General features: G+C 74.5%; 51 protein-coding genes, 1 tRNA gene and 1 pseudogene (2 of these 53 running past the window's edge). 27 read left to right on the top strand and 26 right to left on the bottom strand.

What is annotated here, in order from left to right; all coding sequences use genetic code 11:
- The 5 genes from AB0L25_RS16415 to AB0L25_RS16395 all read right to left on the bottom strand — a co-directional run.
- Nucleotides 1–490: the 5' portion of a MinD/ParA family ATP-binding protein gene (locus AB0L25_RS16415; RefSeq protein ID WP_500172758.1), read on the bottom strand. The gene continues 404 nt to the left of window position 1, outside the view; 490 of the gene's 894 nt are visible here — the first part of the coding sequence; its start codon is at nt 488–490; its stop codon lies off the left edge, out of view.
- Nucleotides 491–500: 10 nt separating this feature from the next.
- Entirely contained in the window at nt 501–1,826 is a 1,326-nt protein-coding gene (gene eccD / locus AB0L25_RS16410; RefSeq protein ID WP_500172756.1) for a type VII secretion integral membrane protein EccD, read from the bottom strand.
- A gap of 19 nt (nt 1,827–1,845) precedes the next feature.
- Nucleotides 1,846–2,769, bottom strand: a complete 924-nt coding sequence (locus AB0L25_RS16405; RefSeq protein ID WP_500172754.1) for a TNT domain-containing protein — start codon at nt 2,767–2,769, stop codon at nt 1,846–1,848.
- Nucleotides 2,770–2,832: 63 nt separating this feature from the next.
- Nucleotides 2,833–3,135 carry a pore-forming ESAT-6 family protein gene (locus AB0L25_RS16400; RefSeq protein ID WP_500172752.1) on the bottom strand — a complete coding sequence of 101 codons (303 nt, stop codon included), beginning with the start codon at nt 3,133–3,135 and terminating at the stop codon, nt 2,833–2,835.
- A gap of 22 nt (nt 3,136–3,157) precedes the next feature.
- Nucleotides 3,158–3,487, bottom strand: a complete 330-nt coding sequence (locus AB0L25_RS16395) for a hypothetical protein (protein WP_500172750.1) — start codon at nt 3,485–3,487, stop codon at nt 3,158–3,160.
- A gap of 313 nt (nt 3,488–3,800) precedes the next feature.
- Between AB0L25_RS16395 and AB0L25_RS16390 the strand changes: the two genes are divergently transcribed.
- The 5 genes from AB0L25_RS16390 to eccCa all read left to right on the top strand — a co-directional run bounded on the left by AB0L25_RS16390 (nt 3,801) and on the right by eccCa (nt 11,438).
- Complete coding sequence (locus AB0L25_RS16390; protein ID WP_500172748.1) at nt 3,801–4,118, top strand: DUF6507 family protein; 318 nt, start codon at nt 3,801–3,803, stop codon at nt 4,116–4,118.
- A complete protein-coding gene (locus tag AB0L25_RS16385) occupies nt 4,115–5,875 on the top strand; it encodes a toxin glutamine deamidase domain-containing protein (protein ID WP_500172746.1) in 1,761 nt (586 codons plus the stop codon). The genes AB0L25_RS16390 and AB0L25_RS16385 overlap by 4 nt, the downstream gene beginning before the upstream one ends.
- A gap of 495 nt (nt 5,876–6,370) precedes the next feature.
- Nucleotides 6,371–6,631, top strand: a complete 261-nt coding sequence (locus AB0L25_RS16380; RefSeq protein ID WP_500172743.1) for a hypothetical protein — start codon at nt 6,371–6,373, stop codon at nt 6,629–6,631.
- The gene (locus tag AB0L25_RS16375) at nt 6,628–7,500 is read left to right on the top strand and encodes a DUF6177 family protein (RefSeq protein WP_500172741.1); all 873 of its coding nucleotides are present in this window, start codon (nt 6,628–6,630) and stop codon (nt 7,498–7,500) included. Before AB0L25_RS16380 ends, AB0L25_RS16375 begins: the two co-directional genes overlap by 4 nt.
- Complete coding sequence (gene eccCa / locus AB0L25_RS16370) at nt 7,497–11,438, top strand: type VII secretion protein EccCa (protein WP_500172739.1); 3,942 nt, start codon at nt 7,497–7,499, stop codon at nt 11,436–11,438. The genes AB0L25_RS16375 and eccCa overlap by 4 nt, the downstream gene beginning before the upstream one ends.
- Nucleotides 11,439–11,625: 187 nt before the next feature.
- Here eccCa and AB0L25_RS16365 read toward each other — a convergent pair whose 3' ends face one another.
- Entirely contained in the window at nt 11,626–13,722 is a 2,097-nt protein-coding gene (locus AB0L25_RS16365) for a SpoIIE family protein phosphatase (RefSeq protein ID WP_500172737.1), read from the bottom strand.
- Nucleotides 13,723–13,973: 251 nt separating this feature from the next.
- Between AB0L25_RS16365 and panB the strand changes: the two genes are divergently transcribed.
- The gene (panB, locus tag AB0L25_RS16360) at nt 13,974–14,825 is read left to right on the top strand and encodes a 3-methyl-2-oxobutanoate hydroxymethyltransferase (protein WP_500172735.1); all 852 of its coding nucleotides are present in this window, start codon (nt 13,974–13,976) and stop codon (nt 14,823–14,825) included.
- A 27-nt stretch (nt 14,826–14,852) separates the two neighbouring features.
- Here panB and AB0L25_RS16355 read toward each other — a convergent pair whose 3' ends face one another.
- Together AB0L25_RS16355 and npdG are read right to left on the bottom strand one after the other, a co-directional pair.
- Nucleotides 14,853–15,905, bottom strand: coding sequence for a potassium channel family protein (locus AB0L25_RS16355; protein ID WP_500172733.1), 1,053 nt, complete (start codon nt 15,903–15,905; stop codon nt 14,853–14,855).
- Between the two features lie 66 nt (nt 15,906–15,971).
- Nucleotides 15,972–16,676: an NADPH-dependent F420 reductase gene (gene npdG / locus AB0L25_RS16350; protein ID WP_500172731.1), complete on the bottom strand. Its 705-nt coding sequence runs from the start codon at nt 16,674–16,676 to the stop codon at nt 15,972–15,974.
- 122 nt (nt 16,677–16,798) lie between these two features.
- On the opposite strand from npdG, the gene AB0L25_RS16345 reads away from it, so the two are divergent.
- Entirely contained in the window at nt 16,799–17,365 is a 567-nt protein-coding gene (locus AB0L25_RS16345; protein WP_500172841.1) for a hypothetical protein, read from the top strand.
- Between the two features lie 122 nt (nt 17,366–17,487).
- Here the strand turns inward: AB0L25_RS16345 and AB0L25_RS16340 are convergent, their stop codons facing one another.
- On the bottom strand, nt 17,488–17,664 hold the full coding sequence (locus tag AB0L25_RS16340; RefSeq protein WP_500172729.1) for a hypothetical protein: 177 nt from the start codon (nt 17,662–17,664) through the stop codon (nt 17,488–17,490).
- A 71-nt stretch (nt 17,665–17,735) separates the two neighbouring features.
- Here AB0L25_RS16340 and map point away from each other — a divergent pair, with 71 nt between their 5' ends.
- The 4 genes from map to AB0L25_RS16320 all read left to right on the top strand — a co-directional run bounded on the left by map (nt 17,736) and on the right by AB0L25_RS16320 (nt 21,289).
- Nucleotides 17,736–18,587, top strand: coding sequence for a type I methionyl aminopeptidase (gene map, locus AB0L25_RS16335; RefSeq protein ID WP_500172727.1), 852 nt, complete (start codon nt 17,736–17,738; stop codon nt 18,585–18,587).
- Between the two features lie 73 nt (nt 18,588–18,660).
- Entirely contained in the window at nt 18,661–19,350 is a 690-nt protein-coding gene (locus AB0L25_RS16330; RefSeq protein ID WP_500172725.1) for a ComEA family DNA-binding protein, read from the top strand.
- 19 nt (nt 19,351–19,369) lie between these two features.
- Nucleotides 19,370–20,434, top strand: coding sequence for a DNA polymerase ligase N-terminal domain-containing protein (locus AB0L25_RS16325; RefSeq protein ID WP_500172723.1), 1,065 nt, complete (start codon nt 19,370–19,372; stop codon nt 20,432–20,434).
- A gap of 138 nt (nt 20,435–20,572) precedes the next feature.
- A complete protein-coding gene (locus tag AB0L25_RS16320; RefSeq protein WP_500172721.1) occupies nt 20,573–21,289 on the top strand; it encodes a metal-dependent hydrolase in 717 nt (238 codons plus the stop codon).
- Here the strand turns inward: AB0L25_RS16320 and AB0L25_RS16315 are convergent.
- Genes AB0L25_RS16315 through AB0L25_RS16305 form a run of 3 tightly spaced genes read right to left on the bottom strand, consistent with a single transcriptional unit; the run spans nt 21,267 to nt 24,054 of the window.
- The gene (locus tag AB0L25_RS16315) at nt 21,267–21,821 is read right to left on the bottom strand and encodes a hypothetical protein (RefSeq protein ID WP_500172719.1); all 555 of its coding nucleotides are present in this window, start codon (nt 21,819–21,821) and stop codon (nt 21,267–21,269) included. The genes AB0L25_RS16320 and AB0L25_RS16315 overlap by 23 nt on opposite strands.
- The gene (locus AB0L25_RS16310) at nt 21,818–23,371 is read right to left on the bottom strand and encodes an ATP-binding protein (RefSeq protein ID WP_500172717.1); all 1,554 of its coding nucleotides are present in this window, start codon (nt 23,369–23,371) and stop codon (nt 21,818–21,820) included. Before AB0L25_RS16310 ends, AB0L25_RS16315 begins: the two co-directional genes overlap by 4 nt.
- The gene (locus tag AB0L25_RS16305; RefSeq protein WP_500172714.1) at nt 23,368–24,054 is read right to left on the bottom strand and encodes a response regulator; all 687 of its coding nucleotides are present in this window, start codon (nt 24,052–24,054) and stop codon (nt 23,368–23,370) included. The genes AB0L25_RS16310 and AB0L25_RS16305 overlap by 4 nt, the downstream gene beginning before the upstream one ends.
- Nucleotides 24,055–24,156: 102 nt before the next feature.
- On the opposite strand from AB0L25_RS16305, the gene AB0L25_RS16300 reads away from it, so the two are divergent.
- Nucleotides 24,157–25,872, top strand: coding sequence for a hypothetical protein (locus AB0L25_RS16300; protein WP_500172712.1), 1,716 nt, complete (start codon nt 24,157–24,159; stop codon nt 25,870–25,872).
- 16 nt (nt 25,873–25,888) lie between these two features.
- On the opposite strand, the gene AB0L25_RS16295 is transcribed toward AB0L25_RS16300, so the two are convergent.
- The 8 genes and pseudogenes from AB0L25_RS16295 to AB0L25_RS16260 all read right to left on the bottom strand — a co-directional run.
- Nucleotides 25,889–26,983 carry a baeRF3 domain-containing protein gene (locus AB0L25_RS16295; RefSeq protein WP_500172710.1) on the bottom strand — a complete coding sequence of 365 codons (1,095 nt, stop codon included), beginning with the start codon at nt 26,981–26,983 and terminating at the stop codon, nt 25,889–25,891.
- 129 nt (nt 26,984–27,112) lie between these two features.
- Entirely contained in the window at nt 27,113–27,772 is a 660-nt protein-coding gene (locus AB0L25_RS16290) for a response regulator transcription factor (RefSeq protein WP_500172708.1), read from the bottom strand.
- Nucleotides 27,769–29,001 (bottom strand): sensor histidine kinase, encoded by a 1,233-nt coding sequence (locus tag AB0L25_RS16285; protein WP_500172706.1) that lies wholly within the window; start codon nt 28,999–29,001, stop codon nt 27,769–27,771. The genes AB0L25_RS16290 and AB0L25_RS16285 overlap by 4 nt, the downstream gene beginning before the upstream one ends.
- Nucleotides 29,002–29,100: 99 nt before the next feature.
- Complete coding sequence (locus tag AB0L25_RS16280) at nt 29,101–31,197, bottom strand: bifunctional copper resistance protein CopD/cytochrome c oxidase assembly protein (protein WP_500172703.1); 2,097 nt, start codon at nt 31,195–31,197, stop codon at nt 29,101–29,103.
- Nucleotides 31,194–31,808: a copper resistance CopC family protein gene (locus AB0L25_RS16275; RefSeq protein ID WP_500172701.1), complete on the bottom strand. Its 615-nt coding sequence runs from the start codon at nt 31,806–31,808 to the stop codon at nt 31,194–31,196. Before AB0L25_RS16275 ends, AB0L25_RS16280 begins: the two co-directional genes overlap by 4 nt.
- 230 nt (nt 31,809–32,038) lie before the next feature.
- Entirely contained in the window at nt 32,039–33,301 is a 1,263-nt protein-coding gene (locus AB0L25_RS16270; protein WP_500172839.1) for a DUF5685 family protein, read from the bottom strand.
- A gap of 84 nt (nt 33,302–33,385) precedes the next feature.
- On the bottom strand, nt 33,386–34,684 hold the full coding sequence (locus tag AB0L25_RS16265; RefSeq protein ID WP_500172699.1) for a helix-turn-helix domain-containing protein: 1,299 nt from the start codon (nt 34,682–34,684) through the stop codon (nt 33,386–33,388).
- Nucleotides 34,685–34,698: 14 nt separating this feature from the next.
- Nucleotides 34,699–35,007 (bottom strand): annotated as a pseudogene (locus AB0L25_RS16260) (PucR family transcriptional regulator); the annotation flags it as partial.
- 214 nt (nt 35,008–35,221) lie between these two features.
- Here AB0L25_RS16260 and AB0L25_RS16255 point away from each other — a divergent pair.
- From AB0L25_RS16255 to AB0L25_RS16235, 5 genes are all read left to right on the top strand, one after another.
- A complete protein-coding gene (locus AB0L25_RS16255) occupies nt 35,222–36,667 on the top strand; it encodes an NCS2 family permease (RefSeq protein WP_500172697.1) in 1,446 nt (481 codons plus the stop codon).
- 107 nt (nt 36,668–36,774) lie between these two features.
- Nucleotides 36,775–37,989, top strand: coding sequence for a glycerate kinase (locus AB0L25_RS16250; protein ID WP_500172695.1), 1,215 nt, complete (start codon nt 36,775–36,777; stop codon nt 37,987–37,989).
- 189 nt (nt 37,990–38,178) lie between these two features.
- On the top strand, nt 38,179–39,294 hold the full coding sequence (gene ald, locus AB0L25_RS16245; RefSeq protein WP_500172691.1) for an alanine dehydrogenase: 1,116 nt from the start codon (nt 38,179–38,181) through the stop codon (nt 39,292–39,294).
- Between the two features lie 103 nt (nt 39,295–39,397).
- A complete protein-coding gene (locus AB0L25_RS16240; RefSeq protein WP_500172689.1) occupies nt 39,398–40,000 on the top strand; it encodes a histidine phosphatase family protein in 603 nt (200 codons plus the stop codon).
- Nucleotides 40,001–40,069: 69 nt separating this feature from the next.
- Nucleotides 40,070–40,369, top strand: coding sequence for a metal-sensitive transcriptional regulator (locus AB0L25_RS16235; RefSeq protein WP_500172687.1), 300 nt, complete (start codon nt 40,070–40,072; stop codon nt 40,367–40,369).
- A 36-nt stretch (nt 40,370–40,405) separates the two neighbouring features.
- On the opposite strand, the gene AB0L25_RS16230 is transcribed toward AB0L25_RS16235, so the two are convergent.
- The 3 genes from AB0L25_RS16230 to ggt form a co-directional block, all read right to left on the bottom strand.
- On the bottom strand, nt 40,406–41,275 hold the full coding sequence (locus AB0L25_RS16230) for an oxygenase MpaB family protein (protein WP_500172685.1): 870 nt from the start codon (nt 41,273–41,275) through the stop codon (nt 40,406–40,408).
- A gap of 99 nt (nt 41,276–41,374) precedes the next feature.
- The gene (cutA, locus tag AB0L25_RS16225; RefSeq protein WP_500172683.1) at nt 41,375–41,728 is read right to left on the bottom strand and encodes a divalent-cation tolerance protein CutA; all 354 of its coding nucleotides are present in this window, start codon (nt 41,726–41,728) and stop codon (nt 41,375–41,377) included.
- Nucleotides 41,729–41,779: 51 nt separating this feature from the next.
- A complete protein-coding gene (gene ggt / locus AB0L25_RS16220) occupies nt 41,780–43,714 on the bottom strand; it encodes a gamma-glutamyltransferase (RefSeq protein ID WP_500172680.1) in 1,935 nt (644 codons plus the stop codon).
- Between the two features lie 367 nt (nt 43,715–44,081).
- On the opposite strand from ggt, the gene AB0L25_RS16215 reads away from it, so the two are divergent.
- From AB0L25_RS16215 to AB0L25_RS16205, 3 genes are all read left to right on the top strand, one after another.
- Complete coding sequence (locus AB0L25_RS16215) at nt 44,082–45,884, top strand: APC family permease (RefSeq protein ID WP_500172678.1); 1,803 nt, start codon at nt 44,082–44,084, stop codon at nt 45,882–45,884.
- A gap of 97 nt (nt 45,885–45,981) precedes the next feature.
- Nucleotides 45,982–47,946, top strand: coding sequence for a hypothetical protein (locus AB0L25_RS16210; RefSeq protein WP_500172676.1), 1,965 nt, complete (start codon nt 45,982–45,984; stop codon nt 47,944–47,946).
- A 132-nt stretch (nt 47,947–48,078) separates the two neighbouring features.
- Nucleotides 48,079–48,459 (top strand): STAS domain-containing protein, encoded by a 381-nt coding sequence (locus tag AB0L25_RS16205; protein WP_500172674.1) that lies wholly within the window; start codon nt 48,079–48,081, stop codon nt 48,457–48,459.
- On the opposite strand, the gene AB0L25_RS16200 is transcribed toward AB0L25_RS16205, so the two are convergent.
- Nucleotides 48,437–48,742: an MTH1187 family thiamine-binding protein gene (locus AB0L25_RS16200; RefSeq protein WP_500172672.1), complete on the bottom strand. Its 306-nt coding sequence runs from the start codon at nt 48,740–48,742 to the stop codon at nt 48,437–48,439. The two genes, AB0L25_RS16205 and AB0L25_RS16200, sit on opposite strands and share 23 nt — an antisense overlap.
- A 130-nt stretch (nt 48,743–48,872) precedes the next feature.
- On the opposite strand from AB0L25_RS16200, the gene AB0L25_RS16195 reads away from it, so the two are divergent.
- The 4 genes from AB0L25_RS16195 to AB0L25_RS16180 are packed head-to-tail and all read left to right on the top strand — an operon-like array spanning nt 48,873 to nt 52,997.
- Nucleotides 48,873–49,700: an NUDIX hydrolase gene (locus AB0L25_RS16195; RefSeq protein ID WP_500172670.1), complete on the top strand. Its 828-nt coding sequence runs from the start codon at nt 48,873–48,875 to the stop codon at nt 49,698–49,700.
- Complete coding sequence (locus AB0L25_RS16190) at nt 49,697–50,698, top strand: protein kinase family protein (protein WP_500172668.1); 1,002 nt, start codon at nt 49,697–49,699, stop codon at nt 50,696–50,698. Before AB0L25_RS16195 ends, AB0L25_RS16190 begins: the two co-directional genes overlap by 4 nt.
- Before the next feature lie 39 nt (nt 50,699–50,737).
- On the top strand, nt 50,738–51,706 hold the full coding sequence (locus AB0L25_RS16185; RefSeq protein WP_500172666.1) for a hypothetical protein: 969 nt from the start codon (nt 50,738–50,740) through the stop codon (nt 51,704–51,706).
- Nucleotides 51,707–51,737: 31 nt separating this feature from the next.
- Nucleotides 51,738–52,997 (top strand): adenylosuccinate synthetase, encoded by a 1,260-nt coding sequence (locus tag AB0L25_RS16180; protein WP_500172664.1) that lies wholly within the window; start codon nt 51,738–51,740, stop codon nt 52,995–52,997.
- A gap of 22 nt (nt 52,998–53,019) precedes the next feature.
- Here AB0L25_RS16180 and AB0L25_RS16175 read toward each other — a convergent pair whose 3' ends face one another.
- Nucleotides 53,020–53,403, bottom strand: a complete 384-nt coding sequence (locus tag AB0L25_RS16175; protein ID WP_199747588.1) for a DUF7715 family protein — start codon at nt 53,401–53,403, stop codon at nt 53,020–53,022.
- 155 nt (nt 53,404–53,558) lie between these two features.
- Nucleotides 53,559–53,632, bottom strand: a tRNA-Ile gene (locus AB0L25_RS16170).
- Between the two features lie 168 nt (nt 53,633–53,800).
- Between AB0L25_RS16170 and AB0L25_RS16165 the strand changes: the two genes are divergently transcribed.
- From AB0L25_RS16165 to AB0L25_RS16155, 3 genes are all read left to right on the top strand, one after another.
- Complete coding sequence (locus AB0L25_RS16165; protein ID WP_500172661.1) at nt 53,801–54,487, top strand: LppX_LprAFG lipoprotein; 687 nt, start codon at nt 53,801–53,803, stop codon at nt 54,485–54,487.
- Entirely contained in the window at nt 54,484–56,055 is a 1,572-nt protein-coding gene (locus AB0L25_RS16160; protein ID WP_500172659.1) for an MFS transporter, read from the top strand. The genes AB0L25_RS16165 and AB0L25_RS16160 overlap by 4 nt, the downstream gene beginning before the upstream one ends.
- A gap of 169 nt (nt 56,056–56,224) precedes the next feature.
- On the top strand, nt 56,225–56,878 hold the 5' portion of the coding sequence (locus AB0L25_RS16155) for an Rv1733c family protein (protein ID WP_500172657.1). It continues 18 nt past the right edge of the window; only the first 654 of its 672 coding nucleotides appear in the window; its start codon is at nt 56,225–56,227; its stop codon lies off the right edge, out of view.

Here is a 56,878-nt window from a genome sequence, read left to right as displayed (position 1 = left end):
ACCGGCTGAGCGCGAGGCCCGCCGTGGCGTAGACGTCCGCGTCCAGGCCGCCGTCGCCGACCGCGCCGCGCGTCCCCGGCAGCGCCCACAGCCCCTCGCCCGGACGGGCGAGCCCCGGCTCGACCTCCGCGAACGACGCGGTGGCGAGCGAACCGCGCGCCAGATCGGCCAGCGACGGGCCCGGCGGGACGCCCAGCCGCAGCGGCAGCGAGCCGAACTGCGGGTCGGCGTCCAGCGCCAGCACCCGGTCCCGGCGGTGCCGGGCGAGGACCGTGGCCGCGAGCGCCGCGACCGTGCTCTTGCCCGACCCGCCGCGGATTCCCGTCACCGCGATCCGGCGCCCCGTCGTGACGGGCCGCGCCAGCCATGCGCCGTGCTCGGCGAGGGCCCGCACGTCGTCGGCGGCCCGCAGCGGGCGGACGGCGCCGCGCGCCAGCCGCCGCGGCAGCGGATCGCCGTGCACGTCGCGCGCGAGACGCGGATCGGCCACGATGCCCCCCTCAGAACGTCCCGAGCAGGCGCTCGAACGTGCCGAACACGCCGATGGCCACCGGGACGATCGCCACGACGGCGAGCCCCTCCACCACGTTCGCCGCCCGCCGCAGCCGCGCCCGCACGTGCTCCGGCTGCCCGGCCGCCAGCACCACCACCGGCACGGCCAGCACCCCGCCCAGGATCCCGAGCGCCGCCGGCGTGCCCCAGGCCGCACGACCCGCCAGCTCGACCGCCAGCCCCACGGTGATCGCGACGGCCGCGCCCAGCAGCGCCGTCTTCTGCACGACCAGCGGGAAGACCCGCGCGCGCCCGCCGAGCACCACGGCGAGCAGCCCGGCGAGCGCCGCCGTCCAGCCGTCGAACCGCGACAGCGCCCCGAACCCGGCGACGACCGCCGCCACCGCGACCGCGACGGTCGCGATCGTCATCGTGCGGTGCGCGCCGTCGAACGCCTCCAGCACGTCCCCGCGCCGCACCGCGCCGCCCTCGCCCCGCCGGTCGTCCAGCGACGTCAGCCCGGACATCGCGAGCGCCAGCCGCAGCACCACCCCCAGCAGCACGACGCACCCGCCCGCGAGCACGGCCCCCGTGCGCGGCGCGTCCAGCCCGGACGCCGCGCACAGACCGCCCGCGCCCGCCAGCAGCGCGATCACCGCACCGCCCACGACGCCGCCCCGGCCGAGCGGCGACACCGCCCCGAGCAGCACCGCCAGCGCGGCGGCCAGCAGGCCCGCGCCCGTCCAGGCGAGCCAGTCGGGCCGGTCGAGCCGCTCGGCCGCCGTCCACAGCGCCACCGCGCCGGCCGCCCCGCCGCCGAGGACGAGCGCGGTGCCGAGCGGCTCGCGCCCCGCGGGCGCCGCGACGGCCCCGCACACCAGCAGCAGCACGCCCGCCGCCGCGCCCGCGCCCGCCGCCGCCGGACCCGCGACGCCCGCGCGCAGCACCAGGACGATCGCCGCGGCTAGCGCCATGACCGCCGCCGTGGCGGTCCAGCGCACCGCCGCGGGGCCCCACCGCCACAGCCGTCCGTCCAGCGCGTCGCCGACCACCTCGGGCACCTCGTGCACCACCGGGGCCGGCAGCGGCTCGTCGCTGCGCACCAGCCGCAGCACCGCGCCGTCCGGGATCCGCCGATCGGCCAGCGTCGTCCCGGGATCGAGCACCTCCCCGGTCGACGTCGCCAGATGCCGCAGCCGCGGCGGGCTCTGCACCGGGTCGTCGAGCAGCTCCAGGACGTCCGGCAGCAGCGCCCCGATCGGCTCCCGCGCCGGGAGGACCATGTCGACCCGGCGGTGCTCACCGACGAGCGTCACCCGGCTCCACGCGGACATAGGACCCTTTCCACTGCGGTCACCGGGGCACGCCCGTCCCGGTGACGGGATCAAGGTAGCCGGTGCGCACCAGCCACCGGACGGTCGGCAGCGCGGGCGGGCTCGGGAACAGCCCGGCGTTCAGCGTGAACCGTGCCCCGCCGCCCGCCGACAGCGACGCGTCCACCTCGAACGGCCGCGCCACCCGGTACCGGTGGTAGCCCCGCGCCTCCGCGGGCAGCCCCCGGCGCGCGAACGGGGTCCCGAACGGCGACAGCACCGACCCGGACTCGTTCCCGAACGCGTCGACGAGCGTCCCCGCCGGCAGCCGATGCACCACGGACGTCCCGCCCGCCGCGGCGATCGCGTTCCGCACCTCCGCGTCGAGCACCGCACCCTTCCGCGCGCCCTCCTGCTCGGCCTCTGCGTCGAGCGCCCGCACGGGACGTCCGTCCGGGACGACCAGCTCCCCGTACAGCCAGCGGCACGCCTCGTCCTCGGTGGGGAACTCCGCCGCGATCCGGGCGCGGCCGAACTCGACGACGCCCCCGGAGAACCCGTCGGCGTCCCGCGCGACCACGTAGTGCGAACCCGAACCCCCCGGCCGGTCGGGCAGGACGTACAGTCCCGCTGGCACGCCCGCTCCGGTGAGCGCCCGCCGCAGCATCGCGAACGTCACGTTCGCGCCGACCCACTCCGCGGGCACGGGCGCCGTCCCGGGCCCGGGCGCGGCGACCTGCGACTCCGCGGCCTTCCGCTCCTGCTCCTGCAGCCGCGACCGCAGGTACGAGAACCCGACCATCCCCGCGCACAGCACCGCCGCGACGCACAATCCCGCGACGACCTTCATCAGGTTCTCGTCGAACGTCCGGCGGGTCCGTTCGGGGCCGAACAGCAGCGCGTGCCGGAGCCTGCGGCGCCGCACGGCGACCGACTCGAGCAGCTGGGCGTCGTAGTCCCGCACGTCCCCCCTCTCCACGCACCAGAGGAGGGACGCACCGGCGGGCGCGTCCCTCCTCCGCGGCGGTCAGATCGCCTGAACGGCCGCGCTCGCCTTGTTCAGCGTCGTCCCGGCGATCTCGTCGTTGCGCTCCAGCGTCGCCTTGACCAGCCGGATGATCTCACGGGTCTCGTTGGCCGCGTTGTGCCACTTGACCTCTTTCGCCCGGTACTCCTCCGACACCCCGGTGGCCTCCCAGTCGGCCATCGCGGCGGCCACATCGGTGTCGCGCGTCCCGATCAGCGCCTCCAGCCGCGCGACGATCGCGTGGATGTTGGCCTGCGCCTCGCCGGAGGCCCCGGTGTCGTAGCTGCGGCGTCCGTTCGTCATGCGGGCGTCCTCTCGTCGTGGGTCAGCGGAACTTGGCGCCGTCGAAGTTGGCCGCCGACATCATCCGCCCGGCCTCGTCCGCCATCGACCGGTCACCGGTGGCGAACGCCTGCTCCATGCCGATCTGCCCGGTGTTCACCCGGTCGAGGCCGCCCTTCAGGTCGGCGGCGATCTGATCCGACCGCGCCTTGAAGCTGTCGAACGCGGCCCTCCCGGCCCCGTTGAACTTCCCCGCGAGCGGCTCCGCCGCCACGATCAGCTGCTTCACCAGCGTCGCGAGCTCCTCACCGCGGTCGCCGGTGTTGTTCGCGAGCGTGATCAGCGTCTGCTCGCCCTGGTCCCATCGCCCCATGTCTCACCTGCCGCTCGAATCGCCGCGCGGACGACGATAGCCGGATCTTGATCTCCGTTCTATCGGACGAGTCAGACACGTCAGGCGTTCAGTCGACTCCTGACCGATTCCGGCAACACACGACCCCCACCACCCACAAGCCCCCCACAGCCTGCGGAAACATCACCAACACACACCACCCCGCAAGCGAACACACCCCCAAACAAGACAGCCCGAAACCCACCTTCCAGACATCCTCAACACGAAACAACAGCATTTCGTCCGCCTCGTCCCCTAACTTGACTCGCACATCACAAGATCGCGGGGGTGTGCGTTGACTGCATGGGACATCGATCCGCAAGGCGTCCAGGGCGTGATCAACCGGACGGCCGAGGCGTTCGCCCCGTTCGAGCAGCACGCGGGCGCGTTCGCCACCGGCTGCCGCGACGCCGGCACCGCGTCCGGCAGCTCGCAGGTCGCCCAGGCCCTCAGCGGGTTCGTCGAGCACCACAAACCCACCCTCCTCGGCCTTCGGAACCGCACCCAGCGCACCCTGCGCGGCGCGGCCGAGGCCACCAACGCCTACGTGCGCGGCGACGAGGAGATGGCCGCCCAGGCCCAGGCGAAGGCCGCCCGGACGGACACGCGATGATCGTCCCCGACCACGTCCTGAGCATCATGTCCGGCGTCAACCCCGACGCCGTCGAAGCCGAGGCCCACGACCTCAAGAAGGCCGCCACCGGGATCCGCGAGACGGGCGCGAACGTCCACTCCACCTGGCAGGGACTCTCGGCCTTCTACGAGGCCCCCGAAGCCGCCGACCTCTTCTCCGCCACCGCGCCCGTCCGCGACGACGCCGCGTCCTTCGCCGGGCAACTCGAGAAGGTCACCGGCGCCCTCACCACCTACGCCGCCGAGACCCGCGTCATCAAGCGCAAGCTGACCGACCTGTACATGCAGGCCGTCACCTTCGTGAACAAGACCTACGCCGAGAAAGAAGACTGGCGCAAGAACGAGGACCTCGTTCAAGAGAACAACTCCCTCCTCCAAGCCGTCGACGCCCAGGCCCTGGCCTTCCAGCAGGCACAGGAAAAAGCGTCAGCCAGCATCTACTCGGCCTACGGCGGCAGCGCCCCGAAGCGCACGATGTGCACCGACGACAAGCCGCTCACCTGGGGCACGCCCGAAGAGGCCGAGAACCCCTGGTACGAGGACATGTGGGACGGCGCAACCTCGTTCCTCACCGGCTTCTTCGGCGACGGCCTGTGGGGCGACGCCTCGGGCCTCTGGGACCTCGCCACCTCGCCCGAGAAGTGGCGCGAGTCCTTCGAGAACCTCATGATCCTCGGCACCCCCGCCATCTCCCTCCTCTCCCCCAAACTGCGCGGCAAGTTCGGCGAGACCTGGAAGGGCTTCGGCAAGAGCTTCGTCGCCTGGGACCAGTGGAAACAGGACCCCGCCCGAGCCCTGGGCAACACCGCCTACAACATCGTCACCACGATCATCCCCATCGGCAAAGCCGGCAGCGCCGGAAAACTCGCCAAGGGCACCCGCGCCACCGCCAAGGTGGGCGAAGCCCTAGACCCGCTCTCCCTCACCCTCCGCGCCGGCGCCCGCCTCCCCAAGGTCTCCGACATAGCCGCCCAACTCACCCACAAATTCGGCGACCTGGGCACCAAACTAAAACTCGACCTGACCCGCACCAAAATAATCACTCCTCAATCCTCGAACACTCCCACCCCAACATCTCCCAGCACCCCAGAATGGAACGAACAGAAAACTCATACCGAACTAGCAGAATCACTACACCCCTCGCCCACTAAACAACCGTCCACTCCAGCCGCCGGAGCAGAATCCCAACAAGAAGTCTCGTCCATAGATGAGCTACAAGGCAATCGTCCGGGAGATTCGCCGCCCGAAGTCGCCCCCCCGAACTCGGGTATACTGCACGAACATCTCTATATTCCAGCCGGCGCTCCAGGGGCCGGCCCTATTCATTACACTCGCCGAGGCGATGCCTACGAGACGCCGTTGACAACCGAACTAAAAAAACTTGTAAATCCTTTGAACGGGCAAAATAATTGCCAGTCCTGCGCCCTCGCCGTAGATAAAGCCCATCAAGGCATCCCACTCACTGCCATACCACATCCCCGCCCTCCCGACAACACCCTGCTAGACGATTACGTAAAGGGAAATTGGCACCATCACGTCTCTCTGTCGGGCGTCGTCCTGCGCATGAAAACCCTACCTGAAGGCGCTCGTGGTATCGTGCTCGGATTCGGCGACGACTCCCACGCATTCAATGTCAGAAAAGTCCGGGGAGTAATTCAATTCCTGGACGCACAGCAAGGTGTGGCGAGGCCGTTTCGCTACAACGAATTCTTCTTCGCAAGAACGGACAATCTTTGATGAACACACATGAGGGTATGGAAATCGCATCGAAATTTCTCGAGCGGCAAGAAAGGGAACTTGGGGTCAAACTGACGATCATACACGACCGACTTCGACAGGTTGGCGACACACTGATCGTCCCCTGGAATTCCGATGAGTTCGTGCGAAACAGGCGCATCGCTTCAGCGATCGTGCCCAGCAGGCCTTTGGCCGTAAATCTATCCGACGGCACATGTCGAGAGTTGTCCCGCGAGGAACTAGAGGCATTGTCGGACGAATCATAGAGTTGAATGTCGAACAGCCATAAGCGCCGCCGATACCCTCTGTGTCGGCATTAATTTGGCCGCCGGACTTCAGGAGGACCGCAAATAATCGTGCGAGTACGAGGAGGGATCGGTGTCTCGGGATGTTGTGGCGTTGGTTGAGGGGGAGCCTGATGTCGGGGCGGTCGTGGCGGGGATGGTGGCGGCGGACGGCGGGTTGCGGGTGCGGGCGGTTCATGAAGGTGGGGCCTTGCAGTTGTGCGATGGGGACGGGCGGGTGGTGGTGACCGTCGAGACGCCCGTGTTCGTGCAGGTTCGGAGTGAGCTCGTGCGGGTGCTGGGGCCCGAGGTGGCGGGGGTGGACGTGCCCGTGTGGTGGGTCGAGGCGCGGGGGGCGGAGAAGCGGGACGGGTCGGAGGTTCTGGCGCTGCGGTTCGCGGGGGAACTGGTGCGGAGGCTCGGCGGGGTCGTCTGGACGGGGGACCCCGAGTATGTGAGGCGGGCGGTGTGACGACGGTCGATCTGCTGACCGGGCGGGTCGGGGTGGTGATGCAGAACCGGCCCGTGGTCTCGATGTCGTCGTGGATGGCCGAGGCGGTTCGGGTGTGCTCGGCGGAGGGCAAGGGGCTGCAGGTCGTGACGCCCGCGCACGCCCGGCTGACGCTGCCGCTGCGGCTCGCGTTGAACGGGCCCGACTGCCGGTGGGTCGTGACCGGTGCGGACGGCGGGTTCTTCGACGGGCTGTCCGGGGCCGTGCTCGATTGGGACGGCGAGCGGTTCGCCCCGAACGGCGCGCGACGCGGACACGAACGGCACGACGGCTCGTTCCTCGTGGTCGACGCGATCGTGCGGCACACCGCGTACGACACCTTGACGCTCGGGGTGGCCGCGCAGACGTTGTGCGAGAGCCTCGGGGGCCCGCCGGTCGGGTGGGGCACGTCGGAACCGGCGGCGAACCCGTGGGACGTCGAGGCCCTCACCGGGGTGTGCAGGGACCGGGCGCCGCAGGGGACGTGGCTGGTGTTCGCGGGCGAGGAGTCGGTCGTCGGGACGATGACGGTGACGCGCACGGACGCGGGCGTCCAGGAGAGCATCACGGTCGGGGCGCCGGCGGGGGCGGACGCGCGGGGTGCGGCGGAGCGGCTCGCGGCGGGGTTCTCGCTGGTCAGCGTGGTCGCCCAGCGGGTCCCCGGACGGGACGACCTGACCGTGGGCGCCGCGGAGTGCGGGCCGCCGGTGCCGGTGGGGCTGGGGCTCGGGCCCGAGGTGGCCGTCGAGCTGGGCGAGTTGGGATGGTTCGACCTCGATGAGGGGCCGGCCGGGTGGGACGAACTCGCCCGGATCGTGGCCCGGTACCGGGGAGCCGAGGGGGCCGTGTGACGACTCGGGTGGTGCATCGGCCGGCGCGGACGGTGCATCCGCCGTCCGGTCCCGGGGCGCGCGAGGTGGAGGCGCCGCCGACGCTGCCGGAGCGGACCGGCGGCGGCCAGCTCATGGCCGTGCTGCCGATGATCGGGATGATGGGTTCGCTGACCGTCATGACGGTGATGCGGAACCCGGCGTTCATCGGGCTGGGCGCGGTGCTGCTGGTGGTGGCGCTGGCGGCGGGCGTCGGGCTGCTGCTGTCGCGGCGGGGGCAGGTGACGCGGCAGCGGCGCAACCACCGGGAGCGGTACCTGGAGTACCTGGAGGAGCTGCGGGAGACGCTGGCGGCGGAGGAGCGGGCGGCGCGGGCGGAGGCGCGGGTGCTGGATCCGCCGCCGGAGGCGCTGTACGACGTCGTCCGCGATCCGGCGCGGCTGTGGGAGCGCCGGAGGCGGAGTCCCGACTTCCTGCGGGTGCGGGTCGGCACCGGGCTCGTGCCGGGGCGGCGGCTGGTCGTCGGCGAGGAGGGCACGGCGCTGGCGCCGACGGACCCGTTCATGCTGTCGGAGGCGAACGCGCTGGTCGAACGGTTCCGGACGGCGCCCGACATGCCGTTGACGGTGCCGCTGGACGGTGCGGGGAACGTCAGCGTCGTGGGCGGCCGGGAGGACGTCCTGCGGCTGATGCGGGCGCTGCTGGTGCAGCTCACGGCGTTCCACGCGCCCGAGGACGTCGGCGTCGCGTACGGCGGGTCGCGGCCGGGCGAGTGGGAGTGGCTGAAGTGGCCGCCGCACGCGCTGGACCAGCGGCGGCGGGAGGGCGGGGCGCCGTTCCGGCTGGTGGCGGCGAGCCCGCTGCGGCTGGCGGCGCTGCTGGCGAACGACCTGCAGGCGCGGACGGACGTCGCGGCGGAGCTGCGGCGGGGGCTGGGCGCGCGGGACCCGGCGGTGTTCCGGCGGCTGGTGGTGGTGCACGACGTGCACGGGGACGTGGCCGTGGAGCTGGTGCGTCCGGACGAGGGGGTGCCGGTCGCGGACCTGGGCGTCACGGTGGTGCATCTGGTGGCGGAGCAGGCGCACGAGCCGGGCGAGGTCGGGGTGCGGGTCCGGGTGGACGGCGACCGGGTCGAGGTGACGGACCTGCGGGGCGAGGTCCCGGTGCGGACGGCGGGGACGCTGGACGACGTGCCGGGCGGGATGGTCGAGGGACTGGCGCGGATGCTGGCGCCGCTGCGGCTGTCGCGGGAGTCGGCGGAGGAGGCGGCGGCGCAGGGCGGGGAGGTCGGCTTCCCGGCGCTGCTGGGCGTGCGGGACGTCGAGGACGTGGACGTCCCGGCCCTGTGGGCGCCGCGCGGGGAGCGGGCGTTCCTGCGGGTGCCGATCGGGGCGGACGACGCGGGCGGCACGGTCGTCCTGGACCTCAAGGAGGCGGCGAGCCTCGGGATGGGGCCGCACGGGCTGTGCGTGGGCGCGACCGGGTCCGGCAAGAGCGAGCTGCTGCGGACGCTGGTGCTGGCGCTGGCGTGCACGCACTCCCCCGAGCAGGTCGCGATGGTGCTGGTCGACTACAAGGGCGGGGCGACGTTCGCGCCGTTCGGCGCGCTGCCGCAGGTCGCGGGCGTGATCACGAACCTGGAGGACGACGCGGGGCTGGTCGAGCGGGTGCACGCGAGCCTGTCCGGGGAGGTGCAGCGGCGCCAGCGGGTGCTGAAGGACGCGGGGAACGTCGCGAACATCGGCGACTACCGGCATCTGCGGGAGTCGCGGCCGGAGCTGCCGCCACTGCCGCACCTGCTGGTGATCATCGACGAGTTCGGTGAGCTGCTGACGGCGCGGCCCGACTTCATCGAGCTGTTCCTGTCGATCGGGCGGATCGGCCGCAGCATCGGGGTGCACCTGCTGCTGGCGAGCCAGCGGATCGAGAGCGGAAAGCTGCGGGGGCTGGAGACGTACCTGTCGTACCGGATCGGGCTGCGGACGTTCTCGGAGGAGGAGAGCCGCACGGTGCTCGACACGCCCGACGCGTTCCGGCTGCCCGCGATGCCCGGGTTCGGGTACTTGAAGGTGGACACGAGCATCTACACCCGGTTCAAGGGCGGGTACGTGTCGGGGCCGCACCGGGGGCCGGTGGTCGTGGGCGAGGACGCGCCGGACGTCCCGTCCGTGCGGGAGTACCCGGTGTGCACCCCGCCGGAGCCGGCCGGGCGCCCGGCGGAGGCGGAGCCGGCGCTGCCGGTGCGCACGGCGGGCCCGACGCTGCTGGACGTGCTGACCGGCGAGGTCGCGCGGCACGGTGCGCCGGTCCGGCGGATCTGGCTGCCGCCGCTGCCGTCGCTGACCTCGCTCGACGCGGTGTGCGGACGCCCGGAGGCGACCGGCGGCGGGCTGCGGCTGCCGGTGGAGCCGGCGCGGCTGCGGGTGCCGATCGGGCTGCTGGACGATCCCCGCCGGCAGTGGCAGGGGCTCTGGCGGCTGGACCTGACGGCCGCGGGCGGGCACGTCGCGGTGATCGGCGGGCCGCAGACCGGCAAGACGACGCTGCTGCGCACGCTGGTGCTGTCGCTGGCGCTCACGTCCGCGCCCGGCGACGTCGCCGTGTACGGGCTGGACCTGGCGGGCGGCGGCCTGCACGCGCTGGACGGGCTGCCGAACGTGGGCGGCGTCGCGGGGCGCACGGACCGGGAGCGGGTACGGCGGACCGTGGAGGAGGTCCACGCGATGCTGGAGCACCGCGAGGAGGTGTTCCGGCGGCGCGGCATCGACGGGGTGGAGCGGCTGCGGCGGCTGCACGCCGCCGGGGAGGTGCCCGAGCTGGCGTGCGCGGACGTGGTGCTGGTCGTCGACGGGTTCGGCGCCGTCCGCGACGACTTCGAGGAGCTCGACGACATGGTCTCCGACGTGCTGCGGCGCGGCGGCGGCTACGGCGTGCACGTGGTGGCGGGGATGCTGCGGTGGAACGACGTGCGGATCGCGGCGCAGTCGACGTTCGGGCAGCGGGTCGAGCTGCGGCTGAACGACCCGGCCGACTCGACGGTGGACCGCAGGCTCGCCGGGACGATCACCGCGGCGACGCCGGGGCGGGCGCTGACCGACGGCGGCCTGTTCGGGCACGTGGCGGTGCCCGCGCTCGGCGGCGAGCCGGACCCGTCCGCGCTGGGCGCGGCGCTGGAGTCGGCGGTCCGGGCGGTCGCCGGGGCCTGGTCGGGTCCGCAGGCGCCACCGGTGCGCGTCCTGCCGGACCTGGTCCCGGCCCGCGACCTGCCGGGCCCGGCGGACGCGCCGCGGGCCGTCCCGTTCGCCCTCGACGAGCGTTTCGCGGCGATGGACGTCGATCTGTTCGGCCGCGACCAGAACCTCCTGGTGCTCGGCGACGGCGGCTGCGGCAAGTCGAACCTGCTGCGGCTCCTCGCGCGCGGCCTGATGGACCGGCACTCCCCCGACGAGCTGGTGTTCGCCGTCATGGACCCGCGCCGCTCCCTGCAGGGCTTCGTCCCCGACCCGTACCTCGGCGGCTACGGGACGACCCCGCGGGTGTGCGCGGGCCTCGCGGCCGGGGTGGCGAAGGAGCTGGACGGCCGGATGCCCGACGACTCGGGCCCCGTCGAGGTCACCGGCCCGCGCATCGTGGTGCTGGTGGACGACTACGACCTGCTGACCACGGCGGGCCAGCAGCCGCTCGCGCCGTTCCTCCCGTTCGTCCCGAACGGCCGCGACATCGGGCTGCACTTCGTGGTGGCCCGCCGCGTGGCGGGCGCGTCCCGCGGGCTGTACGAGCCGCTCGTCCAGGCCGTCCGGGAGATCGGGACGGGCGCGCTGGTGATGTCGGGCGACCGCTCCGAGGGGCAGCTGTTCCCGAGGGTCCACGCCGAGCCGCTGCCGCCCGGCCGCGGCCTGTGGATCCCCCGCGGCGAGTCCCCCCGCCCCGTCCAGACGGCGGTGCCGGACGTCGACTGACGCACCGACCTCAGCCCCCAGCCAGAGCGGACCCGAAACACTGCGATCGCGTCCGAAGGCAGGTTCGAGCGAAGCGAGAACCTGATCGCGCAGCGAGCCCCCCAGGGCGAGTCGGAGCGATGCAGCAATCGCACGCAAGACCCGTTGAAGGAAGCCCCCGGGGGCCTGACGCCGAGGGTCTTGCAAACTATCTGTGGTGGCTTTCGCCGGGCCAGGAGGAGTCGAGGTCGACGGGGTCGGGGTCGACGCCGGGGACGATCTGCTCGCACCAGACGACCTTGCCCGCGGCGGTGCGGCGGCTGCCCCACCGGTGCGCGAGCTGGCTGACGACGAGGAGGCCGCGGCCGTTCTCGTCGTCGTCCTCGGCGCGGCGGAGGCGGGGCAGCGCGGCGGACCGGTCGAGGACCTCGCAGACGAGGGTGCGTTCGAGGAGCAGCCGCAGCTCGATGGGGCCGTGCGCGTACCGGTACGCGTTGGTGATCAGCTCGGAGATCAGCAGCTGGGTGGTGTACTCGAGTTCCTCGAGGCCCCAGTCGGCGAGGCGGGTGCGGACGAGCCCGCGGGCGCGGCGCACGGCGGCGGGGTCGGCGGGCAGCGTCCAGGAGGCGCGGCGGTCCTCGGGGAGGCGGCGCAGCCGGGCGATCAGCACGGCGATGTCGTCGCGGTGCTGGTCGGCGTAGACGCCCGCGAGGGTGGCCTTCGCGAGGTCCTCCATCGGGCGGTCCACCGAGTCGGGGCCGAAGATCGTGCGGAGCCGGGCGAGGCCGTCGTCGATGTCGCGGCCGCGGTTCTCGACGAGCCCGTCGGTGTAGATGACGAACAGGCTGCCGTCCTCGACGGTGAACTCGCGGCTCTCGATGGCGGCGCCGCCGGCGACGCCGAGCGGCGGCGCGGGCGGCACCCGCAGGTACTCGTTGTCGCCGCCGGGACCGGCGAGCAGCGGCGGCAGGTGCCCGGCGGAGGCGATCTCGATGGTGCCGGTGGTGGCGTCGTACACCGCGTACACGCAGGTCGCGAAGTGGGGCTCCTGCTCGCCGAGCTCGATCATCAGCTCGTGCATGACGTGCAGGGCGTCCGCGGGCGGCAGTTCCAGGTTCGCGAGGGTGTGCAGGGCGGTGCGCAGCCGTCCCATCGTGACGGCGGCGCGGACGCCGTGCCCGGCGACGTCGCCGACGATCAGCGCGACGCGGGCGCCGGGCAGCGCGATCGACTCGTACCAGTCGCCGCCGACCTCGACGAGCTTGCTGCCGGGCAGGTAGCGGTGCCGGACCTCGACCGACGACGGCGCGGACAGCCGGTTCGGCAGCAGGCTGCGCTGCAGGGCGAGGGCGGTGGCGCGCTCGCGGCTGTAGCGGCGGGCGTTCTCGATGACGATCGCGGCGCCGCCCGCGAACTCCATGCCGATCTCGACGTCGTACCGGTCGAACTTGCGGAAGCCGGGGACGCGGGTGCAGGCGATGAAGCCGAGCAGCGTGTCGTTCGCGATCAGCGGCAGCAGCACCATCGAGACGTCGGCGAGCAGCTCGCCCGCGGGGTCGCGCCGCCAGATCCGCCCGATGGCCCCGGCGGCGTCGGCGTCGATGTGGGGGCGGTGGACGGGACGCGCCGTGTCCATGACCTCGTGGTACGGGGTGCCCTCGGGGAAGACGAGGACCTCGCCGACGGGGAACGCGGACGTCCAGGCGAGGTTGTCGTCGTCGGAGGTGACGGCGATGCGGCGCATCACGGCCGAGCCGGACTCGCTGTGCACCTCGTCGGCGGCGACGAGGCTCTCCAGCACCAGCACGGACGCGGCGTTGCAGTAGTGCGGGACGACGACCTCGACGATCTTGCGGGCGGACTGGTCGAGGTCGAGCGTGTCGCCGAACCGGGTGAGCGGGTCGTCCAGCAGGGCGCGGCGCATGAGGGCCGGGTCCTGGTAGCGCTCGCTCGGGGGCAGCGCCACCTGGACGTACAGCAGCGCGGCGGGCGCGGTGCCCGCGTCGCCGCCGAGCATGGGCTGCGCGGTGACGATCGCGGAGACCGTGTCGCCGCGGCTCTGCACGGGCAGGACGCCGCGGCGCTCCTGGCCCTCGCCGATGGCCTCCAGCATCGACTCCAGCTCGGCCTTGCCCTCCTCCGCGACGAGGTCGCAGGCGGGGCGGCCGAGCAGCTCCCCCGGGTCCCTCCCGAGGACGGCGCGGACGTTGGGCCCGCACTGGACGATCCGCCGGGCGCCGTCGACGCCCAGGACGAGGGTCCGGGAGGCCGAGTCGGGGCCGGGGACGTCGCCTCGCGGCGCCATGACGGATCTCACTGACGCGCTCCAGACAGCCGGTCGTCTTAGCAGTATCCAGCGACAGTATGGGCCATGACACCGTTACGCGGGGAGAAGATCGCGCTTACCGTGCGGGAAACCGGACTCCGAACCACACTTTGCACCCAACTCACCCCAATAGATTGTGGAATGTCGGGGCTACCCGAATCGTTGACCAAGTGGCACGATCGGAGCCGTCTGGGTACGCCACCGTGGCGCCTCAAGACCGGAGGTTTCGCATGTCTTCTTCTGTTGCACCCCCCGCGCAGCCGACCGCACTGTACGGCGGCACCGGCGGACGGCGGGTCACCGTGCGCGACATCGCGGCGGCGAAGCAGCGGCACGAGAAGTGGCCGATGCTCACCGCCTACGACGCCCTCACCGCGCGGGTGTTCGACGAGGCCGGCATCCCCGTGCTGCTCGTCGGCGACTCCGCCGCCATGGTCGTCTACGGCTACGACTCGACGATCCCCGTGACGGTCGACGACCTGGTGCCGCTCACCGCCGCGGTCGTCCGCGGGTCCAAGCGGGCCATGGTGGTCGCCGACCTGCCGTTCGGCTCGTACCAGACGGGCGTGTCCGAGGCCCTCGCCAGCGCCACCCGCTTCATGAAGGAGGCGGGCGCCCACGCGATCAAGCTGGAGGGCGGCCGCCGCATCCTGCCGCAGGTCGAGGCGCTCGTCGCGGCCGGCGTCCCGGTGATGGCGCACCTCGGCCTCACCCCGCAGTCGGTGAACGTCTTCGGCGGCTACCGGGTGCAGGGCCGCGGCGAGTCCGGCGAGGAGCTCATCGCCGACGCCAAGGCGCTCGAGGCCGCGGGCGCGTTCTCGGTCGTGCTCGAGTGCGTCCCCGAGGAGCTCGCCGCGCGCGTCACCGCGTCCCTGTCCATCCCGACGATCGGCATCGGCGCCGGCAACGGCACCGACGCGCAGGTCCTGGTATGGCAGGACATGGCGGGCCTCACCCCGCACACCGCCAAGTTCGTCAAGAAGTTCGCGGACGTGAACACCGTCCTCGGCGACGCCGCCCGCGCCTACGCGGACGAGGTCGTCGGCGGCACCTACCCGGCCGCCGAGCACTCGTACAAGTAGCGGTTCGGGAGGCCCCGCGGGACGGCGTCAGGCCGAGCCGTCGCCGTCCCGCGGGGCCGACCGGCGCGTCGAGCGCGCCACGATCAGCCGGTCCCCCGGCCGCAGGGCGGCGCAGTCGGGGTGGTCGAACGGCAGCTTGCGCCCGTCCCGCACCACCGCCAGCACCGGTTCCGCGACCGCCGACAGGGGCCGCCCGGTCTCCCCGGCCGTCACCGCACGCTCGACCAGGTCGAGGCCGCTGCCCTGGTCGAGGAGGTCCTCGATGACGTCGCCGACGTGGGGGTGCCGGGTGGAGACGCCCAGCAGCCGCCCCGCGGCCTCCGACGACGTCACGACGTGGTCGGCGCCGCTCTGCCGCAGCAGCGGGACGTTCTCCGACTCGCGCACCGACGCCTGGATGCCGGCCCGCGGGTTGAGCTGCCGCGCGGTCAGCGTGATCAGCACCGCGGTGTCGTCCCGCGCGGTCGCCACGACGATCTCGCGGGCCTGCGGCACCCCCGCCTGCTGGAGCACGGAGCTGCGGGTGGCGTCCCCCACGATCCCCACCATCCCCGCCTCCGCCGCCTCGGCGACGACCCGCGGGTCGGGGTCGACCACGACGATCGAGTCCCGCGGGACGCCGGTGGTCAGCAGGGTCTTGATCGCGCTCCGGCCCTTGGTTCCGTAGCCGGTCACCACGATGTGGTCGCGCACGCGGGCCCTCCAGCGTGACTGGCGCCAGTCCTCGCGGGTGCGTTCCGCGAGCACCTCGAGGGTCGTGCCGACGAGGACGATCAGGAACAGCACCCGCACGGGCGTGACGAAGAGGATGTTGACGAGCCGGGCGGAGTCGCTCACCGGCGTGATGTCGCCGTACCCCGTGGTCGAGACGGACACGGTCGCGTAGTAGAAGGCGTCCAGCAGCGTGACCTCGCCGTCGGCGGAGTCGCGGTAGCCGTCGCGGCCGAGGTAGACGGCGGCCACGACGGCCAGCACCGCGAGCGCGGCGACCGCGACGCGCCGCCCGACGGCGCGCAGCGGCCCCGTCCGGGTCTTCGGCAACAGGACGAGCGGCCGCCGCGCCGCTTCCGGATCGATCACGAACGCTCCCCTACCCGCCGGCGACACCGTGATCGAACCAGAACACGGCCGGCGGCGCCGCCCGAATCACACGTCCGTGATGCGGATCCCGGCGTGGGCCTTGTAGCGGCGGTTCATCGAGATGAGGTTCGCGGTGAACGCCTCGATCTGGCCCGCGTTGTGGAGGCGCCCGCCGTACACGCCGCGCATGCCGGGGATCCGGCCGGCGAGGGCCTGCACGAGGTCGGTGGCCTCCCGGTCGTTGCCGAGGACCAGGACGTCCAGCTCCATCTCGGCGACCGCCGGGTCGAGCAGCAGCTTGGCCGACACGTGGTGGAAGGCGGCGACCACGCGGCTGTCCGGCAGGACGGCGGCGGCCTGCTCGGCGGCGCTGCCCTCCTCGACCGGCAGCGCGAACGCGCCCTTGCCCTTTTCGAAGCCCAGCGGGTTGACGCAGTCCACGACGATCTTGCCGGCGAGCTCGTCCCGCAGCGACTCCAGCGTGGCCTTGTGGCCCTCCCACGGGACGGCGACGATCACGACGTCGGCCCCGCCGGCCGCGACCGGGTTCTCCGCGCCCGACACCTCGAGGCCGGGGTCGCCCGCCTTCAGGTCGTCCGCGGCCTCCTGCGCGCGGTCCGCCTTGCGGGACCCGATCGTCACCCGGTGCCCGGCGAGCGCGAACCGGCGGGCGAGCCCCTTGCCCTGGTCGCCGGTGCCGCCGAGGATCCCGATCGCGAGGCCGCTCGCGTCCGGGAGGTCGTGGGGATTCTTCCGCTGCTGATCACTCATGCCGCCGAGTCTGCCAGGCGGGTCCCGGGCCGCCGCGTCCCGGCCTCCCCGATGGGGGGAAACCCGCCTGCGGACGGCGGCCGGTGCGGCACCATGGTGCCGTGGACGCCGAGCAGATCTCGATGTTGCGCGAGGTGCTGTCCGTCACCGGATGGCTGGAGCGGACGGGCGAGTTCGGCCGCGCGCTGCGGGTCACCTCGCGGACGCCCGGCGGGCTGCTGCTCGTCGGCACGCCCGGCGACGACCCGTGGCACCTCGCCGCGCACCTCGACGACGAGAGCCGGCTCGGCGACGCGCCCGGGCTGGCCCCGACGCTGGTGCGCTGGTCCCCGCCGCCCGGCGCGCCCGCGCACCTCGCCGTCGGGCTGGACCGGCTGGAGGAGGCGCGGCGCGGGGAGACGGTGTTCGTCGTCGCCGAGGAGGACGCGCCCGTCCCGCTGCTGGAACGCGTGGACGACGCCCGCCGCACCGGCGCGACCGTCCTGGCCCTCGAGGGCGGCGACCGGGAGCTGCGGGGCCTCGCGCACGAGGCCCTGACCGTCCCGCCGGAGGAGTCGCTGCTGTCGTTCGACGGCGCCCAGCACCTGGTCAGCGCCGCCGCGGGCGAGGAACGGGCACGCGGCCGCCCCGGCCTCCGCACCCGCCTCGCCCGCCTCCTGGAGACCGTCACCGGCCCCACCCTCGACTGACCCCCGCCCGGCCCGCGCGGGGGCGGTCGGCGGGTCGAGGGGCCGGGTCGAGGGGCCGGATGGCCGTGGTCCCCCGGCGGCCGGAGCGGAGCTCTGCGGAGCGGAGGCCGACGGTTCCTCCTTCAGTTCTCGTTCTGCCGGCGCCAGGCCTCGTTGCGCTCGCGGGCGAGGGAGAGGGCGTTCGCGGCGGCGCCCTCGGAGTCGTAGGGGCCCATCCGGTCCTTGTTGGGGCAGCCGGGCCCGTGCTCCACCTTCATGTGCTTGAGGCAGAACCACCAGTCGCCGTCAGTGCCTTTCATGGGCGCTCCTCTCGACGTCAGCGGAAGGCACGGGATTCGTGCCCCGGTCGCGCTGACTACACTCCTTTACCATGACGACCCAGCTTCTCCGGCCCGGCAATGTCTCTCCGCTGCGGAAGGTGCCCGCGCACATCCCACGCCCGGAGTACGTCGGGAAGAAGAAGCCCAGGACCGGCGAGCCGGACGTCAAGTCGCCCGAGATCATCGAGAAGATGCGGATCGCGGGGAGGATCGCGGCGCAGGCGCTCGAGGAGGTCGGCAAGCAGGTCCGGCCCGGGGTCACGACGGACGAACTCGACCGGATCGGGCACGAGTTCATGCTCGACCACGGCGCGTACCCGTCCACGCTCGGCTACCGGGGCTTCCCGAAGTCGCTGTGCACCTCGATCAACGAGGTGATCTGCCACGGGATCCCGGACGACACGGTGCTGCGGGACGGCGACATCATCAACGTCGACATCACCGCGTTCATCGGCGGGGTGCACGGCGACACCGACGCGACGTTCCTGTGCGGCGACGTGCCGGAGGAGTCGCGGCTGCTGGTGGAGCGCACCCGGGAGGCGATGATGCGGGGCATCCGCGCCGCCAGGCCGGGACGGGCGCTGAACGTGATCGGCCGGGTCATCGAGTCGTACGCGAAGCGGTTCGGGTACGGGGTGGTGCGCGACTTCACCGGGCACGGGATCGGGACGACGTTCCACTCGGGCCTGGTCGTGCCGCACTACGACGACCCGAACGCGACCACGCTGATCGAGCCGGGGATGACGTTCACGATCGAGCCGATGCTCACGCTGGGCAGCTTCGACTACGACATGTGGGACGACGGCTGGACGGTCGTCACGAAGGACCGCAAGCGGACGGCCCAGTTCGAGCACACCATCCTGATCACCGACGACGGCAACGAAATCCTCACCCTGCCGTGAGGCTCCGCGCGGTCTGAGCGTCCCATCGCCTAGAGTCGGATCAACGTCGCACCCGGCCCCGGGAGACCCCTGGATGAACGAGCCAGCGCCGTACGAGCCGAGGGTTCCGTCCGACAGCATGCCGCCGGGACGGGCGGCGCTGAGCGTGACGTGGGCGGCGCTGCCGTTCCTGACGCTCGGATACGCGACACCGTTCACGTTCGCGGCGGCCGCGCTGTGGCGGCGGAACCTGCACCTGTTCGTGTCGTCGGGCGTGTACATCGGCGTCTTCGCGCTGATGCTGTACCTGCTGCCGGAGCTCGGGAACGACGACGGGACGCAGCGGACCGTGGGCCTGCTGATGTTCGTCCTCGCGATCGTCGGGTGCGGGCACGCGTTCGTGATCCGGCGGCGGGTGTTCGACCCGCACGGGCTGTCGGGCGTCGACAACGCGGCCGTGGTGGAGCGGGTGAAGCGGCGGCGGCTGCTGCGGGAGAAGGCCCGCGAGCTGGCCGCGACGGACCCGGGGCTCGCGAAGGAGCTGCGGATCGGGCGTCCGGACCTGCCGCGCCAGTACAACGACGGCGGTCTCGTCGACGTCAACCACGCGCCGGCGAAGGCGCTGACGCTGCTGCCGGGGATCACGCCGGAGCTGGCGGGGCGGATCGAGCGGGTGCGGGCGGAGACGGGCGGGTTCATGTCCGCGGAGGAGCTGTCGGCGGTCGCGGGGCTGCCGCCCGACCTGACCGGCGATCTGGCCGACTACGCCGTCTTCATCCGCTGACGCCGGGTAGGCAGGGGGCGTGAGCCCCAGCAAGCCGAAGAACACGAAGGCGAAGAAGGCCGAGCCGAAGAACGCGGGCGCCGCGGGCGGGGACCGGCTCGCCGAGTACCGGGGCAGGCGCGACGCCGGGCGCACCCCCGAGCCCGTCCCCGGCGAGGGGCCGCTGCCGCGCGGGGACGACGACACGTTCGTCGTCCAGGAGCACCACGCGAGCAGCCTGCACTGGGACCTGCGGTTCGAGCGGGACGGGGTGCTGGTGTCGTGGGCGGTGCCGAAGGGCCTGCCGTGGAGCCCCGACACGAACCATCTCGCGGTGCGCACGGAGGACCATCCGCTGGAGTACGCGACGTTCGAGGGCGAGATCCCGAAGGACGAGTACGGCGGCGGCAAGGTGATCATCTGGGATCGCGGGACGTACGAGACCGAGAAGTGGAGCGACCGCGAGGTCAAGGTCGTCGTGCACGGCTCGCGGGTGTCGGGCCGGTACGTGCTGTTCCGGACGCGCGGCGACGACTGGATGATCCACCGGATGGACCCGCCCGCCGACCCGGACGCCGAGCCGCTGCCGGAGTCGCTGCCGCCGATGCGTCCGGCGCGGCGGGCGCGGCTGCCCCGCGCGCAGGACGACTGGGCGTTCGAGTTCGCGTGGGGCGGCAGGCGGCTGCTGGCGTACGTCGAGGGCGGCCGGGCGCGGTTCACCGACGGCGCCGGACGCGCCGTGGCCGGCCCGGCCCGCGCGGGCACCCGGCTGGGCGCCGAACTGGGCGCCCGTCCGGCGGTGCTGGACGGGGAGCTGGCCGTCGTCGAGGGCCGCGAGACGTACATGATCTACGACGTGCCGCACCTGGACGGGCGTCCGCTGCTGGACGTCCCGTACCGGGAGCGCCGCGAGCGGCTGGACGGCCTGGGGCTGTCCGGCGCGGTGTGGCAGACGGCGCCGTGGTTCCCGGGGGACGGCGGCGCGGTGCGGGAGGCCGCGGCCGCGCAGGGCCTCCCGGGGATCCTCGCCAAGCGGCTCGACTCCCCCTACCGGCCGGGCGAGGAGTCGGACGCGTGGCGGTTCGTCCCGTCGCCCGGCCGGTAGGCGCCCGCAGGAACCGCCGGCCGCCGTCCCGCATCAAACGGACGTAGCACCCGCTTCGGCGCGTCGCCGCCGAAAACGATCAAGAGCGGGCTAGAGTCCGCCCCGGTACGGCGGATGCGGAAGGCGGGGTAACGGCTCATGATGGGCAGGACGCACGCCCTGAGCGGCGCGCTGGCGTGGCTCGCGGTCGTTCCGGTGATCAGCCGGGAGGACTGGATCGGCGACTACGCCGTCTCGCTGTCGGTCGAGCAGGTCGCCGCCGGCGCGGTGGTCTGCGCGGGCGCCGCGCTCCTGCCCGACATCGACCACCACAACGGGCGCATCGCGAACACGTTCGGCCCGATCACCAAGCACATGTGCAAGTGGATCGGGAAGGTCTCGGGCGGGCACCGGCAGGCGACCCACTCGCTGCTGTTCGCGATCGGCATCGGCCTCGCGATGGACCTGCTCGCCACCCACTACGTGTACGCCTGGTGGGCCTGCCTGTTCATGATCGTCGGTCTGGGGCTGCGCGGCATCGGCCTCGACTTCGAGGGCAAGGAGCCGCAGTCGGCGCTCGCGGACTGCGCGCTCGCCGCCATCGCCGTGTGGCTGATGCACGACCTCGACATGAGCTTCGTCGGGTTCGCGGTCGGGCTCGGCTGCTTCGCGCACGTCGTGGGCGACTGCCTGACGCCGCGCGGCTGCCCGGTGCTGTGGCCGGCCCCGTGGCGGACGGCCGTCCCGCTGATCCCCCGCACCGACGGGAAGGTCGAACGGTGGGTCGTCATGCCCGTGCTCAGCGTGGGCATCGCGATCCTGGCCGTCCGGTCGGTCATCGGGGACGTCACGGTCACTTGGATGACGTCGGGCTGACCCGCGGGGCGGCGAACAGGTCGGCGTAGTCGTCGCACACCAGCGTCCGCATGTCCTTCCGGTGGACGACGACGGGTTCTCGGCGCTGGGGGACGCTCCACAGCTGGACGCTCTCGATGCCGGGCAGGGCCGCGGCGGTGCACACGATCTGCGCCTCGGCCAGGCGCGACCAGGTCACCGGCCGGTCGCCGCCGTCCGGACGCGGGGCGATGATCAGCTCTGAGACGTCCTCGCCCTCCTGCGCGCCGAAGCCGTGGATCTCCAGCGCGCGGGTGACCTCGGTGCGCAATCCCTGCGCCCGTTCCTGCGGGGTGGGGGGCGCGGCGAGCTGCGTGATGGGCAGGAACGGGAGTTCCGGCAGGCCCGGCCGCAGGACCGCGGCGAGCTTCCCGTCCCGCACCAGGTAGACGGTGATCGTGTCGGCCTGCCCGCCGGCGCGGGGCTCGGGCCCGGCGGTGACGATCCCGGTCGGGCGGATGCCGCAGCCCGCGATGAGCAGCGCGGCGGCCGCCAGCGCGGCGGCGCGGATCATGCGCTCTCCCTCTCCTCGCCGGGCCGTTCGGCCGGCAGCCACAGCGTGAACACCGCTCCCCCGCCCGGCCGGTCGGCGGCCTCCAGCGTCCCTCCGTGCAGGACGGCGTTCTCCTTGGCGATGGACAGGCCGAGCCCGCTCCCCTCGCTGGCGGCGCGGGCGGCGTCCGCCTTGACGAACCGGTCGAAGATCGCGTCGTGCAGGCCGTCCGGCAGGCCGGGGCCGCGGTCGGCGACGGCGACCTCGACGCCGGCCCGCCCGTCCCGGTCCGCCGGGCCGAACCGCACCGTGACCGGAGGGCGGCCGTGCCGGAGCGCGTTCCCGACGAGATTGGCGAGGACGACGTCGAACCGGCGGGGATCGAGCCGGACGGACGGGTCGGCGGCGCCGTCGACGGCGACGTCGCCGGTCCAGCCGCGCGCGTCGAGCGTCGCGGCGACGGCCTCCGCCACGTTCACCTCGTCGAGGACGAGCGCCGCCGCGCCCGCGTCGAACCGGCTGATCTCGATCAGGTGCTCGACGAGCACGCCGAGCCGCCGGGTCTCGGCCGCGACCAGCCGCGCCGCCCGCCCGTCGCCGGGCGCGGCCGCGGCGTCCTCCGCCAGCACGTCCGTCAGCGCGACCATCGACGTCAGCGGGGTGCGCAACTCGTGCGACACGTCGGCGACGAACCGGCGGGACGCCGCGTCCATCGCGCGCAGCTCGGTGACCGTGCGCTCCAGCGCCTCGGCCGTCCCGTTGAACGTGCGGGCGAGGTCGGCGAGCTCGTCGCGGCCGCGCACGTCCACGCGGGTGTCCAGGTCGCCCTCGCCGAGGGCGCGCGCGGCGGCGCCGAGCCGCCGGACCGGGCGCAGGACGCCGCGGGTGGCCAGGAACGCGAGGACGAGCGCGCACGCGACCGCGGCGCCGTCGGCGATGAGCAGCGCGCGGGTGAACAGCCGCAGGTCGTCCGCCTCCCGGCTGAGGTCGACCGAGACGAACACCATCGGCGGCGTCGTGCGGGCGGGCTCCGTCACCGTCGTCGTGTAGCCGGTGGGGTGAGCGCCGACCAGCAGGTACGGGGTGCCGTCCCGGACGACGCGCCGGAACACCGTCTCCTTCAGGGCCCGCTCCGCGAACTCCCGGGTGACGGGCACGTGGAGCGTCCCCGGCTCCGGGACGGCGACGGGTTCGCCGGGACGGACGGCGACCGCGGCCGCCCGGCGCTCGTCCCCGCCGGGCTCCTCGTCCGCCCGGGCGCGCACCGTCAGCACGTCCACGGCGGGCGCGGCCTCCGACACCCGGATCTCGACCTGCCCGGTCAGGGCGAGTTCCAGCCGGTCCCCGAGCACGTTCGCGCTGTCGGGCGGCAGTTGCCGCGGCACCTGGAAGGTGAGCGTCTCGCGGACGTCCGCCACCACCTCGTCCTGCGCCCGGTCCAGCATCATGCGCCGGTACAGGACGTAGGAGATGCCGGACGCGAGGACGGACGCCAGCAGCGCGACCGCGAGGAACGCCGCGGCGAGCCGCGCCCGGAGCCCGGTGAGCGGCCGGAGCGCGCGGACGGTCACGGCGCCGCGAACCGGTAGCCGAAACCGCGGACGGTCTCGATCAGCCGGGGGTCGGCGGGGTCGTCCTCGATCTTGGCGCGGACGCGCTGGACGCACGCGTCCACGAGGCGGGAGTCGCCCGGATAGGTGTGCTCCCAGACGGCGGCGAGCAGGTGGCGGCGGGTGAGGGCGTGGCCGGGGCGCCGCGCCAGCTCCAGCAGCAGCCGCAGCTCGGTGGGGGTGAGCCGCAGGTCCGTCCCGGCCTTGGTGACCTTCAGGGACGTGCGGTCGATGACGAGGTCGCCGTGGACGGAGCGGTCGAGGCCGCTCTGCTCGGCGCGGCGGAGGACGGCGCGGATGCGGGCGTCCAGGACGCGCGGCTCGACGGGCTTGACCACGTAGTCGTCCGCGCCCGCCTCCAGGCCGAGGACGACGTCGAGGTCGTCGCCGCGCGCGGTCAGCAGGATCACCGGGAGGGCGCGGCCGATCGAGTCGTCCCGCCGGATGCGGCGGCACACCTCGATGCCGTCGATGCCCGGGAGCATCACGTCCAGGATCGCGATCTCCGGGTGGAGCGCGCGCAGCGCGTCGAGGCCGTCCTCGCCGGTCGCGCGGGCCGTCACGCCGTGCCCCTGGCGGGTCAGCGCCATCTCCAGCCCGACGCGGGCGGACGGGTCGTCCTCGACAAGAAGGATCTTCGCCACCGGGTCATTATCGGCCGCCGATCGGGGCCGACCGGCCCATGTCACAAGATCCGGACATTTCGCGGACAAGATCACGACAGTGCGCCGGGAGCGTGGGCCGGCATGGCGTTCCTGATCGATGTCCGGCCCTCCGCCCCGTCCGCCGCCCCGCCGCGCGAACGGCGGCGGCGCGTCCTGCCCCGGCTGCTCGTGCTCGGGTTCCTCGCCCAGGCGAGCGTGCGGCTGTGGTTCGCGCGGGGGCGCACCGGGCCGGCCGCGAACCCGGACGAGACCGGCTACCTCGTCGCGGCGCGATGGCTGGCGGGCGGGCCGGGCGGCGACCTGTCCGGGTTCACCTTCTACCAGGGCGGCTACCCGCTGCTGCTGGCGCCCGCCTACTGGTTCTCGCGCGATCCCGCGACGGTCTACACGATCGTCATGGCGATCAACGCGGTCGCGGGGGCGGCGCTGTTCCCGCTGGGGTACGCGGCGGCGCGGCGGCTCGGGCTCGGCCCCCGCGCGGCGCTCCCGGTGTCCTTCGGCGCCGCCCTGCTGCCCGCGTCGGCGTTCTTCGGGGCGTTCGCGCTGACGGACGCGCTGCTGCCGGCGCTCGTCCTCGGCTGGCTGCTGGCGCTCGACCGGTTCGCCCTGCGGGGCCGCCTGCCGGACGCCGTCCTGGCGAGCCTCGTCGTGGCGTACGCGTCGGCCGTCCACACGCGCGGGACGGTGCTGCTCGCCGTCCATCTCGCGGCGCTGGCCGCCCTCCTCGTCCTGCGGCGGGGCGCGCGAGGGGCGGCGGCCGGGCTCGCGGTCGCCGCGGCCGGGTACGCGCTGGGCGCGGCGGGCAACGCGCTGCTGCGGGACGCGCTGTATCCGGGCGGCGCGCGCGATCTCGGAGGCGTCCTCACCGCCCGGCTGACCACGCCGGACGGGCAGGCGTGGGCGCTGTCGGGCGCGGCGGGGCAGGTCTGGTACCTGATCGTCTCGACGTGGGGGCTGGCCGGCGTCGGGCTGGTCGCGCTGGCGGCGGTGGTCGTCCGGCGGCGGACGGCCGCGCCGGACCGGATCACCGCGGCCGCGGCGCTCGCCGCCGTCTGCGGCGTCGCGTACGCGGCGTCGGCGGCGCTGCCGGACGAGCACCGCGTGGGCAACTTCGCGTACGGGCGCTACCTGGCGTGCACGGCGACCGTGTTCGCGCTGGTGGGCGCGGCGACCCTGCTGAGGGCGCGGCCCCGGGCGGCCGCGGGGGCCGGGGCGGGCGCGCTCGTCCTCCTCGCGGGGACGGCGCTGTGGGTCGGCGGGTACGCGGGCGAGCGGCTGCGCACCCACGCGTTCATCGGGTTCGACTTCCCCGAGATCACGTTCCTCACCCGGGACCGCGCCGCCCTGGACCTCGCGGAGGCGTCGCTCGCGGCGGGTGCGCTGCTGGTCGCGCTCGCCATGCTCGCCCGGCTGCCGCGCCCTGCCGTCCTCGCCGGGCTCGCCCTCGCCGCGACGAACCTGGCCGCGCTGGTGTTCCTCTTCGGGCCCGCGCCCGAGCGCGTCCGTCCCGCACCGCCGCTGCCGGGCCCGGCGGCGGGCGGGGTCGTCGCCGACCGGTCCCTGCACTGGGCGATCAAGGTGCGGCTGCGGCATCCCGTGTGGTGGACGGACGTCGGCTCCTTCGACGTCCGGGCCGGGCGCCCGCCCGCGCCCGGCGTCTGCACGGTCGTCGTGCCGATGCCGGACGGGACGGCGCCCGGGGACACGTGGCCGTCCCACCCGGCGGGGTGGCGCCCGCACCCGGACGGCGCCCACGGCATCGGGTGGACGAGCTGGCGCGCCCCGTCCTGCGGGTGACGGGCCGGGCGGAGCCTCAGAAGCGGGTGACCAGCGCGATGCGGTCGTGGTCGACGAGGAACCCGTCGGAGACGAACGTCACCTCGCCGCCGTACTCCAGCACCGTCTCGATGACGTGGTCGACGGCGTCGTCGACCACGTCGGCACCGTGCAGCAGCCCGGGGCGGCCGTCCACCGGGACGAGCCCGCCGTCGCTGCGGATCGCGGGCGCGTAGTAGCCGCGCTCGACGACGAGGTGCTCGCCGCGGCCCTGCTCGACGAGCCGCACCACGTCGCAGAGCCCGGCGGCGTACCGGTCGATGCCGCGCGCCGCCTCCAGCTCGGCCAGCACCCCGACCTCGCGGAGGTCCTCGTAGGCGGCCAGCGCGGGGCGGGCCGCCTCGATCAGCGTGCTCGGCGAGGCGCCCTCCAGGCTGCCGTCCACCCGCCCGGCCACCCGGACGTGCGGCCCGGCGACCTCGTCGAAGAACGCCTGGTGGCGGGTGACGCCGGCGACGATCAGCGGACGGTCGTCGCGGGCGAGGACGCGGTCGAGCGCGGCGGCGACCTCGCGCATCGCCCGCCGCTGCGGCTCGTCCCCCGAGCCCGCGGCGCGGCGCGACCGGTGCCCGGACGCGACCTCGTCGAGCGGCTCCGGCTCGATCGGGAAACCGCCCGCGGTGCGCTCGGTCAGCCCGTCGCCGCGGCCGTCCCACAGCCGGGTGCGCTGGTCGGACAGCGTGAGCAGCCAGTAGCGCGGCGTCCGGGTGAAGGCGGCGACGAGGTCGCGGGTGGCGAAGCCGCTGTCCACGATCACCCGTTCGTCGACCGGCTGGTCGATCGCGAACGCGTGGTGCTCGCCGTCCGGCGCCGCGAACAGGACGAGGCCGTCCGCGGCGTGCCGCAGGTCGACGTCGCCCGCCGCCCGTTCCAGGCCGCGCACGACGTGGTCGGCGGCGTCGGCCGGGACGCGGTCGTCGGCGTACAGCCGGCGGCGCGCCTCGGCCAGCAGGTTCCGCAGCCGGATGGGGTCCTGCCGGTTGCCCGGGGCGGCCCGGTGGGTCGGCATCAGCACCGACACCGCCGGGTAGGCGCGGGGCTTGCGCAGCTCGGCGAGAGTGACAGCGTCCATGATCCCCCGATCATCGGTCATCGCACTGGATGACTCTTTTGTAACGATTCGGGGGTAAATCACGCGTAAGGGGCGGTTGAGTTTCGGGCAGCGCGTCGAACGTCACACTCCCGCCGGCGGTCCGCCGGATCAGCCCGGCGAGATGAAACCCGTCTCGTAGGCGAAGATGACCGCCTGCGTGCGGTCGCGGGCCTGCAGCTTCGCGAGGACGTTCCCGACGTGCGTCTTCACCGTCTGCGGGCTCACGAACAGCTCCGCCGCGATCTCGGCGTTCGACCGTCCCTTCGCCATCAGCCGCAGGACGTCCGACTCCCGCTCGGTGAGCCGGTCGTGCCAGCGCGCGCCGCCCGGCCCGCCGCCGCGGGACGCGCCGTGCTCGGCGGCCAGCGCGCGGATCGCGGCCGGGAACAGCAGGGTGTCGCCGTGCACCACCATCCGGATCGCCTGCAGGATCTCCTCCGGGCGCGTCCGCTTGAGCAGGAACCCGTGGGCGCCCGCCTTGAGCGCGTCGTAGACGTACTCGTCGTTCTCGAACGTGGTGACGACGATGATCCGCGGCGGCTCGGGCATCGTCGACAGCAGATGCCGGGTCGCCTGGATGCCGTCGAGCTCGGGCATCCGCACGTCCATCAGGACGACGTCGGGCCGCAGCCGCGACACCGCGCCCGGCACCTCGGACCCGTCGGACGCCTCCCCGACCACGGTCAGGTCCTCTTCGGCGTCGATGATGGCGGCGAGCCCGGCCCGGATCAGCCGCTCGTCGTCGACCAGCAGCACCTTGATCGTCATGTCCCGGACCTTAGCGGCAGTGACACCCGGAAGCACCAGCGTTCGCCGTCCGGGCCCGCGCTCATCTCGCCGCGCAGCACGGTGACGCGCTCGCGGACGCCGCCGAGGCCGCGGCCGCCGCCGTGGTCGGCGCCGGCGCCGCGCGCCGCGCCGAGGGGGTTGCTCATCTCCATTTCCAGCCGCTCCCCGGCGACGCCGAGGCGCAGCCGCACCGGCACCGTCCCCGCGTGCCGCAGCGCGTTCGTCAGCCCCTCCTGGACGATCCGGTACGCCTCCCGGGACACGGCGGCGGGCACCGCCTCGACCTCCCCGTCGATCCGCGCGTCCAGCGTCACCCCGGCGATCCGCGTCTGCTCCAGCAGCCGTCCGAGATCCTTCAGCGTCGCCTGGGGCGCCGACCGGGACGGGTCCTCGCGCAGCAGCCCGAGGACGTGGTCGAGGTCCTCCAGGGCGGCGCGGGCGGACTCCTCGATCGCCGACAGGGCCTCCCGCGCGAACGCGGGGTCGCTGTCCAGGACGCGGCCCGCCGCGCCCGCCTGCAAGGTCACCACGCTCAGCGCGTGCCCGACCGAGTCGTGCAGCTCCCGCGCCAGCCGGTTCCGCTCGGCGAGCTTCACCGCCCGGGCCTCCATCGCGGCGAGCCGCTCGGCGGCCGACGGGCCGAGGAACAGCGGCGCGAACCGCGACAGCAGCGCGCCCGCCGCGACGATCAGCGCGAGCAGGGCGACCATCGCCGCCAGGCCGATCAGCGGCCCCGGCCACTGCGGCCGGTCCCCGCTCCAGCCCCAGGCGTCGAGGAACTGCTCGTCCCAGGTCACGACGGGCGCGAGGACCGCCACGAAGGCGAACGGGGGGACCACCAGGCTCAGCCCGCTGATCACCACGCCGACCGCCAGGTGCAGCGTGAACCAGGCCGCCGTGCGGGCCCGGCTCTCCCACGAGCGGGCCGGGCCGGGCTCGAGGTCCTTCGCCGGTCCCTCGAGCAGTTCCCGGGCCAGGGACGTCTCCAGCATCCGCACCGTCGGGACGAGCCCGGTGACGAGCGTCGCCGCCGTCGGCAGGACGAACAGCGCCAGCACGAAGGTGACGTACGGGTTCCCGACCGGGATCAGGGGGGTGAGCGAGACCGACAGGAACCAATAGGGCATCAGCAGCGCGCCGCCCACCACGAGGTGGGACCAGCGCCGCCAGGTGGTCCGCCGAACCAGCGGACGCAGCACACCGATCACACGTCGATCCTGGCAGAACCCGGTGCGCGGCTCCTCCCCCGTGCGGGGGACCCGCGCCCGCCCGCCGACCCGCGCGGCCGGGCCGGCCGGCCGAGCGGGTCAGGTGTCGCCGCCGCGCTCCCCCGTGAGCCGGTCGCGCTCGGCGAGCTTGGCGAGGCGCGCGTTGTAGGCGGCCAGCTCGTCGTCCTCCGCGGGCACCCCGGCCGCGGCGCCGGCCTTCGCGGCGCGGTCGGCCTTGCGGTCCATCCGGCGGGCCTGCCGCTGGTCGTCGGAGTACCACTGGATCGCCAGGACGAGCAGGACGATGAACGTCGGGATCTCGCCGAACGCCCACGCGATCGCCCCGCCGGTGTGCTGGTCCTGCAGCAGGGTCGTCCCCCACGGCGGGTCCACCGCGTTGTACCAGCCCTCGGCGATCGGCTTGCTCAGGTTCATCAGGGCGAGGCCGAAGAACGCGTGGAACGGCATTGTGACGAACAGCAGCAGCAGCCGTCCCGGGTAGGGCAGCCGCTTGGGCGCCGGGTCCACGCCGAGCAGCACCCAGAAGAACAGGAACCCGGCGAGGAGGAAGTGGACGGTCATCCCGATGTGACCGAGGTGGTTCTGCATCAGCGACTGGAACAGCGGCGTGAAGTACAGCGCGAACGTGCTCGCCACGAAGATGATCGTCGCCGTCGCCGGGTGGGCGATGAACGCCGAGTACCGGCTGTGCAACAGCGCCGTCAGCCACTCGCGCGGGCCCCGGTCGCCGCGGATCTTCGCGGGCTTCAGCGCGCGCAGCGCCAGCGTGATCGGCGCGCCCACGACCAGGAAGATCGGGGTCAGCATGTTCAGCGTCATGTGCTGCGCCATGTGCACGCTGAACAGGATCGACGCGTACCGGGCGACGCCCGTCTGGGTGGCGAGCACGATCGTCAGCACGCCGACCAGCCAGAACGCCGTCCGCCACAGCGGCCAGGAGTCGCCGCGGCGCCGCAGCCGCACCACGCCCGCGAGGTAGACGGCGGCGAGGACCAGGGCCAGGGCGGCGAAGAACAGGTCGAACCACCACAGCGTCGCGAGCCGTCCCGCGGTGATCGGCGGCGGCATCTCGTAGCCGAGCAGGGTCCGGACGGCGCTCTCGGTGCCGGTCGGCGCGGGCGGCGCGGTGCTCGCCAGCGCGACGGCAAGGCCCATCGTGCCCGCCATGACGGCGACCTCGACGCCGGCGAGCCGGGCGAACGCCCGGTTCCGCACGCCGCGCGGCTTGCGCTCGTGCAGCGCGGGCAGCGTCCGCTCCCGGTGCCACCAGCCGAACCAGCCCAGCGCCGCGAACGCGACGATCTTGGCGAGGGCGAGCCGGCCGTAGTTCGTCGTCACCAGCTCGGCGGGGTCGGGCATCCGCGCGACGACGTTCATCATCCCGCTGGCGCCGACGACGATGTAGCACCACAGCGCCATCCGGCTGAACCGCTCGGCCATGACCGGCAGCCGGCCCCGGCGCAGCAGGGCGTGCGCGGCGACGACGGCGAGGCCGCCGACCCACGGCGCGACCGCCGCGACGTGCAGCGCGACGCCGGTCACCGCGATCGCGTGGTTGGCGGAGGACGCCGAGTGCCCGGTGAGCGGCGCGGGCAGCAGCGCGACGCCGGCCATGACCAGCAGCCCGATCGCGGCGGCGGGCGTGGTGGTGGTGCGGGCGAGCAGCGCGACGACGACCGCCAGCAGCACCACGATCATCAGCGCGGTGCCCTGCTCCAGCGACCCGACGTAGCTGCTCAGCTCGCTGCCGGTGAGCAGCTGCCCGACCGGCTGCCCCAGCACGTCCGAGACGGTGAACACCAGCGTGGCGGCCGCGGCGGCGGCCCACCCGGCGGCGAGCCACGACGCGGCCCGCAGGTAGCCGACCGCGTCCTTCGACAGGGTGCCCGTGCCCCCCGCCGCCCCGCCCCGGCGGGTCTCCAGCGGCAGCAGGACGGACGCCGCCAGCAGCGTCCCGATCGTGAGCGAGGACGCCAGGTCCATGACGGTGCGCGAGACCGGCAGCCCCCAGCGGGTGAGGGTCCCGGCGGTGGCGATCCCGGGGATGATCTGCTCGGCGACGGCGCCGCCCGCGACCAGCGCGACGGCGAGCACGCCCATGCCCGCGGCGACGGCGATCGCGGCGGTCCGCACCAGCGCGGGCACGCCGCCGCGCGCGTCCTCCCCGCCGCTCATCGCGGGCCGCCCTTCCCCTGCTCGCGGGTGTGCTTGCGGGTCGCGCGGGACACGATGGCGAGGCCGATGCCGATGCCGATCAGCACGCCGACGCCGATGATCACCCACGTGACGACGCCCGACCCGGAGTCCTCCTTCGCGGCCGCGGGCTCCGCCCGCTCCAGCACGATCGCCTCGGGCGGGTACGCGTTCCGGGCGGCGGCGCCGTCCCCGGCGGCCGCGGTGAACGCGAGGTCGTCGCTCTGCACGGGGTGGCCGTCCTCGCCGACCACCCGGTACGCCACGGTGTAGGTCCCGGCGGGGAGCTCGCCCTTGAGCGGCTGCACCACGGTGCCGCCGGACACCTCCGGGCGTCCGTCCTGGAACGCGGTGCCGTCCTCTCCGCGCACGACGACCTGCGGGGCGGTGACGTCGGTGCCGAACACCAGCCTGACCTCGGTGACGGCGGCCGCCGACGCGCCCCGGCCGGGCGTGCTGTCCACCAGCCGGGTATGGGCGAGCGCGGGACCCGTGGTGAGGACGCCGAGGGCGGCGGCGAGCGCCGTGACCAGGCCGATCCGGGCCGCCGCCGTGCGACGGCGCCGGGGCGTGCGGGGATTGCGGAGCTTCATGGGGTGCCGGGATCTCCAGGAGAGCGACAGGGCTCCGACCACCCTACTTAGGGTCCGCCGCTGCACTCACCTGCCCCGTGCGGAGGCCCGCCGTGGCCCGAGCTCCCGGCGACCCGGGCGGACACGCGTCCGCCTCGGGCTGGAGCAGACCCGCCCGGCGGGGCAATCGCGGTGCGGTGTCCGGGTGACGTACGGTCCGTGCCGCCGTGTCGCGGGAACCTCGCGCGGGTTCAGCAGCCGTCGCAGGGGCAGCAGCAGTCGCACTTGCAGCAATCGGCGCAGCTCCCGTCGCAGGAGCTCCCGTCGCAGTGCCGGGTGCACCAGCACCGGTCGCCGCAGGACCTGCCGTGGTACTTGCTCCATTCCGGCTGGTAGACGCCGCATGTGACGCACACCAGCGTCCCGGTGAAGCACGGGATCGGCAGGCCCGGACGCTCCCGGCGCGGCCCGCCGCCATGGCCGCCGCCCCAGCCGCCACCGCCACCGCCACCGCCACCGCCGCCGTGGCCGCCACCGCCGTGGCCGCCGCCCGGTCCGGCGGGCGCCGGGGGCGGCTGGTGCGGGTACCCGTGCGGATAAGCGTGCTGCGGGTGGCCCTGGTGGGGCGGGTAGGGCGCGCCGCCGTGCGGCGGTCCCCCGGGTGCGGGCGGGTAGGCGGCGAAGACCCGGTCGACCGACCGGCGCACCTCGCGGCCCAGCAGCGCGTTCACGAGGGCGGGCCGCTCCAGGTCGAGCTCGGCGAGCGCGAGCCGCAGCCCGTGCAGGGCGTCCTCGGCGAGGCGGCGCGCCTCGGCAGGGCCGGTGCCGGTGGCCGTGAGCGGGTTGTACGCGCCGGCCGCGACGTCGTCGTCGACGTCCTCGACGGCGTCGATCAGGTGCGCGAGGCGGCCGAAGAAGCGGCCCGCCTCGGCGAGCGGCTCGGCGTTGCCCTCCCGCCCGGCGAGGACGGCCGTGTGCGCGAACACGGCCGCGACGGCGGTCTCCGCCGGCTCGGTGAGCTCGAGCAGCCCGAGTCCGGGCGCGGCCTCCAGCAGCGGCTGCCGCGCGACGGCGTCCCGCAGGACGGACGGGTCGAATCCGACGCCCGCGCCGGTGCGGCCGCCCGCGGCGTCCCACCGGTCGGCCAGCCGGCCCGCGGCGGCCGCGACGGCCCGCCGCGCGTAGGCGCCGTCGCCGTCGGCGACGTGGTCGCGGGTGCGGCCCGCCGCGAGCAGCAGCGACGTCGCCGCGGCGAGCCGCGCGCCCTCCGCGCGGGCCGCGACGACCTCGGCGCGGCGCAGGCCGCGCAGCGCGCACGGCCCGGCCATCCGGCGCGGGGACGCCTCCGGCGCCTGCGCCTCCACCAGGACGGAGACGAGCAGCCCGTCATAGGTAGTGACAAGCCGCGCCGCCTGCCCGTGCCGGGCGCGCAGCGTCAGGCAGAGGCCGCACAGGTGCGCCATCCAGTCCTTGAACAGGGATCCGCACAGCACGTGCCTGCACGGACGAACCACACCGAACAACGATGAACCTCCAGCAACCGGGGGGACCTCCCTGTCCGACGCCCCGGTGATCGGAACGGTTCAACGTGATCGCGGCTATACCCCGGCGCAGGTCAGGGCGCGGCGGTACGCGGCCATCCGGGACTCGTCGGCGGGACCGGTCTCGGCGAGCACCTCGGCGAGGTCGAACCACGCCTGGGCCGCCTCCCGGGACGCCTCCATCTGCTCCAGGCAGGTGGCGGCGCGGGTGAGTGCCTCGGTCGCGCGCTCGCGCCGGCCGAGCTTCAGGCACGCCTCCCCGAGGACGGTCAGCGCCCCCGCGGCCGCGCGGCGCGGGGCGTCCCCGAGCAGGTCCAGGGCCTCCTCGGCGAGCCGCACCGCCTCCGTCGGACGGCCGAGCACGGTCTCGGCGCGGGCGAGCTCGGTCAGGCACCAGGCGACGTCGATCTCCCCCGCGGCGCCGACGCCGCCGTCGCCGCGGACCCGCACCAGCAGGTCGCGGGCGCGGGCAGCCTGGTCCGGACGGGCGCGCAGCAGCAGGCCCGCGTAGCTGACCCGGATCCGGTCGAGGTCGCGGGGGTCCTCGCCGTCCCCGGCCAGCATCAGCGCCCGCTCGGCGAGCTCCACGCCCTCCTCGTAGGCGCCGCGGATCTCCGCGACGTAGGCGGCCTCGCCGTAGGCGAGCATCCGGGCGCGCGGGCTGCCGATCCGCTCGGCGCGCTCGACGAGCTGCTCGGCGAGCTGCCGGGCCCGGACGAGGTCGCCGCGCTCGACGAACGCGGCGAGCAGCGCCGCGCCGAGGTGCACGGCGGCGTCGGTGGCGTCGGCACCGGTCGCGATCAGGTGCCGCAGCGCGCCCTCGGCGGCCTGCACGCCCGCGCCGGCGTCGCCGCGCTCGCGCAGGCAGCGGCTCAGCGCGACGTGCACGCGGGCCCAGTGGTCGAGGTCGTCCTCGGCGGAGACCTCCTCGGCGAGCGCGACGAGCCCGGCGATCGCGTCCTCCAGCTCGCCCGCGGCCTCCAGCGCCAGCGCGTGCCCCCAGCGGGCCTGGTGCAGCATCTCCGGCAGCGCGACGGCGTCGGCGTTGGCCAGCACCTCGGCGTACCGGGCGCGGGCCTCGTCGGCGGCGCCGTTGCGCAGCGCGATCTCGGCGTAGTCGAGGGTGACGCGCAGCTCGTCCACGACGTCCTCGCTGACCCCGCTGACCAGGTACGTCGCCGAGCAGTTCAGCTTCGCCGCGAGCAGCTCGACCACGCTCGGCGCGGGCACCCGCTTGTCGCTCTCGATCAGCGAGATGTAGCTGTCGGACAGTTCGGGGAAGGCGAGCTGCGCCTGGCTGACGCCCTGCCGGATCCGCAGGGCGCGGATGCGCTGCCCGAGTGTCTCGCGATCCATCGTGTGACCACCGCCTACAGGGTTCTCGCCGGCTGCGTCGCGCGCAGGGCGAGGAAGAAGTCGACTCGATCTTCCAGTGTGCCGAGGTCCCGGCCGGTCAGGTCCTCGATTCGCCGGATTCGGTACCGAAGCGTGTTCACATGGACGTGCAACCGCGTCGCCGTCCGGCTCCAGGAGCCCGAACAGGCGAGGAAGACCTCCAGGGTGTGCAGCAGCTCGGCGCGCCGGGCGCTGTCGTACTCCTCGAGGGGTCCGAGCATCCGGTCCCGGAAGGACCAGCGGGTCCGCTCGGAGACCTCCGCCAGCAGCAACGCGTAGGTGTCGGGGTTCACCGTGCCCATCGACTCTGGCATTCGCACCAGGGCAGGCTATAGCGCAGCAAAGCCGTCACGCAGTGCCGTCCCGTTCCGCGTGGCCGGAACTTCACGGCAAAGCCGCCTCCGCTTCGGCGGTGCCGCCGCCCGGCCCGCGCGCGGCGGCGGCTACCCTGTGCTCGCCCTTTTCCGAGATGACGCCGCTGGAGGCTGAGCCCGCGCCATGTCCGATTCCCCTGCCGCAAAGGCCGACGATTCACCGCCCACGGGCGGGCGCGGGCCGCTGGATCGGTTCTTCGACCTCACCGGGCGCGGGACGAGCGTCGCGCGCGAGCTGCGCGGCGGCGTCACCACGTTCTTCGCGATGGCCTACATCATCCTGCTGAACCCGATCATCCTCGGCGGGGCGAAGGACGTCACCGGGGCGACGCTGTCGGTCCCGCAGCTCACCACGATGACCGCGCTGTCGGCGGCCGTCACGACCGTGCTGATGGGCCTGGTCGGCAACGCGCCGCTGGCGCTGGCGGCCGGCCTCGGCATCAACGCCGTCGTGGCGTTCCAGGCCGCGCCGGTGATGACCTGGGAGCAGGCGATGGGCCTGGTGGTCATCGAGGGCGTGATCATCGTGATCCTGGCGCTCACCGGGATCCGCGAGCGGATCATGAACGCGATCCCACTGGCGCTCAAGCACGCGATCGCGGTCGGCATCGGCGCGTTCATCGCGCTGGTCGGCCTGTACGACGCGCACTTCATCAGCTCCAGCGAGACGAGCCCGCCGCTGGCGCTCGGCACCGGCGGGCGGCTGGAGACGTGGCCGACCGTGGTGTTCGGCCTGACGCTGCTGCTGATGATCGTCCTGTACGTCCGGCGGGTGCCCGGCGGCCTCCTGATCAGCATCGTGCTCGGGACGGTCGTCGCGGTGGCCATCGAGGCGAACGCGACGATCGCCGAGGGCGGCTGGGGCGTCGTCACCCCGGACGTGCCGGACGAGCTGTTCGCCATGCCGGACTTCTCGCTGTTCGGGCAGGTCGACGTGTTCGGCGGGTTCGCCGAGGCCGGGATGATCACCGCGCTGGTCGTCCTGTTCACGCTGGTGCTGTCGGGCTTCTTCGACGCGATGGGGACGATCCTCGGCGTCAGCGACGAGGCCGGGCTGGTGTCGGAGCGCGGCGACGTCCCGCGGCTCGGCCGCATCCTGTCGGTGGACGGCGTGTCCGCCGCGTTCGGCGGCGTGACCAGCTCGTCGGCCAACACGGTGTTCGTGGAGTCGGCCGCGGGCGTCGGCGAGGGCGCCCGGACGGGCCTGGCCAACATCGCGACCGGCGCACTGTTCGCCGTCACGCTGTTCCTGACCCCGCTCGCCGCGGTGGTGCCCGCGCAGGCCGCGGCGCCCGCGCTGGTGGTCGTCGGCGCACTGATGATGATGCAGGTCGCCAAGATCGACTGGGACGACCTCGAACTCGTCATCCCGGCGTTCCTGACGATCGTGCTGATGCCGTTCACGTTCTCGATCACCATCGGGATCGGCGGCGGCATGGTCGCCTACGCGGTCATCAAGGTCGCCAAGGGCAAGGCGCGCGAGGTGTCGGTGTGGCTGTGGCCCGTGGTGGTGCTGTTCCTGCTGTTCTTCGCGATCCACCCCATAGAGACCTGGCTGGGCGTCCGCTGACGCCGGAAGGCCGCACCTCTCTGCGCGTTTGAAAGTCTCGCGGCGCGTTCCGGGTGTCAAATGATGCCGACATCGCGTAAGCAGAAGGTAAGGCCTTACCTCCCGGCGTGAAAGTGTGGCTGCCCGTGTCCGCGGACTCACCTTCCGATTCGCCCTCCGGACCGTTCCCGCGCGGTCACGTCCTGCTGGCGCCCGACCGGTTCCCCGGCGCGCTGACGGCGGCGGAGGCGGCGCGGCATCTGGCCGCCGGGCTGCGCCGGGCGCGGCCGGACGTCCCGGTCGTGCTGCTCCCGGTGGCCGACGGCGGCGACGGCACCGTCGACGCGGCCGTCGCGGCGGGCTGGCGGCGGATCGAGGCGGAGGTGTGCGGGCCGGTCGGCCGGCCCGTCGCCGCGGCGCTCGCGCTCGCCGGGGACGTCGCGGTGGTCGAGCTGGCCGAGGCGTCCGGCGTGCGGCGGCTCCCCGGCGGGCGGCCGCGCCCGCTGGCGGCGACCAGCGTCGGGACGGGCCAGCTGATCGGGCACGCGCTGCGGCACGGCGCCCGCCGCATCGTGCTGGGGCTCGGCTCCGCCGCGTGCGTCGACGGCGGCGCCGGGCTGGTGCGGGGGCTCGGCGGGCGGCTGCTCGATTCGGCCGGCCGGGACCTGCCGCCCGGCGGGGCCGCGCTGCGCTCGCTGCACGCCCTCGACCTGCGCGGCCTGCCCGACCTGTCGGGCGTCGAGGTGGTCGCGGCCGGCGATCCGGCGGGCCCGCTGCTGGGCCGCGGCGGCGCGGCGGCCGTGCACGGGACGCGCGGCGGCGCGGGCCGCGACGAGGTCCGGGTGCTCGACGCGGGCCTGCGCCGCTGGGCCGACCTGGCCGAGGCGGCGACCCGCCGGACGGCCCGCGACCTGCCGGGCGCCGGGGCCGGGGGCGGCGCCGGGTTCGCCGCGCTGGCCTTCCTCGGCGCGACGATCGAGCCCGGTCCCGGCGTGCTGCTCGACGTCCTCGGCTTCGCGGAGCGGGCCCGCGACGCGCACCTGGTCGTCACCGGGGAGGGGGTGCTCGACACCCGCTCGCTGCGCGGCGGGGCGCCGATCGGCGTGGCGCGGGCGGCGGCGCGGGCGGGCGTCCCGGTCGTCGCGGTCGCCGGGCGGCGCGGCCTCACCGGCGAGCAGCTCCGCAAGGCCCGCATCCAGGCGGTCTACACGCTCGAGGACCTCGAGCCCGACACCGGGCGCCGCGTCCACCGGGCCGGGCCGCTGCTGGAGCAGCTGACGGTCGCGATCGCCGACGAGTGGCTCCCGCCGGTGCGCCGTCCGGGCGACCGGACGGGCACCTGAGCGGGCACCTGAGCGGGCACCCGAGCGGGCACCCGAGCGGGCGCCGAGCGGGGGCCGCGAGCCTCGCCCGTCCCGGTTTACACCCTGTCATCGAACGCGTCGATGTGCTGCCACGCTGCGCGTGGCGGGGGCGGCCCGCGGGCATGACGCTTGAAAGGTACGGACGTCAGCCCCCACAAGGAGCCTTCCGTGAAGATCGGCGTACCCCGCGAGATCAAGAACCACGAGTACCGCGTGGCCATCACCCCGGCGGGGGTCCACGAGCTCACCCGCCACGGCCACGAGGTGTTCGTCGAACGCGGCGCCGGCCTCGGCTCGGCGATCCCCGACGACGACTACACCGCCGCGGGCGCCAAGATCCTCGACTCGGCCGACGAGGTCTGGGCCGAGGGCGACCTGGTCCTCAAGGTCAAGGAGCCGATCGCGCCCGAGTTCCACCGGATGCGCGAGGGGCAGGTCCTGTTCACGTACCTGCACCTGGCCGCGTCCCGCGAGTGCACCGACGCCCTGCTGTCCGCGGGCGTCACCGCGATCGCCTACGAGACCGTCCAGCTCCCGGACCGCTCGCTGCCGCTGCTCGCCCCGATGTCGGAGGTCGCCGGGCGGCTCGCCCCGCAGGTCGGCGCCTACCACCTGATGGCGTCCAACGGCGGGCGCGGCGTGCTGCCGGGCGGCGTGCCCGGCGTGGCGCCCGCGAAGGTCGTGGTGATCGGCGGCGGGGTGTCCGGGCTGAACGCCGCGCAGATCGCCGTCGGCATGGGCGCGGACGTCACGATCCTCGACGTCGACGTGGACCGGCTCCGCCACATCGACGCGATCTACCAGGGACGGGTGCGGACCCTGGTGTCGAACGCCCTCGCCGTCGAGCAGCAGGCCCGCGCCGCCGACCTGGTGATCGGCGCGGTGCTGATCCCGGGCGCGAAGGCGCCGAAGCTGATCTCCACCGAGCTCGTCGCCGGGATGAAGACCGGGTCGGTGCTCGTCGACATCGCGATCGACCAGGGCGGCTGCTTCGCGGACTCGCGCCCCACCACCCACGACGACCCGGCCTACCGGGTGCACGGCTCGACGTTCTACTGCGTGGCGAACATGCCGGGGTCGGTGCCCAACACCTCCACGTACGCCCTCACCGGCGTGACGCTCCCGTACGCCGTCGCGATCGCCGAGCGGGGCTGGCGCGGCGCGCTGCGCGCCGACGCGGCGCTGGCGCGCGGCCTGAACACGCACGCGGGCGCGATCGTCTACGACCACGTCGCCGAGGCCCACGGGCTGCCGTGGACCCCGCCGTCGTCCGTCCTGGACTAGCGGGTCCCGCGCGCGGCCGCCCGCCGCGTCCCGGTTCCTCCCCCGGCGCGCCCCTCGGCCGGGGGATGCGGGCGGCGGGCGCGCGGTGCCTAGAGTGGGGCGCATGGGGCAACTGATCATCGTGCGGCACGGCGAGACCGAATGGAGCCGCGCCCGCCGGCACACCGGGCGCACCGACCTTCCGCTGACGGAGCGGGGCGAGGAGCAGGCCCGCGCGCTGCGCGCGCCGCTCGCCCGCCGCGAGATCGTCCGCACGCTGGTCAGCCCGGCGGAGCGGGCCCGCCGCACCGCCGAGCTGGCGGGCCTGCCGGTGGACGGCGGGGCGGTCGACGTCGACGCCGACCTGTGGGAGTGGGACTACGGCGGCTACGAGGGGATCACCTCCGCCCGCATCCGGGAGGACCGGCCCGGCTGGTACCTGTGGGAGGACGGGGTGATCCCGGGCGACGCCGACCACCCCGGCGAGTCCATCGAGCAGGTGGGCGCGCGCGCAGACGCCGTGCTGGCGCGGGTGCGTCCGCTCCTGGACGACGGGGACGTCGCGCTCGTCGCGCACGGGCACTACCTCCGCGTCCTGACGGCGCGGTGGCTCGGCCTGGAGCCGGCGCTGGGACGCCTGTTCGCGCTGCAGACCGGAACGCTGTCGGAACTCGGCACCGAGCACGACCGTCCGGTCATCTCGGCCTGGAACATCCCCCCGAACTAGCGCATAACATACCCCTGCGGGGGTGTCTCTCCCCGAGGTGCGAGGCCCCGACCGATTGCGAGGACCGAGATGGCGACCAGCGAGGCTCCCACGCGCGGCTACACCGCCACCAAGGACCAGCTGCAGACCCGGCTCCGCCGGATCGAGGGGCAGGTGCGCGGCATCGAGCGCATGGTCGAGGACGACCGCTACTGCATCGACGTCCTCACCCAGATCAGCGCCGTCCAGGCCGCCCTCGACAAGGTCGCGCTCGGCCTCCTCGACGGCCACGTCCGGCACTGCGTCGCCGAGGGCGCCGAGGAGGGCAAGGGCGACGCGATGTCGACCGAGCTGATGGCCGCCGTCGGCCGCCTGATGCGCCGCGGCTGACCCGCCCGGCCCGCCGCCCGTCCCCGCGCGCGGCGGTCAGGACGCGATCGTCCAGGTGCTCGCCTCGGTCTCGCGCTCGCGGGTGAGGCGCAGCGCGCGCCGCGCGTCCGGCGAGTAGCGGTACCGCTCGGGCACCGCGCGCGTCGTCCGGTAGAGGCTCTTCAGCGTGAGCGTCGCCGCCAGATCGGACGTCGGCAGCCCGGGCAGCCCGTACATGCGGCGGGCCCAGCGCGGCAGCGTCGACACCGTCAGCGCCCCGACGGCGGGCGCGGCGAGCTTCAGCGGCAGCAGGTTGCGCGGGACGGCCGGGCTGAACATCCGCCGCAGCCCCAGGCGGGCCTCGTCGCACGCCCAGATCCGGCCGCGCATGTCGGCGTAGTAGTCCGCCATCTCCGCGACCGACGCGGGGACGCCCGCGGGGTCGAGGCCGACGACGGCCGCGGCCCGGCGCTGCTCGTCCACGAACCGGTCGGCGTCCCGGTCGCTCAGCGGCACGCCCGCGCGGCGCGCGACGTCGAGGTAGGAGTCGACCTCGCCCATGTGCACCCAGAGCAGGTTCTCCGGGTCGTCGATCGGGAACGTCTCGCCCGTCCGCATGTCGACGCCGGTCAGCTTGGAGTGCAGCTTGCGGACCCGGCGGCCCACCCGCTCGACGTCCTCCGCCGGGCCGTAGGTGCGGACGCGGACGAACTCGACCGTGCGGGTCAGCCGTCCCCAGGCGGCGTCGGCCTTCATCAGCTCGGAGTTCTGGGCGGTCCCCCACATGCTGCGCGGATGCAGCGACTGCAGCAGCAGCGCCCGGATCCCGCCGATGATCAGGACGGGTTCGCCCATCACCCGCCACGTGATCGAGCCCGGCCCGAACAGTCCGTCGTCGGCCTTCGTCGCGCGTGTCTCGTCGTGCACGGCGGCCCCCCTTCCCACGTGCCGGGCAAACCACGCCGGCCCGCGTAACCGAAAACTTACCCGGGCATGGCGGGGGTCACACGCGGCGGAGAACGGCGGTCAGACCTCGTCCGCGTCGTCGTCGGGCTCGTCGACCTCGGTCTGCTCGGCGATCCAGGCGAGGTAGTCCAGGCTCCCGGCCGCCACCGGCGTCGCGATGATCTCGGGGGTGTCGTAGGAGTGCACGTCGGTGATCAGGGTGGCCAGCTCCTCGAACCGGTCGGCGGTGGTCTTGAACAGCACCATCCACTCCTCCGCCGACTCGATCTCGCCCTCCCACCAGTAGGTGCTGGCGATCGGGCCGACGAGCTGGGCGCACGCCGCGAACCGCTCGGCGACCGCCGACTTGGCCAGTTCGGCCGCCTCGGCCCGCGAGTCGGTGGTGGTCGTCACCTGCACGTAAGACTCCGCCATGGGACGACTCCTTCCCTCTCGCGGACCGGGCACGCGTTCGCAAGTCCCACGCTATCGGGCCGGTCTGACGACCAGAGCGCTGCCGCCACCGCGCCGCTCGGGCTCGGCGACCGCCTGCACCAGGCCGGGCCGCAGGATCTCCAGCGCGTTCGCGGCGCCGATCACGCCCCGCGGCGGCCCGGCGAACAGCTGGAGCTCGTGTCCGCGGGCGCGGAGGTCGTCGCCGTACCGGTCGATGAACCCCTGCTCCGCGTGGACCGCCGGGGTGTTGCGCTGGGTGGCGCGGGGCGCGTTGAGCGCCGCGGGCAGGTCCATGCCGAGGTCGAGGCGGTTGACGAGGATCTGCAGCACCGTCGTGATGATCGTGGAGCCGCCCGGCGAGCCGAGCGCGAGCCGCGGCCGGCCGTCCTCCAGGACGATCGTCGGGGCCATGCTGCTGCGCGGCCGCTTGTGCGGGCCGGGCAGGTTCGGGTCGGGCGCCGCGCCGGGCGCGGGCGGCGCGAACGAGAAGTCGGTGAGCTGGTTGTTCAGCAGGAAGCCGCGGCCGGGGACGGTGATGCCGCTGCCGCCGAACTGCTCGATCGACAGCGTGTAGGACGCGACGTTCCCCCACCGGTCGGAGACGACGAGGTGCGTGGTCTGCGGGCCCTCGTGGGTGAGGGCCGCGGGCGCGCCGCGCGCGGGCTCGCACGGCCCGTACCGTCCGTCCGGCGAACCGGGCGGGACGGGCGCGGCGGCGGCCTCGTCCGGCTTGATCAGGCACGCGCGCTCGCCGGCGAAGCCCTGCGACAGCAGCTCGCGGAGCGGGACGTCGACCTTGTCGGCGTCGCCGACGTAGCGGCCGCGGTCGGCGTAGGCGAGCTTGGACGCCTCCAGGTAGAGGTGCAGCGCGTCGGCCGGGCGGTCCGCGTCGAGGTCGAACTCCTCGAGGATGTTCAGCGCCTCGCCGACCGTGGACCCGCCGGACGACGGCGGCGGCATGCCGTACACGTCGAGGCCGCGGTACGACACGCGCGTCGGCTCGCGGAGCTTCGCGCGGTAGGCGTCCAGGTCGGCGGGCCGCATCAGCCCGGGACGGACGGCGCGATCGGCGCCGGGCGCGACGGGCGGCTCGGCGACCGTCCGCACGATCTCCCGGCCGAGGCGGCCCTCGTACAGCCAGTCGCCGCCGTACCGGGCGAGCGCCCGGTAGGTGTCGGCGAGGTCGGGGTTGCGGAAGACCGAGCCGACCTCGGGCACCTTCCCGCCCGGCAGGAACAGCTCGCGGGTGGGGGCGATGTCGCGGAAGCGCTCCTCGTTCACGGCCGTCTGGTCGTGGAACTCGCGGTCGACGACGAAGCCGCGCTCGGCGACCTCGATCGCGGGGCGCAGCAGGTGGCGCAGCTCCCGCTTGCCGAACCGGTCGAGCGCGAGCTCCCACTGCGCGACCGTGCCGGGCACGCCGACGCCGAGCCCGCTGGTGACGGCCTCGGCGAACGGCAGCGGCTCGCCGGTCTCCGGGTCGATGAACGCGTCCTCGCGCATCGCGCCCGGCGCGGTCTCTCGGCCGTCGATGGAGTGCACGCGCCCGCTGCGGGCGTCGTAGTAGGTGATGAACCCGCCGCCGCCGATCGCCGCGACGTACGGCTCGGTGACGCCGAGGGTCGCCGCGGCGGCGACGGCCGCGTCCATCGCGGTGCCCCCGTGCTTCAGGACGTCCAGCGCGGTGCGGCTCGCGTACGGGTCGACCGTGGACACCGCGCCGCCGTACCCGGTCGCGACCGGCCGCTTGTCCGGCGCCGCCGGGGACCGGGACGGGCGGGCGGACGCCGGGGCGGTCAGCACGGCCGACGCGGCGAGGGCCGCGGCGGCGGCGACCGCCGCGGCCGGGGCCGTCCGGCGGAACCGGCGCCCGCGCGGCCCGGCCCGCCCGGCGGACGGGCGGGCGCCGGACGGGCGCGGCGACGGCGGGTCGGGCGGGGGCGGATGCGACGGGGAGCGGAACACCGAACCTCCTGAAGATCGCGGCGCCTCCACGGTGTCACCGATCTTCGCGGCGCGCCACCGTCCGCGCCGCCCGCCGCCCGGGACGGCCGACACCGGCCGTCCCGCCGCGTATTTACATTCCTCCGCACATATTGCGAATGGCGCGGGCTGGAGCGCTCCCATTGAAACCGAATCGGTGTTCGCCCTGGGTGAGCGCGCCGCTGCGCCGCGCCTTCGGCTCCGGAGTTTGGCAGGATTCGACAACACCGACTGGGCATCGACTCCCCGGAAAACGTTGCATTTTCGGTCATACCTGGTGAATTCTTAGGGACTTCACCGAGGCCGCCGCGACCGGCACCGCGGGGTCGGGTGCCAGGGGGGACCGCCTATGACCTGGGACATCCGCATGCGCACGAACATGTTCCGGCGCCTGCCCGTCGAGCAGGCGACCGGCCGGCTGTACGGCGGCCGGCACCGCCTCCGCGTGGTCTACCGGACCCGCGATCTGGTGGTGCTCGGCCTCGGCGTGATGATCGGCTCCGGCATTTTCAAGATCGCCGGAGAACAGGCGGCGGGGACGGCCGGACCCGCCGTACTGGTGTCGTTCCTCATCGCCGGTTTCGTGTGCCTGCTGGCCGCGCTCGCCTACGCCGAACTGTCGTCGATCATCCCGGTCGCGGGCAGCGCGTACTCCTTCAGCTACGTCGCGTTCGGGGAGGTGTGGGCCTGGGTCGTCGGGTGGGCGCTGCTGATGGAGCTGCTCCTCGCCGCGTCCGTGCTCGCCCGCGTCTGGTCCCTCTACGCGACGCAGACGCTGCACGACTTCGGCGTCGCCGTCCCGTCCTGGCTCGGCGACCTGATCGGCCAGGAGAAGGGCCCCGACCTGTTCGCGCTCGGGATCCTGCTGCTGCTCGTGCTGATGCTCGCCACCGGCAGCCGGCTCGGCCTGCGCACGCTCTGGTTCATGGTGATGGCCAAGGTCGTCGTGATCGGCCTGGTGATCGCGGTCGGGCTGAAGTACTTCGAGCCCGGCAACCTCACGCCGCTCGTCCCGCCCGCGCGGCCCGCCCCCGAGGACGGCCGCACCGTCCTGGACGCGCTGCTCGGCGCGCTCGGCGGCGGGACGCCGCACGCCTTCGGCGTCTGGGGGATCCTCGCCGCCGCGCCCGCCATCGCGTTCGCCTACATCGGGTTCGACCTCATCGCGACCGCCTCGGAGGAGACCGACGACGCGCCCCGCAAGGTGCCGCGCGGCATCATCACCGCCCTCGTGTCCGCCGTCGTGCTGTACTCGGCCGTGGCCGTCGCGTTCGTCGGCATGGTCGGGACGGACGGCCTCGCCCGGCTCGACCGCGGCGGGCTGCTGCTCGCCACCGCGTTCGACGCGGCCGGATCGGGCACGATGGCGCGGATCGTCGACGTCGGCGCGGTGCTGGCGCTCACCACCGTCACGCTGGTGCTGCTGATCAGCCTCACCCGGGTGATCTTCTCGATGTCGCGGGACGGGCTGCTGCCGCGCCCGCTCGCCGGGATGAGCCGGTACCGGGTGCCGTCCCGCGCGACGCTGCTCGCGGGCGGCGCGGCGATCGTCATGTCGCAGACCGTGGACGTCCTCACCCTCGAGCAGCTCGTGGTGATCGGCACGCTGTTCGCGTTCCTGTTCGTCGCCGCGGCCGTCCCGACGCTGCGCCGCGCCCGTCCCGACCTGCACCGCCCGTTCCGGGTGCCCGCCGCGCACCTGACGGCGGCGGTGACGATGGCCGCCGTCGGCTGGCTGATGCTGAACCTCAACGTGCGGACGTGGGCGTACTTCGCCGTCTGGATGCTCGTCGGGCTCCTGCTGTACCTGGTGTACGGGCGCCGCAAGAGCGAGCTGAAGCTGCTGCTGGACGAGCCTCCGGCGGACCGTCCCGTCCTCGCGGCGCCCCCGCCCGGGGGCCTGCCTCCCGGTGTCGAGCCCATGGCCGGATCGCCGCTCGCCGGGTCGCCGCCGCCCGGGCCGCCGCTGTCCGCGCCGCCGCCGCGCCCGCCCGTCCCGGCGCCGGAGAGCCCGTACCCCACGGGCCGGTACTCGATGCGCCGCCCGGACGCGCCGCGCCCGCGCGACCCGGGGCGGACGTCGCCGGATCCGTCCGCGGCGGGCGAGGAGTGGGAGGAACCGCCGCATCCCGGGGGCCGGCACCGCCGCTGACGCGCCCCGGCGTGGCCGCATCCGGACGCGCATTGACCGACGCGCCCGGCACGTTCATGATCTCGGCACAACGCCGCGGATCACCCGGAGGTGGACGGTGCGTCTCCCCCGCGCCCTGCTCGCCGCGCCGAGCGCGCTCGTCCTGGCGGTCGCCGGGCTGGTCGCCCTGGCCGCGCCGCCCGCCGCCGCGCGGGCGGACGCGGGATGCGACCCCATCGACCCGGCCGCGTGCCTGCTGCCGTTCCCCAACGACTGGCACACGGTGCGCGATCCGGGCACCCCGACCGGCCGCCGTGTGAACTTCCGGACGACGCTCCGCAACGCGCTCGGCGCGCCCGTCGCGCCGGAGGAGTGGAACCGGGCGGACGGCTTCTCCCCCGGCTCGATGCTGCTGAGCCGCGTCCCCGGCGTCGACCTCGCCCGCAGCGGCGCGGCCCCGGTCACCGGCATCGGCGCGTCCCTGGCCCCGGACGCGCCCATCGTCGTCATCGACACCGCGACCGGCGAGCGGTGGCCGTACTGGGCGGAAACGGACGCGAACGCCCCTGAGGGACGCCGCGCGCTGATCGTCCGTCCGGCGCGCAACTTCCTGGAGGGCCACCGCTACGTCGTGGCGCTGCGGAACCTGCGGGACGCCTCGGGCGCCCCGATCGCGCCGAACCCGGCGTTCCGCACGATCCTCGGACCCGACCTGCCCGGCGGCCACCCCCTGGACGAGCGCCAGCGGTCGCTGCGGCCCGTCCTGGACGACCTCGCCGCGCACGGCGTCGGCCGCGACGGCCTGTACCTCGCGTGGGACTTCACCGTCGCGAGCCGGCAGGGCCTCACCGGGCGGATGCTGCACATCCGCGACGACGCGCTCGGGCGCCTCGGCGACCGGTCGCCGTCCTTCCTGGTCACCCGGGTGCGCGAGGACGTGGACGAGCGGATCGCGCGCGAGGTCGAGGGCGTCGTGTGGGCGCCGGGCTACCTCGACCAGTACGGCGGGCTGCCCGGGTCGAAATTCCGCCTCGGGTCCGACGGCCTCCCGGTCCGGCTGCCGGGGAACGACCAGGCCGTCCCGTTCCGGTGCGAGATCCCGCGTTCGGCGTTCGCCGAGCCCGCCCGTCCAGCCCTGTACGGGCACGGCCTGCTCGGGTCGCACGGCGAGGTCGGCGCGGGCAACGTCAAGGCGATGGCCGACGAGCACGGGTTCGTCTTCTGCGCGACGAAGTGGATCGGGATGGCCGACGAGGACGTCCCGAACGTCGTCTCGGCGCTCACCGACCTCACCCGCTTCCGGACGGTCGCCGACCGGCTCCAGCAGGGAATGCTGAACTTCGTCTTCCTGGGCCGCGCCATGACCCGCGGCTTCCCCGGCCACGCCGCGTTCCAGGACGGCTCGGGCGCGTCCCTCATCGCCCGGGACGCGCCGCTCGCCTACGACGGCAACAGCCAGGGCGGGATCATGGGCGGCGCCCTCACCGCCGTGTCCCCCGACCTGCGCCGCGCCGTCCTCGGCGTCCCGGCCATGAACTACAGCACCATGCTGAACCGCAGCTCCGACTTCCCGCAGTACGCCCGCGTGTTCGACCTCTTCTACCCCGACAAGCTGGACCAGCAGATCGGGCTCGCGCTGATCCAGATGCTGTGGGACCGCGGCGAGGCCAACGGGTACGCGCAGCACATGACGGACGACCCGCTGCCGGGCGCGCCCGCGCACCGGGTGCTGATGCACGTCGCGTTCGGCGACCACCAGGTGGCGAACGTGGCGTCGGACGTCCAGGCGCGCACGATCGGCGCGCGCGTCCACGCCCCGGCGCTGCGGCCGGGCCGCAGCCCGGACGACGTCCCCTACTGGGGCGTCCCGACGTTCGGCGCGTCCCACGACGGCTCGGCCATGGTCGTCTGGGACAGCGGCACGCCCGCGCCGCCCACCTCGAACACCCCGCCCGCCGAGGGCCGCGACCCGCACTCGGACCCGCGGAACGACGCCGACGCCCGCCGGCAGAAGGCGATCTTCCTCGAGACCGGCCGGGTCGTGGACGTCTGCGGTGGCGGCCCCTGCGTGATCACGCCCTGACGCCCGCGTCCCGGGCGACCGCGCTCCTCCCCCGGATCGCCGCCGTCCGGCACGCCGCTCCGCGGAACCGCTTGGAAACCGACGGTGAGCGCGCGATGCTCTTCGGGTGACCGGCGACCGCGAGGGGGGAGCATGGAGCCAGGCGCCATCGACATGGTCGTCGTCGAGGGCGAGCGGCACACCACCGTGCTGCTGAGCGGCGAGATGGACCGGGCGTCGTGCCCGCACGTCCGCTCCCGGCTGCGCCCGCTGACCGGGCGCCCGCTGGTGCTGGACGTCTCCGGCGTGACGTTCTTCGACGCCGAGGGCATGCGGACGGTGTTCCGGTGCGCCCGCGTGTGCGAGGCGGAGGGCGCCGCGCTGGCGCTGGTCGGGCTGCGCCCCTACGCGGCGAAGGTGTTCCGGATCCTCGGGCTGGACCGGGACGTCCCGCTGTGCGGCTCGATGGAGGAGGCGCTGTGGTGCGTCCTCCCCCGCACCGACGAGGAGATCAGGGCGTGGCTGTCCGGTTGAGGTGACGCTCGACGCTCTCGACCTTGGCGTCGAGGGCGCCGGTCACGCCGGGCCGCACGTCGGCCTTCACGACGAGGCTCACCCGTGGCGCGCGGGCGGCGACGGCGTCGGTGGCGGCCTTGACCACGGCCATCACCTCGTCCCACTCGCCCTCGATCGTGGTGAACATCGCGTCGGTGCGGTTGGGCAGCCCGCTCTCGCGCACCACCCGCACCGCCTCCGCGACGAGTTCCCCGACGTTCTCCCCCGTGCCGAGCGGGGTCACCGAGAACGCGACGAGCACAGCGCACCTCCTGATGTCCGGTTCGTCCTCCCACGATCTCATCGCCGGGAAACGGGGTGGACACGGGGAGCCGTCCGGGGTATGTTGTTCTCAACCAGAGATTGACTCAGATTGAGAAGGACATCGGCGAATGAGCCCCGACCCGCGGAACGACGAGCGCGACTTCCTCGCGAACTACGACCCGCGCGCCTACGACCCCGTCGCCGTGACGGTGGACGTCGTCGCGCTGACGATCCGCGACGGGGCCCTGCACGTCCTGCTCGTCCGGCGCGGCGAGGCCCCGTACGCGGGCATGTCGGCCCTGCCGGGCGGGTTCGTCCGGGCGGGCGGGCGCCACCAGGGCGAGGACCTGCCGGACGCGGCCGTCCGCGAGCTCGCCGAGGAGACCGGCCTCGAGGCGGGCGACGCCGAGCTGGGCCGCCTGCACCTGGAGCAGCTCGGCACCTACGGCCGCCCCGGCCGCGACCCGCGCATGCGGATCGTGTCCGTCGCCTACCTCGCCTTCGCCCCCGAGCTGCCCGACCCGCGCGCGGGCGGCGACGCGGCCGCCGCCGAGTGGACGGACGTGGCCGCGCTCGGCCTCACCGAGTCCGGCGACCAGCGGCCCGGCACCACCCGCAGGCTGGCCTTCGACCACGCGCGGATCCTGTCGGACGGCCTGGAGCGGGCGCGCGGCAAGCTCGAGTACACGCCGCTCGCCACCGCGTTCTGCGGCGACGAGTTCACCATCCCGGAGCTGCGCGCCGTCTACGAGGCGGTCTGGGGCGAGGAGCTGCACGCCGGGAACTTCCACCGCAAGGTCCTGTCGGTGCCCGGGTTCGTGGAGAGCACCGGCGCGACCTCCGACCGGACGGCCGGGCGGCGCGGCGGCCCGCGCCCCCGCCTCTACCGGGCCGGGGACGCCCGGCTGCTGCACCCCGCGCTGCTGCGCCCCGGCCGGGAGGAGCTGATCAGATGACCCCCCTGCACGACGCCCTGACCACGCTCGACGCGGCGCGCACCCCCGCCGACCTGTTCGGCGACGACGCCGTCGAGGCCGCCCGCCGCTACCGGCGGCTGGCCCGCACCGTCCACCCGGACATGACCGGCGGCCGCACCCACGACGCGTTCACCCGGCTGAACGCGCTGTGGCGGGCCTACCGCGGCGCCGGCACCGCGACGATCACCGGCGGGCGGCACGACTACCGCCTGGACGGCGACCCGATCGGCGGGGACGTGGCCCAGCTGTACCCGGCGCGCGCGGGCGGTGAGCGGGTCCTGCTCAAGATGCCGCGCGACCCCCGCGACGGCGACCTGATCGAGCGCGAGGCGGCCGCGCTGCGGCGGCTCGCGACGTACGGCGAGAGCCGGCACCGCGCGTACGTCCCGCACCTCGTCGAGACGTTCCGGCACCGGGACGCCGCGACGGGCGCGCAGCGGCGGGTCGACGTCCTGCGGCGGCTCGACGGCTTCCACGACCTCGCGGGCGTCCGGCGCGCGTACCCGGACGGCGTCGACCCGCGCGACGCCGCCTGGATGTGGCGGCGCCTGCTGGTCGCGCTCGGATTCGTGCACCGCGCGGGCGTCGTGCACGGCGCCGTCCTGCCCGAGCACGTCATGATCCATCCGGAGCTGCACGGCCTGGTGCTCGTCGGCTGGTGCCACGCGGTCGCCGACACCGGCGAGCACGTCCCCGCGATGGTCGACCGGCACGCCGACCTCTACCCGCCCGAGGTGCCGGCCCGCGGGCCCGCGACGCCCGGCACCGACCTGTTCATGGCCGCCCGCTGCATGATCCGGCTCATGGGCGACCGGACGCCCCCGGCGATGCGCGCGTTCGCGCGGGGCTGCACGCTCGCGGCGCCGCACCGGCGCCCGTCCGACGCCTGGCGGCTGCTGGCGGAGTTCGACGAGCTGCTCGAACGCCTCTACGGCCCGCGCCGCTTCCGGCCCTTCCACATGCCCCCGACCGCCTGACCCACCGGGCACCACCCGGCACGACCCTAGGAGAACCCCATGGGAAGCGGACACTGGTCCACCGACGTCTACGCCGCCCGCCAGAGCTACCAGGCGGCCAACGGGGTCAGCGCCTTCGCCTACAGCGACGGCGGCGCCACCACCGTCCACCCCGACCTCGACCCGCGCGGCGTCACCGTGCGGGAGAGCCGCGATTCCGACGACCACCCGGAGTCGCTGGCGATCGCCGTCCTGTTCGACGTCACCGGCTCGATGGGCACCGTGCCCCGCACCCTGCAGACCAAGCTGCCCGACCTGCTCGGCCTGCTGCTGCGCAAGGGCTACGCCACCGACCCGCACATCCTGTTCGGCGCCGTCGGCGACGCGACCTGCGACCGCGCCCCGCTGCAGATCGGCCAGTTCGAGGCCGACAACCGGATGGACGACGACCTCGCCAAGATCCTCATCGAGGGCGGGGGCGGCGGCCAGATGCGCGAGTCCTACGAGCTCGCGATGCACTTCATGGCCCGGCACACCGCCACCGACTGCTTCGAGAAGCGCGGGAAGCGCGGCTACCTGTTCATGATCGGCGACGAGCTGGCCTACCCGAAGATCAAGCGCCGCGAGGTCGCGAAGATCATCGGCACGGACGTGCCCGCCGACATTCCGATCGCCGAGCTCGTCCGCGAACTGCAGCGCAAGTGGGACGTCTACTTCATCATCCCCGAGGGCGGCTACCACTCCGGGAAGCCGGAACTCCGCGACTTCTGGCGCGACCTGCTCGGCCAGAACGTCCTCTACCTGGACGACCCGGGCGCCGTCTGCGAGACGATCGCCCTCACCGTCGGGCTCGGCGAGGACGCCATCGACCTCGCCGAGGGCCTCGGCCACCTCGCCGAGGCGGGCTCCACCGCCGGCGCGTCGGTGTCGCGCGCCCTCGCGCGCCTGGACGACCGCGTCCCCGCGGCCACCTCCCCGGCCCCGCCCGGCCTCGACCGCCCCGCCGCGTCCCGGACGACGCGGCTCTGATCGTCCGTCCGGTGGAGAGGAGCACGGAGTGATGTTCGGCGCGGAGAACGTGATCGTCGTCGATCTCGGGTTCGGGGACGCCGGGAAGGGCACGGTCGTCGACCACCTCTGCGCGGCGTCGCCCGTGCACGCGGTCGTCCGGTTCAACGGCGGCGCGCAGGCGGCGCACAACGTCGTCGCCGTGGACGGGCGGCACCACACGTTCGCGCAGTTCGGCTCCGGGACCTTCACGCCCGGGGTGCGGACGCACCTGTCGCGGTTCATGCTCGTCGACCCGCTCGCGCTCGCCGCCGAGGCGGACCACCTGCGGGAGGTCGGCGTCGGCGACGCGCTCGACCGGCTCACCGTGGACGGCGACGCGCTGCTGACGACGCCGTACCACCGGGCGGCGGGACGGGCGCGGGAGCGGGCGCGCGGCGCGGAGCGGCACGGGTCGTGCGGGATGGGGATCGGCGAGACGGCCGCGTACGCGCTCGCGCACGAGGACGCGCCCCGCGCGGGCGACTGCCGGTCGCCCGCGCGGCTGCGGCGGCGGCTCGCCGCGGTCCGCGACCGGTACCGGGACGCGTTCCCCGGGAGCCCCGAGGACGTCCCGGACGTGGACGACTGCGTCGCCGCGTTCACCGCGTTCGCCGACCGGGTCCGCGTCGTCGACGGCGGCCACCTGCGGACGCTGCTCGCCGGGGGCCCGGTCGTGTTCGAGGGCGCGCAGGGCGTCCTGCTGGACGAGTGGCACGGCTTCCACCCGTACACGACGTGGTCGACGACCACGTTCGGCAACGCGGAGGCGCTGCTGCGGGAGGCGGGCGGCGGCGCCGCGCGCCTCGGGGTGGTGCGGGCGTACGCGACCCGGCACGGGCCGGGCCCGTTCGTCACCGAGGACGCGGCGCTCACCCGCGAGCTGCCCGAACCGCACAACGGGACGGGCCCGTGGCAGGGCCCGTTCCGCGCGGGGCATCTCGACGCGGTCGCGCTGCGGTACGCGCGGGAGGTCACCGGCGGGATGGACGGCGTGGCGGTCACGCATCTGGACGTCGCGGGGGCGCGTCCCGATCTGCGCGTCTGCCGCGCCTACCGCGTCGGCGGCGCGACCGTCGAGCGCCTCGCGCCCAACCCGGCGGGACGCCTCGACCTGCAGGAGGACCTCACCCGGCGGCTGCTCGCGGCGCGACCGGTATACGCGCCGCTCGTCCGTCCGGAGGAGGCCGTCGAGGAGGCCGTGCGGGCGCCGGTCGTGCTGCGGTCGTTCGGCCCGACCGCCGCGGACAAGCGCGTCGCCGCCGCCGTCTGAACCCGCGCCCTACCGCACGCGCCTACCGGACGACCTGGCGGACGACGATCTCGTCGAGGCGGCGCTCGACGATGGCGCCGACCGGCCAGTCGCGGACGAGGCAGCGCAGCAGCGCCGCCTCGTGCTCGGCGTGCGAGGCGTCGCAGCCCTGCTGCTCCAGGCTCGACCGGAGCGCCTCCACGTAGTCGGCGCCGGTGAACCCGGGGACGTCCCGGACCATCGCGGTCGTGGTGGCGCGATGGGAGTTGAGGCCCGCGAACGAGCGGCCGCAGCCGCAGCCGCCGTCCGGGTCGCCGGAGTCGCGGGCGCACACCACGCCGATGTGGACGAGTTCGCCCTCGACGCACCAGTCGAAGTCGTTGTCGCGGAATCCCTGGGTCGAGTTCGTGGCGGTCAGCAGCTTCACGATGCCCCCTCGGCCGGCCGTGGACGCGCCCACGGTACGACGAGGGTCCGACGTTACGCCGCGAACCCGGCGTATCGCCAGGTCGCGCGGGGGGCGCCGGTGCGCGCGCGGGGCACCGGGGGATCACCGGTTCCGGGGACGATCTCCCCGAAGGGTAGGGCGGGCGGGACTCGAACCCGCGACCCAGAGATTATGAGTCTCCTGCTCTGACCGGCTGAGCTACCGCCCCGAGGCCTCCCCCGTGACGGCGGGGGGCGTGCCGCGAGTCATCTTAGCGGCGGCCCGTCGGCGGCGGCCACCGCGATTTCCCCGCCCGGCGCGGACGTCCGCGCCGGGCGGCGATGTCATACCTGAGAGCGAGTGACGCACGCCGGTACCCGTCGGTAGGGTCCCGTCCATGTCCAGACGCATCCTCGCCCTCGTCTCCTTCCTCCTCCTGCTCGGCGCGGTCGGCGCCTGCGACGGGGACGGCGGGTCGGGCGAGACGGAGCAGGCCGACTTCGACGGCGCGCAGGTGATCCGGCGGGCGGCGCAGGCCATGGGGAGCCTGAAGAGCGTCGCGTTCACCGTGGCGACGCAGGACGAGACGCCGATCATGGTGAAGGGCGGCGACCTGAAGCTGCTCCGCAACGGGGACGCCGAGGGCACGCTGACGATCGAGCAGTCCGGCCACGCCGTCGAGATGAAGGTCGTCGCGGTCGGCGACAGCATCTACCTGGACGCGGGGACGGGCGGCTGGCGGCAGGCGCCGAAGGCGCTCGCGGCGACGATGTACGACCCGTCGGCCGTCCTGGACCCGGAGCGGGGCATCGCGAGCCTGCTGTCGTCGCTGCGGGCGCCGAAGGCGGAGGCCGTCGAGGAGGTCGGCGGCAAGGAGACCTACCGGGTGGCGGCGACGCTGCCGCAGGACCGGATCGGCGGCCTGATCCCGGGGATCGACGCGGACCTGCGCGGCCAGGTGTGGGTGAACAAGGACGACGGGCGGCTGGTCAAGGTGCGCGGCGCGTTCCCCGAGGGGAAGGGCGCCGTGGTCATCGAGTTCACCGAGTTCGACGCCGCCTACAAGATCAGCGCGCCGAAGTGACCGGAGCCGAAGGGACCGGTGCGGACGCGGCCGGACGCGCGGGCGCGCGGCGCCGCGTCGCGATCGGCGCGGGCGGGGCGGTCGTGCTCCTCGCCGCGCTCGACGCCTACGTCGTCACGACCGTCCTGGTCACGATCGTCGACGACCTGGGGCTGCCGGTCAACCGGCTGGAGCGCGTCACCCCGATCCTGACGGGGTTCCTGCTCGGGTACGTCGCGGCGATGCCGCTGCTCGGCCAGCTGTCGGACCGGTTCGGGCGGCGCCCGCTGCTGCAGGCGTGCCTGCTGTTCTTCGCGGCGGGCTCGGTGGTGACGGCGCTGGCGCAGGACGTCCCGGTGCTGACGGCGGGCCGGGTGGTGCAGGGCGTCGCGGGCGGGGCGCTGCTGCCGGTGACGATGGCGCTGGCGGGCGACCTGTGGGCGGAGCGGCAGCGGCCGGTGGTGCTCGGCGCGGTGGGCGCCGCGCAGGAGCTCGGCAGTGTCCTCGGCCCGCTGTACGGGATCGGCGTCGTCGCGCTGCTGGACGACTGGCGGGCGATCTTCTGGATCAACCTGCCGCTGACGGCGCTCGCGATGGCCGCCGTGCACGTCGCGGTCCCGGGCGGGCGGCCGGAGGGGCCGCGGCCGGGCGTGGACGTGGTGGGCGGGCTGCTGCTCGCGGCGGGCCTCAGGCTGCTGGTCGGCGGCGTCTACAACCCCGAGCCGCAGGAGTCGGCGCTGCCGCCGTGGGGCGCGCCGCTGCTCATCGCGGGGGCCGTCGCGCTCGTCGCGTTCGTCCTGTGGGAGGTCCGGACGCGCACGCGGCTGTTCGACCTGTCGGGGGTGCGGCGGGGGCCGCTGCTGGCGACGCTGGGCGTGAGCCTGCTGTCGGGCGCGGCGCTGATGGTCACGCTGGTGGACGTCGTGCTGGTGGCGCAGACCGTCCTGGACAAGGACGACGTCGAGGGCGCCCTGCTGCTGACGCGGTTCCTGGTCGCGCTGCCGATCGCGGCCGTGGCCGGGGGCATGGCGGCGCGGCGGTTCGGCGAGCGGTGGCCGATGGCGGCCGGGATGGCGGTCTCGGCCGCCGGATACCTGCTGATCGCGGGGTGGCCCGCCGACCTGGCGAACGCGTCGTACGGGCCGCTGCCGCGGATGGACGTCGACCTGGTGATCACCGGGCTGGGCCTCGGCCTCGTGATCGCGCCGGTGTCGTCGGCGGTGCTGCGGTTCGTCCCGGCGGCCCGGCACGGCGTGGCGTCGGCGGCCGTGGTCGTCGCGCGGATGATGGGGATGCTGCTCGGCATCGCGGCGCTGTCGGCGTGGGGCTTCTACCGGTTCCACGCGCTGACGGCCGACCTGCGGCCGCCGCTGCCCTTCACGATGTCGGACGCCGAGTTCGACCGGGCCATGGACGTCTACCTGGCCGCGGTGGAGGAGGCGCTCCGCACCGAGTACCGGGAGATTTTCCTGATCACGGCCGTGCTGTGCGCGGCCGGCGCGCTGCTGGCGCTCGCCGCCGGGGGCCGCCGGGACGGCGCGGCCCCGCCCGCCCCGCGCGCGCTCGAGGCCGACCCGGCGGGACGCTGACCCGGACGCGCGCCGCCGCCGTTTTCGGTCACGGATGCGGAATAGTGGGCCCGATCCGGGAAACGATTCGGCCATGGCCCCCGTGCCGTTCAGCGATCTCGGGAATATCCTGGCAAACGACGAGCAAGGCCCCTTGCCGGGAGGGCACTCCCCGGGGAGGTGACGAGAGATGCGCAGGTCCGGTTCCGGCCGCGGCGACGGCCATGACGGCGGACCGAACCGCGGACCGAACCGCGGACCGCGGGCGGCCGCGCCCGCACGGCCCCGCACGCCGCTGCGCAGGAGACTCGGCCTCGAGCACAACGAGCTGCGCCGCCCGGTCGACCGCGTCCAGCGCCTGCTCGGGTTCGCCCTGCTGCTGATCTTCCTCGGCGTCGCGCCGCCGCTCGCGCTGTGGGCGGGGTCCACGTCCTACGCGGCCGGGAGCCGCGCGGAGGAGGCCGAGCGGCGGGACCGCGAGCGCGTCACCGCGACGGTCACCAAGACCGGCGGGACGTCCACGTCGGGCGACCGGTTCGTCCACGAGACCGTCCAGGCGACGTGGCCGGGCCCGGACGGCAAGCCGCGCGCCGGGACGCTGCCGAGCTGGCGCGGCGTCGACGTCGGCGACCGGCGGGCGATCTGGGTCGACGGGGCGGGCGAGCCGACCGTGGCGCCCCGCCCGCACAGCCGCACGGTCACCGACGCGGCGTACGCGGGCACGGCCGCGGTCCTCGGCGCCGCGCTCCCCGCCGCGGTGGCGTACGGGCTGGTCCGGCGGCGCTGCGACCGGCGCCGCGACGCGCTGTGGGACGCCGACTGGGCGCGGTTGGACGCCGCCGGG

It is taken from the genome of Spirillospora sp. NPDC052242 (genome assembly GCF_040679555.1).
Lineage (GTDB): Bacteria > Actinomycetota > Actinomycetes > Streptosporangiales > Streptosporangiaceae > Spirillospora.
The sequence above is the reverse complement of the archived record's forward strand: the minus strand, read 5'-3'. Positions and strand labels throughout refer to the sequence as shown.

Coding starts and splice junctions, on each gene's coding strand:
- eccD (WP_500172756.1), bottom strand. CDS start 1,826: ATGTCCGCGTGGAGCCGGGTGACGCTCGTCGGTGAGCACCGCCGGGTC.
- AB0L25_RS16400 (WP_500172752.1), bottom strand. CDS start 3,135: ATGACGAACGGACGCCGCAGCTACGACACCGGGGCCTCCGGCGAGGCG.
- AB0L25_RS16395 (WP_500172750.1), bottom strand. CDS start 3,487: ATGGGGCGATGGGACCAGGGCGAGCAGACGCTGATCACGCTCGCGAAC.
- AB0L25_RS16385 (WP_500172746.1), top strand. CDS start 4,115: ATGATCGTCCCCGACCACGTCCTGAGCATCATGTCCGGCGTCAACCCC.
- AB0L25_RS16365 (WP_500172737.1), bottom strand. CDS start 13,722: ATGGCGCCGCGAGGCGACGTCCCCGGCCCCGACTCGGCCTCCCGGACC.
- panB (WP_500172735.1), top strand. CDS start 13,974: ATGTCTTCTTCTGTTGCACCCCCCGCGCAGCCGACCGCACTGTACGGC.
- npdG (WP_500172731.1), bottom strand. CDS start 16,676: ATGAGTGATCAGCAGCGGAAGAATCCCCACGACCTCCCGGACGCGAGC.
- AB0L25_RS16345 (WP_500172841.1), top strand. CDS start 16,799: ATGTTGCGCGAGGTGCTGTCCGTCACCGGATGGCTGGAGCGGACGGGC.
- AB0L25_RS16340 (WP_500172729.1), bottom strand. CDS start 17,664: ATGAAAGGCACTGACGGCGACTGGTGGTTCTGCCTCAAGCACATGAAG.
- map (WP_500172727.1), top strand. CDS start 17,736: ATGACGACCCAGCTTCTCCGGCCCGGCAATGTCTCTCCGCTGCGGAAG.
- AB0L25_RS16330 (WP_500172725.1), top strand. CDS start 18,661: ATGAACGAGCCAGCGCCGTACGAGCCGAGGGTTCCGTCCGACAGCATG.
- AB0L25_RS16320 (WP_500172721.1), top strand. CDS start 20,573: ATGATGGGCAGGACGCACGCCCTGAGCGGCGCGCTGGCGTGGCTCGCG.
- AB0L25_RS16315 (WP_500172719.1), bottom strand. CDS start 21,821: ATGATCCGCGCCGCCGCGCTGGCGGCCGCCGCGCTGCTCATCGCGGGC.
- AB0L25_RS16300 (WP_500172712.1), top strand. CDS start 24,157: ATGGCGTTCCTGATCGATGTCCGGCCCTCCGCCCCGTCCGCCGCCCCG.
- AB0L25_RS16295 (WP_500172710.1), bottom strand. CDS start 26,983: ATGGACGCTGTCACTCTCGCCGAGCTGCGCAAGCCCCGCGCCTACCCG.
- AB0L25_RS16290 (WP_500172708.1), bottom strand. CDS start 27,772: ATGACGATCAAGGTGCTGCTGGTCGACGACGAGCGGCTGATCCGGGCC.
- AB0L25_RS16280 (WP_500172703.1), bottom strand. CDS start 31,197: ATGAGCGGCGGGGAGGACGCGCGCGGCGGCGTGCCCGCGCTGGTGCGG.
- AB0L25_RS16275 (WP_500172701.1), bottom strand. CDS start 31,808: ATGAAGCTCCGCAATCCCCGCACGCCCCGGCGCCGTCGCACGGCGGCG.
- AB0L25_RS16265 (WP_500172699.1), bottom strand. CDS start 34,684: ATGGATCGCGAGACACTCGGGCAGCGCATCCGCGCCCTGCGGATCCGG.
- AB0L25_RS16255 (WP_500172697.1), top strand. CDS start 35,222: ATGTCCGATTCCCCTGCCGCAAAGGCCGACGATTCACCGCCCACGGGC.
- AB0L25_RS16240 (WP_500172689.1), top strand. CDS start 39,398: ATGGGGCAACTGATCATCGTGCGGCACGGCGAGACCGAATGGAGCCGC.
- AB0L25_RS16235 (WP_500172687.1), top strand. CDS start 40,070: ATGGCGACCAGCGAGGCTCCCACGCGCGGCTACACCGCCACCAAGGAC.
- cutA (WP_500172683.1), bottom strand. CDS start 41,728: ATGGCGGAGTCTTACGTGCAGGTGACGACCACCACCGACTCGCGGGCC.
- AB0L25_RS16215 (WP_500172678.1), top strand. CDS start 44,082: ATGACCTGGGACATCCGCATGCGCACGAACATGTTCCGGCGCCTGCCC.
- AB0L25_RS16205 (WP_500172674.1), top strand. CDS start 48,079: ATGGAGCCAGGCGCCATCGACATGGTCGTCGTCGAGGGCGAGCGGCAC.
- AB0L25_RS16195 (WP_500172670.1), top strand. CDS start 48,873: ATGAGCCCCGACCCGCGGAACGACGAGCGCGACTTCCTCGCGAACTAC.
- AB0L25_RS16190 (WP_500172668.1), top strand. CDS start 49,697: ATGACCCCCCTGCACGACGCCCTGACCACGCTCGACGCGGCGCGCACC.
- AB0L25_RS16185 (WP_500172666.1), top strand. CDS start 50,738: ATGGGAAGCGGACACTGGTCCACCGACGTCTACGCCGCCCGCCAGAGC.
- AB0L25_RS16180 (WP_500172664.1), top strand. CDS start 51,738: ATGTTCGGCGCGGAGAACGTGATCGTCGTCGATCTCGGGTTCGGGGAC.
- AB0L25_RS16165 (WP_500172661.1), top strand. CDS start 53,801: ATGTCCAGACGCATCCTCGCCCTCGTCTCCTTCCTCCTCCTGCTCGGC.